Annotated in this window: 40 protein-coding genes and 2 pseudogenes; 8 read left to right on the top strand and 34 right to left on the bottom strand. The window is 69.4% G+C overall.

Going from position 1 to position 46,586, the window contains the following annotated elements; all coding sequences use genetic code 11:
* Nucleotides 1–178: 178 nt before the first annotated feature.
* The 3 genes from ACZ63F_RS40545 to ACZ63F_RS40555 form a co-directional block, all read right to left on the bottom strand.
* Nucleotides 179–703, bottom strand: a complete 525-nt coding sequence (locus tag ACZ63F_RS40545; RefSeq protein WP_469718830.1) for a hypothetical protein — start codon at nucleotides 701–703, stop codon at nucleotides 179–181.
* 61 nt (nucleotides 704–764) lie between these two features.
* Nucleotides 765–2,177, bottom strand: coding sequence for a S8/S53 family peptidase (locus ACZ63F_RS40550; protein WP_469718832.1), 1,413 nt, complete (start codon nucleotides 2,175–2,177; stop codon nucleotides 765–767).
* Between the two features lie 799 nt (nucleotides 2,178–2,976).
* Complete coding sequence (locus ACZ63F_RS40555) at nucleotides 2,977–3,132, bottom strand: hypothetical protein (protein WP_469718834.1); 156 nt, start codon at nucleotides 3,130–3,132, stop codon at nucleotides 2,977–2,979.
* A 191-nt stretch (nucleotides 3,133–3,323) separates the two neighbouring features.
* Between ACZ63F_RS40555 and ACZ63F_RS40560 the strand changes: the two genes are divergently transcribed.
* Nucleotides 3,324–4,106, top strand: coding sequence for a FadR/GntR family transcriptional regulator (locus ACZ63F_RS40560; RefSeq protein ID WP_469718836.1), 783 nt, complete (start codon nucleotides 3,324–3,326; stop codon nucleotides 4,104–4,106).
* On the opposite strand, the gene ACZ63F_RS40565 is transcribed toward ACZ63F_RS40560, so the two are convergent.
* Genes ACZ63F_RS40565 through ACZ63F_RS40590 form a run of 6 tightly spaced genes read right to left on the bottom strand, consistent with a single transcriptional unit; the run spans nucleotide 4,091 to nucleotide 9,702 of the window.
* Entirely contained in the window at nucleotides 4,091–4,927 is an 837-nt protein-coding gene (locus tag ACZ63F_RS40565; protein ID WP_469718838.1) for an amidohydrolase family protein, read from the bottom strand. The two genes, ACZ63F_RS40560 and ACZ63F_RS40565, sit on opposite strands and share 16 nt — an antisense overlap.
* Nucleotides 4,924–5,262 (bottom strand): L-rhamnose mutarotase, encoded by a 339-nt coding sequence (locus tag ACZ63F_RS40570; RefSeq protein WP_384273579.1) that lies wholly within the window; start codon nucleotides 5,260–5,262, stop codon nucleotides 4,924–4,926. Before ACZ63F_RS40570 ends, ACZ63F_RS40565 begins: the two co-directional genes overlap by 4 nt.
* On the bottom strand, nucleotides 5,259–6,440 hold the full coding sequence (locus tag ACZ63F_RS40575; RefSeq protein WP_457682963.1) for a mandelate racemase/muconate lactonizing enzyme family protein: 1,182 nt from the start codon (nucleotides 6,438–6,440) through the stop codon (nucleotides 5,259–5,261). Before ACZ63F_RS40575 ends, ACZ63F_RS40570 begins: the two co-directional genes overlap by 4 nt.
* 31 nt (nucleotides 6,441–6,471) lie before the next feature.
* Nucleotides 6,472–7,374: a carbohydrate ABC transporter permease gene (locus tag ACZ63F_RS40580; protein WP_469718841.1), complete on the bottom strand. Its 903-nt coding sequence runs from the start codon at nucleotides 7,372–7,374 to the stop codon at nucleotides 6,472–6,474.
* Nucleotides 7,375–7,376: 2 nt separating this feature from the next.
* Complete coding sequence (locus tag ACZ63F_RS40585) at nucleotides 7,377–8,330, bottom strand: carbohydrate ABC transporter permease (RefSeq protein WP_469718843.1); 954 nt, start codon at nucleotides 8,328–8,330, stop codon at nucleotides 7,377–7,379.
* A gap of 1 nt (nucleotide 8,331) precedes the next feature.
* A complete protein-coding gene (locus tag ACZ63F_RS40590; RefSeq protein ID WP_469718845.1) occupies nucleotides 8,332–9,702 on the bottom strand; it encodes an ABC transporter substrate-binding protein in 1,371 nt (456 codons plus the stop codon).
* 800 nt (nucleotides 9,703–10,502) lie between these two features.
* Between ACZ63F_RS40590 and ACZ63F_RS40595 the strand changes: the two genes are divergently transcribed.
* Nucleotides 10,503–10,646 carry a hypothetical protein gene (locus tag ACZ63F_RS40595; RefSeq protein ID WP_469718847.1) on the top strand — a complete coding sequence of 48 codons (144 nt, stop codon included), beginning with the start codon at nucleotides 10,503–10,505 and terminating at the stop codon, nucleotides 10,644–10,646.
* A gap of 388 nt (nucleotides 10,647–11,034) precedes the next feature.
* On the opposite strand, the gene ACZ63F_RS40600 is transcribed toward ACZ63F_RS40595, so the two are convergent.
* Nucleotides 11,035–11,796 carry an SDR family oxidoreductase gene (locus ACZ63F_RS40600; RefSeq protein WP_469718849.1) on the bottom strand — a complete coding sequence of 254 codons (762 nt, stop codon included), beginning with the start codon at nucleotides 11,794–11,796 and terminating at the stop codon, nucleotides 11,035–11,037.
* Nucleotides 11,793–12,812: a zinc-dependent alcohol dehydrogenase gene (locus ACZ63F_RS40605; RefSeq protein ID WP_469718850.1), complete on the bottom strand. Its 1,020-nt coding sequence runs from the start codon at nucleotides 12,810–12,812 to the stop codon at nucleotides 11,793–11,795. The genes ACZ63F_RS40600 and ACZ63F_RS40605 overlap by 4 nt, the downstream gene beginning before the upstream one ends.
* 154 nt (nucleotides 12,813–12,966) lie before the next feature.
* Here ACZ63F_RS40605 and ACZ63F_RS40610 point away from each other — a divergent pair, with 154 nt between their 5' ends.
* Entirely contained in the window at nucleotides 12,967–13,947 is a 981-nt protein-coding gene (locus tag ACZ63F_RS40610) for an aldo/keto reductase (RefSeq protein WP_469718928.1), read from the top strand.
* A gap of 292 nt (nucleotides 13,948–14,239) precedes the next feature.
* Here the strand turns inward: ACZ63F_RS40610 and ACZ63F_RS40615 are convergent, their stop codons facing one another.
* Nucleotides 14,240–14,383, bottom strand: a complete 144-nt coding sequence (locus tag ACZ63F_RS40615; protein ID WP_218162399.1) for a hypothetical protein — start codon at nucleotides 14,381–14,383, stop codon at nucleotides 14,240–14,242.
* A 150-nt stretch (nucleotides 14,384–14,533) separates the two neighbouring features.
* Between ACZ63F_RS40615 and ACZ63F_RS40620 the strand changes: the two genes are divergently transcribed.
* A complete protein-coding gene (locus tag ACZ63F_RS40620; protein WP_469718852.1) occupies nucleotides 14,534–16,714 on the top strand; it encodes a right-handed parallel beta-helix repeat-containing protein in 2,181 nt (726 codons plus the stop codon).
* A gap of 732 nt (nucleotides 16,715–17,446) precedes the next feature.
* Here ACZ63F_RS40620 and ACZ63F_RS40625 read toward each other — a convergent pair.
* The 8 genes and pseudogenes from ACZ63F_RS40625 to ACZ63F_RS40660 form a co-directional block, all read right to left on the bottom strand.
* Nucleotides 17,447–17,614 (bottom strand): annotated as a pseudogene (locus ACZ63F_RS40625) (hypothetical protein); the annotation flags it as partial.
* A gap of 628 nt (nucleotides 17,615–18,242) precedes the next feature.
* Complete coding sequence (locus ACZ63F_RS40630; protein ID WP_469718854.1) at nucleotides 18,243–18,449, bottom strand: hypothetical protein; 207 nt, start codon at nucleotides 18,447–18,449, stop codon at nucleotides 18,243–18,245.
* A gap of 285 nt (nucleotides 18,450–18,734) precedes the next feature.
* Complete coding sequence (locus ACZ63F_RS40635) at nucleotides 18,735–20,894, bottom strand: SpoIIE family protein phosphatase (protein ID WP_469718856.1); 2,160 nt, start codon at nucleotides 20,892–20,894, stop codon at nucleotides 18,735–18,737.
* A 266-nt stretch (nucleotides 20,895–21,160) separates the two neighbouring features.
* A complete protein-coding gene (locus ACZ63F_RS40640; protein WP_469718858.1) occupies nucleotides 21,161–21,295 on the bottom strand; it encodes a hypothetical protein in 135 nt (44 codons plus the stop codon).
* A 338-nt stretch (nucleotides 21,296–21,633) separates the two neighbouring features.
* Nucleotides 21,634–22,695, bottom strand: a complete 1,062-nt coding sequence (locus tag ACZ63F_RS40645; RefSeq protein ID WP_469718859.1) for a CU044_5270 family protein — start codon at nucleotides 22,693–22,695, stop codon at nucleotides 21,634–21,636.
* Nucleotides 22,692–23,330 carry an RNA polymerase sigma factor gene (locus tag ACZ63F_RS40650; protein WP_469718861.1) on the bottom strand — a complete coding sequence of 213 codons (639 nt, stop codon included), beginning with the start codon at nucleotides 23,328–23,330 and terminating at the stop codon, nucleotides 22,692–22,694. The genes ACZ63F_RS40645 and ACZ63F_RS40650 overlap by 4 nt, the downstream gene beginning before the upstream one ends.
* A gap of 71 nt (nucleotides 23,331–23,401) precedes the next feature.
* Nucleotides 23,402–23,666: pseudogene (locus tag ACZ63F_RS40655) on the bottom strand (MgtC/SapB family protein); the annotation flags it as partial.
* 140 nt (nucleotides 23,667–23,806) lie between these two features.
* Entirely contained in the window at nucleotides 23,807–24,427 is a 621-nt protein-coding gene (locus tag ACZ63F_RS40660; protein WP_469718863.1) for a CGNR zinc finger domain-containing protein, read from the bottom strand.
* A 129-nt stretch (nucleotides 24,428–24,556) separates the two neighbouring features.
* Here ACZ63F_RS40660 and ACZ63F_RS40665 point away from each other — a divergent pair, with 129 nt between their 5' ends.
* Nucleotides 24,557–25,525 carry a pyridoxamine 5'-phosphate oxidase family protein gene (locus tag ACZ63F_RS40665; protein WP_469718865.1) on the top strand — a complete coding sequence of 323 codons (969 nt, stop codon included), beginning with the start codon at nucleotides 24,557–24,559 and terminating at the stop codon, nucleotides 25,523–25,525.
* Between the two features lie 48 nt (nucleotides 25,526–25,573).
* On the opposite strand, the gene ACZ63F_RS40670 is transcribed toward ACZ63F_RS40665, so the two are convergent.
* The 10 genes from ACZ63F_RS40670 to ACZ63F_RS40715 form a co-directional block, all read right to left on the bottom strand.
* On the bottom strand, nucleotides 25,574–26,950 hold the full coding sequence (locus tag ACZ63F_RS40670) for a phosphomannomutase/phosphoglucomutase (RefSeq protein ID WP_469718867.1): 1,377 nt from the start codon (nucleotides 26,948–26,950) through the stop codon (nucleotides 25,574–25,576).
* Nucleotides 26,947–28,587, bottom strand: a complete 1,641-nt coding sequence (locus ACZ63F_RS40675; RefSeq protein WP_469718869.1) for a glycoside hydrolase family 13 protein — start codon at nucleotides 28,585–28,587, stop codon at nucleotides 26,947–26,949. Before ACZ63F_RS40675 ends, ACZ63F_RS40670 begins: the two co-directional genes overlap by 4 nt.
* Nucleotides 28,584–29,801: a Gfo/Idh/MocA family protein gene (locus ACZ63F_RS40680; protein WP_469718871.1), complete on the bottom strand. Its 1,218-nt coding sequence runs from the start codon at nucleotides 29,799–29,801 to the stop codon at nucleotides 28,584–28,586. Before ACZ63F_RS40680 ends, ACZ63F_RS40675 begins: the two co-directional genes overlap by 4 nt.
* The gene (locus tag ACZ63F_RS40685; protein WP_371131468.1) at nucleotides 29,798–30,814 is read right to left on the bottom strand and encodes a glycoside hydrolase family 130 protein; all 1,017 of its coding nucleotides are present in this window, start codon (nucleotides 30,812–30,814) and stop codon (nucleotides 29,798–29,800) included. Before ACZ63F_RS40685 ends, ACZ63F_RS40680 begins: the two co-directional genes overlap by 4 nt.
* A gap of 63 nt (nucleotides 30,815–30,877) precedes the next feature.
* Nucleotides 30,878–31,771, bottom strand: a complete 894-nt coding sequence (locus ACZ63F_RS40690; RefSeq protein ID WP_469718873.1) for a carbohydrate ABC transporter permease — start codon at nucleotides 31,769–31,771, stop codon at nucleotides 30,878–30,880.
* A gap of 1 nt (nucleotide 31,772) precedes the next feature.
* Complete coding sequence (locus ACZ63F_RS40695) at nucleotides 31,773–32,732, bottom strand: carbohydrate ABC transporter permease (RefSeq protein ID WP_469718875.1); 960 nt, start codon at nucleotides 32,730–32,732, stop codon at nucleotides 31,773–31,775.
* Between the two features lie 9 nt (nucleotides 32,733–32,741).
* A complete protein-coding gene (locus tag ACZ63F_RS40700) occupies nucleotides 32,742–34,013 on the bottom strand; it encodes an extracellular solute-binding protein (protein ID WP_469718876.1) in 1,272 nt (423 codons plus the stop codon).
* A gap of 113 nt (nucleotides 34,014–34,126) precedes the next feature.
* Entirely contained in the window at nucleotides 34,127–35,146 is a 1,020-nt protein-coding gene (locus ACZ63F_RS40705) for a LacI family DNA-binding transcriptional regulator (protein WP_469718878.1), read from the bottom strand.
* Nucleotides 35,147–37,375: 2,229 nt separating this feature from the next.
* A complete protein-coding gene (locus ACZ63F_RS40710) occupies nucleotides 37,376–37,744 on the bottom strand; it encodes a YrdB family protein (RefSeq protein ID WP_469718879.1) in 369 nt (122 codons plus the stop codon).
* Between the two features lie 258 nt (nucleotides 37,745–38,002).
* Nucleotides 38,003–38,389, bottom strand: a complete 387-nt coding sequence (locus ACZ63F_RS40715; protein WP_469718880.1) for a hypothetical protein — start codon at nucleotides 38,387–38,389, stop codon at nucleotides 38,003–38,005.
* A gap of 486 nt (nucleotides 38,390–38,875) precedes the next feature.
* Here ACZ63F_RS40715 and ACZ63F_RS40720 point away from each other — a divergent pair, with 486 nt between their 5' ends.
* The gene (locus tag ACZ63F_RS40720) at nucleotides 38,876–39,223 is read left to right on the top strand and encodes a GAF domain-containing protein (protein ID WP_469718882.1); all 348 of its coding nucleotides are present in this window, start codon (nucleotides 38,876–38,878) and stop codon (nucleotides 39,221–39,223) included.
* Nucleotides 39,220–39,492, top strand: coding sequence for a hypothetical protein (locus ACZ63F_RS40725; RefSeq protein ID WP_469718884.1), 273 nt, complete (start codon nucleotides 39,220–39,222; stop codon nucleotides 39,490–39,492). Before ACZ63F_RS40720 ends, ACZ63F_RS40725 begins: the two co-directional genes overlap by 4 nt.
* A gap of 193 nt (nucleotides 39,493–39,685) precedes the next feature.
* Here ACZ63F_RS40725 and ACZ63F_RS40730 read toward each other — a convergent pair whose 3' ends face one another.
* Together ACZ63F_RS40730 and ACZ63F_RS40735 are read right to left on the bottom strand one after the other, a co-directional pair.
* On the bottom strand, nucleotides 39,686–40,045 hold the full coding sequence (locus ACZ63F_RS40730; RefSeq protein WP_469718885.1) for a nuclear transport factor 2 family protein: 360 nt from the start codon (nucleotides 40,043–40,045) through the stop codon (nucleotides 39,686–39,688).
* 25 nt (nucleotides 40,046–40,070) lie between these two features.
* Nucleotides 40,071–40,856, bottom strand: coding sequence for an SDR family oxidoreductase (locus tag ACZ63F_RS40735; protein WP_469718887.1), 786 nt, complete (start codon nucleotides 40,854–40,856; stop codon nucleotides 40,071–40,073).
* A 99-nt stretch (nucleotides 40,857–40,955) separates the two neighbouring features.
* On the opposite strand from ACZ63F_RS40735, the gene ACZ63F_RS40740 reads away from it, so the two are divergent.
* Nucleotides 40,956–41,471 (top strand): winged helix-turn-helix transcriptional regulator, encoded by a 516-nt coding sequence (locus tag ACZ63F_RS40740; RefSeq protein ID WP_469718889.1) that lies wholly within the window; start codon nucleotides 40,956–40,958, stop codon nucleotides 41,469–41,471.
* A gap of 861 nt (nucleotides 41,472–42,332) precedes the next feature.
* Here ACZ63F_RS40740 and ACZ63F_RS40745 read toward each other — a convergent pair.
* Together ACZ63F_RS40745 and ACZ63F_RS40750 are read right to left on the bottom strand one after the other, a co-directional pair.
* Nucleotides 42,333–43,604 carry an SGNH/GDSL hydrolase family protein gene (locus ACZ63F_RS40745; protein WP_469718891.1) on the bottom strand — a complete coding sequence of 424 codons (1,272 nt, stop codon included), beginning with the start codon at nucleotides 43,602–43,604 and terminating at the stop codon, nucleotides 42,333–42,335.
* 71 nt (nucleotides 43,605–43,675) lie between these two features.
* A complete protein-coding gene (locus ACZ63F_RS40750) occupies nucleotides 43,676–46,078 on the bottom strand; it encodes a hypothetical protein (RefSeq protein WP_469718892.1) in 2,403 nt (800 codons plus the stop codon).
* Nucleotides 46,079–46,586: the final 508 nt, after the last annotated feature.

Raw genomic sequence — 46,586 nt, forward strand, 5'->3', positions numbered from 1 at the left:
CTGCCCCCTGCCCGAAAACCACAACGGCGGGGGGGCGTGGGGGTTGTCGGGAGAGAAGGAAGCCGTCGGAAACGCCACCTGCGTCCGGGTTGTGTGCCCGGCCCCCCCCCCCCCCCCCCACGATCATGGTGGATCACACCGCCCGAGGCCGCGCGTCATGGACGCCCGCGGGCTACGGTCAGTGCTGCTCTTCCTGGCCCAGGCCGATGCCGGTCGTCCAGGACGTGATGTACACGCCGCCCTTGTAGATGTCGGTGGTGCCGGGGAAGAGGAAGCTCGTCGCACGGCTGCTGCCGTCGGGCATGGCCAGCCGGAGCCCGCTGACCTGCGCCTTGTTCTCGGGTGCGTCGGGGACCGAGTAGGCGATGGTCGTGTGCAGCGGCGAGTCCGGGCGCAGGACGAGGGTGCCGCCGCGGCCGTTGACGGTCACCGGGATCTTGTCGGTCTGGTCCGGCGGAGAGCTCAAGGTGATCAGCGGGGTGTCGCTGAGGCGGCAGGTGATGCCGTCGTGCGCGAGCAAGGTCAGGTCGAAGCTGCGGTGGCTGAGACCGTAGGAGTAGCCGCCGAAGTAGAACGAGACATTGCCGGTGGTGCAGGGACGTACGGCGGGCTTGGCGGGGCTGGCGCTCGCCATGGCGGAGCCGGTCAGGAGCATGACGGACAGGGCCGCCGCTACGGCCGTGGCCCGGGTTCTTCTGCGCATGGGGAGGGGTCCTCTCGTTTTCGTCGGGGGATACCGGATCAGGGGTGCGGGATGAGGTGCGTCAGAACGCGCTGAGACCGTGGGGCATACCGACTCCGGTCAGCCCGTCCCAGCCGGGGCCTGCGGTGCACAGCGAGCCGCGGATCCCGGGGTAGTCCGCGCACTCGTGGTAGTCCTCGTTGGTGCCGCCGGTGACGTCGCTGAAGCCGGACGCCGGGGCCTGGTACAGAGTGTTGGGTCCCTGGACGGCGGAGAGATGCCCGGCGCGGGCGTACAGACCCGCTATGTAGGGCGCGGAGGCGCTGGTGCCGCCGACGATGGTCCAGTCGTAGGGTTCGCCGCTGCTCGGCGCGTAGGTGTCGTAGACGGCCAGGCCGGTCGCCGGGTCGGCGTCCGCGGAGACGTCGGCGGCCGCGCGGTGGTGGCCGCAGGCGGCGGTGACCGCGGCGGGCTGGCCGGTGGCCGCGGTGAAGTTGGTCTCGCAGCCGCTGCCGGCGGCCCACCAGCCCGTCGCGGGAGCGTCGGCGGGCAGGGTGACGCCGCCGACGGCGGTCACCGAGGGCAGGTTGGACGGCCATGCCTGGTGGATACCGCCGTTGAAGCCGGAGTCGCCGGTGGAGGCGGTGATCGCGATGCCCTTGTGCCTGAACGCCTTGAGAGAGGCGCCGCTGGTGTTGGTCACGTCCGCGGTGTAGCCGTAACTGATGCTGATCGCCGAGGCGCCGGCGGCCACGGCCGTGTCGACCGCCTTGGCGAAGTCGCCGGTGGAGACGTCGTTGTCGTCCTCGCCGTCCTGCCAGGGCACGGAGATCTCCAGGAGGTGGCAGGTGGGGCACGCCGCGGAGGCGGCGTCGAGGTCGAGCGAGGTCTCGACGGCGACGTCCTCCTCCAGCGCCGCCCCGGGACCGCTCTTCTGCGGTGCGGGCTGCTTGCCGCCGGTGTAGTTCTTGAGCGTCAGGCAGCCGGACGCCGTGCCGCAGGCGGGCAGTCCGAAGGCGGCACGGTAGGTGGCCAGGTCGGAGGCCAGGGTGGCGTCGACGCCCGCGTCGATGATCGCGATGGTCGCGGTGCTCTTCGACTTGGCGGGCAGGCCGTAGGCCCTGGCGAGGTCCTGCGGCCCGTAACCGGCGGGCGCGGACGCGCGCAGCGGAGTGGAGCCGCCCTTCTTTTCCGTGACGATCTGGCCCGCGCACCGGGGGCAGACGCTGCGCGTGCCGTGCGCGTCCAGCAGGGACCCGGTCCGCACCTCCTGCCGCAGCCGTGCGATCGGATCGCCGCCGCCGTCGGTGGCGGCGGCCGGCCGTACGGTGCCGCCGCTCGCGGGCGGCGCGGCCACGGCCTGCGCGGAGGACGGTGCTCCGGCCAGCAGGGCGGAGACCACGATCAGGGCGGCCGCTCCGCCGGTCGCCCGACGGCCGCCGACGATCGCGCGTACGCCCGTGCGCAGGGCGGTTCTTCCTCTTCTACGATCCACGGATCCACGGATCCCTTCTGCGTTCCACTGATGGGGTGCGACGCGAGACGACGCGTCATGCACGTGTGATCCACACCGACGCGGAAGAGTTCGCCGGACGGGCAACTCTTTTTCTGGCAGAGCGTCATGCATGCGCTCCGTAGGTCGAGTCAAGGGCGCCCGGGAGTAGGCCCCGGCCGTCAGCGCGACGGCACCGGAGACCAACTACCTTCAAGAAGGACTCGTTCGCCGCGCGGGCATCACCGCCATCGGTCCACGGTCGCCGGGTGCGGTGAAAACGAGCGAACGAGCAGGCACTCCCACGGCTCCAGGCGTCGGACGCCCGCCGGGTGCCGGGTGCCGGGTGCCGGGAGCGGGCCGGGCCGGGGCGGTGCCGAGGCTTCGATGGCCGCGACCGGCGGAAAGTCCGGACGGAACCGAGAGCTGGCGAGATGCTCGCGAAACGGGAGCAACGCCCACCGGGATGGTCATCTGGCACACCCTGGACCGATACCCGCGGTCTGTCGGGCAGCTTTGCGGTGGTCGTTGCGCGCCGGGAGCACCGTCGCGCACGACTGCAAGGACAGAACCCACCTGACACTTCGCGATTAGAGACCCAGGCTCACCGCCCCGCGCCGCACGGCGGTGGCCGCAGCGACCCTGGCGCTCGTCGGCTCCGTGACCGGAGCGGCCGGCGCCGGCCACGGGCACGGCCACATGGCACCGGGCGACTGCGTGGCGAAGCCAGCAGGCCGATGAGCAGCTTCCATATCCCCTTGGCGCGCGGCCAGTTGGGCGCTGACCGTGTATACGGCGGTCGTCACTGGGCGATGGCTGCGTCCCGGCCGGGCGGCGGCTCCTCTTCGCCGGATTCCGAGACCCGGATCGCCGTGCGCTGGAGCCGGTTGGTCAGCACGCCGACCGTCAGGCCCGGGTAGCCCACCTGCGCGGACCAGCCGAACAGCGTGGCCGGCACATCCTCGATGCCGGTCTGGGATCAAACGCATGAACGAGTTGCCGCCGGACCGCCCGCGCCTGCGTGCCGCTGCCGATGGCTTCGAGGCTGTACTCGTGAACGCCTCCGCGATCCGGACGTTGAACGTCGACGACGTGTCGTGGACCGGGAACTCTTCGACCGCAAATTGATTGAGCGATAAGGTCACGCCTATGCCATCCGAGTCGCAGCCCGCAACCGGCCTGTTCCCGCGACGCCTGCCCGCCAGCCGCTTGGGTGTGGCAGTCGTTTCCGAGCTCGTCGACCTCATCGTGACGGGCCAGTTGAAGGAAGGCGAGTTGCTGCCCCCGGAGGGTCCGCTGAGCGAACACTTCGGCGTGAGTCGTACGGTGCTGCGTGAATCGGTGAAGCGGCTCGAGGAGAAGGGCCTGGTGATCGTTTCCCAGGGGCGCGGCACCCAGGTGCGGGCGCCGGGGTACTGGAACATGCTCGACCCGGTGGTGCTGTCCGCGTTGATCGACAACGACGCGACGCTCGGTGTCCTTGACGAGCTGACGATCGTGCGGGCGAGCCTCGAGTCGGCGATGGCGGGCGCGGCGGCCGCTTCTCGCAGCGCAGATGGGTTGAGGCGGCTGGAGAACGCGTTGACCACGATGCGTGAAAGCGAGTCCGAGACGGACTCGTTCCGGCAGGCGGATGTGGTGTTCCACTACGCACTCATGGAGATCTCCGGCAACCGGCTGGCGGAGAACATCGCCAAGCATCTGTACAAGCGAGCCGTGGAGTCCAGCCGCTACCAGGGCATCGATCCCCCTGATGCGGTCGCGCTGACGCTCGAGGAACACGCGGCGATCGTCGATGCCATCTCGAGGAAGGACGTCGCCGCGGCCCAGAAGGCGATGCACGATCACATCCACGTCTCGTGGGAGCGTCGTCGGCTGCCCGACCACGCGCCAAGGGAACGTGGTCGGGCGATCGATCAGGAGAGCGAGTAGGCGTCGGCGGCACTGCCGCCGAACACCCGCGCGCGTTCCGAGGGGGAAAGCCCCTCCAGCAGCGTCTCCAGAGCGGACTTCCAGGACCCCGCTCCGCCGCCCAGTTCGGCCAGCGGCCAGTCGGATCCGTAGAGCAGACGCTCGGGGCCGAAGGATTCGAGGGCGATCGTCACCGGTGCGGCTAGATCGTTCGCGCGCCATGATCCGGGGGCGAGGCCCGAGGTGAGTCCAGAGACCTTCGCGACGACGTTCGGCTGCCGCGCGAGCTCCCGCAGCCGGGACGCCCACGTTCTCCTGTCCCGCCCGGGCTCGGGCGGACCGCCCAGATGATCGAGCACGAAGCGGAGTCCGCCGTGGCGCGCGGCCAGGCGGGTCGCCTGCGGGAGCTGCCACTCACGCACGACGAGGTCGAAGCAGAGGCCCTCCTGCTCGAGGACGGTGAGGCCCGGACCGATCTCCTCGCGCGTCAGCCACTCCGGGTCCGGGTCGATGTGGACCAGATGCCGGACCCCGACGACGGGGACAGCGGCGTTCTCGCGGATCCGGTCGAGCTGGGGTCCGACCTCCGCCGCGAGGTCGACCCACGCGACGAGGCCGACGACGGCCGGCGAGTCCAGCCCGGCGAGCCGGATGCTCTCGTCGAGGCTGTTGCTCGACTGCACCACCACGGCACCGCCGAGACCGGTCGAGTCCAGCATCCCGCTCAGATCGGGGGCGCCGAAGTCGCGGGCGATCGGCGCCATGGTCTCCGGGTCGATCCAGTCCTGCGGGTCCACGGCCCGGTTCCACAGGTGCACATGGGCGTCGATGCCCGCACTCATGCGAGGTGCCACACTTCCTCGACAGGCTGCCACAGCGCCCCGGGATCACGCTCCTCCGCGATCCTCACCTGGCACGGGTCGGTGTGCGTCCACCATTCCTGCGAAGCGGGGTCGTCGGCGATCCGCCGCATGTCCGCCTCGTGGTCGTCGCCGACGTACTCGTAGTAGGCGAACAGGATGTCGCCGAAGATGAAGATGCTGTAGTTGCGCACGTTGCACTCGGTGAGCTTGCGTTCGACGCTCGGCCAGACGGCGCGGTGCAGCGCCAGGTACTCCTCGCGCTTGTCGGGCCGCACACCCACGACGAAGGCCCTGCGCTCGGGTCGACGGGTCATCGGGTCCGGCCTCCGCGGTGCGTCGGGTCGTCGATCACGTCGGGTTCGGCCACCAGCCGCAGGCCGGCGCGTTCGGGCCGGATGTGCGGGCCGGTCGCCGCGGGCCGGGGTGGAGCGGCGTCGGCCGGTGACATCCGGGACTCGTCGACGACGATCCCGATGCCCGGGCGATCGCCCAGGACGATGCCTCCGTCGTCGAACTGCTGGTCGACGTCGAGACCGAGGGGGAAGTGCAGGTCCTGGACTTCGAAGGTCAGCAGGTTCGGTACGGCCGCGGCGGCGTGCGCCACCGGGTTCGCGTTGTACGCGACGGGGCTCACCGGCAGGTCGTGGGCGTGGGCGAGCGTCGCGACGCGGAGGAAGTGGGTGATCCCCCATACGTTGCCGACCTGCACGATGTCCACCGCGTTGGCGTCGAGCAGAGGGCGGTACTGCTCCAGTCCGGTCAGGTTCTCGCCGCTGGCGATCGCCGCGCGCACCTTTCCGCGCAGCGAGGCCATGCCGGCAGCATCCCATCGGCGCAGCGGTTCCTCCACCCAGGTGAGGTCCATGCGCTCCTCGATGGCCGCGACATACCGGGCCGCCTGGGCGTGGTTCCACGACTCGTTGGCGTCGAACATGAGCGCCGGCCGGCGGGAGTTGCGGCTCAGGACGTCGCGCATGATCTCCAGCCGGGGCAGGTCGCGGTCGAGGTCGCGGCCGCCCTTCAGCTTGCCGGCCTTGAACCCGCGGTCCGCGAACCGGCCGTAGAGGACCGCGAGGTCCTCGTCGGTCAGGCCGTACTCGAGACCGGACGCGTATCCGGGCACGAAGCGCTCGCGGGCTCCGAGGGTCCGCCAGAGCGGCTCGTCGGCGGCCTTGGCCTTGATGTCCCACAGGGCCATGTCGACGGCGCCGACGGTGCCGAAGGTGGATCCCGAGTGACCGGCCTTGAACACCCAGTCGAGCATGCTGTCGTAGAGCGCCGTGACCGAGCGCGGGTCGTCGCCCTCGATCGCGGGGAAGACACGGGCGATGTCGGCATGGGCCCCGAGGCCCACTCCCTCGATTCCGCTGTCGGTCTCGATGATGAGGACGGGGACCGGCGTGGCGTGGCCCGGCTGGACACCGTTGACGTCCCCGGTGATTCTGCCCCAGTCGTGAACGGTGTTCAGACTGCGGTACCCGGTGATCTTCATCGGCGGTGGGTCTCCTTGCAGAGGGGAGTGGTCATTCCTTGGTTCCTCCAGCTGTCATGCCTGCGACCAGGAAGCGCTGGGAGAACAGGAAGACGACCAGGACGGGCAGGATCGACACGATCGTCCCCAGTGCCAAGGTGGGCAGCTGGACGGAGTCGGATCCCGCGGAGCTGGGATTGAAAGCCGGGGTTGACGCCAGGAGCGAGGTGAGCCCGACCTGGATCGGATAGCCGTCGCTCGAAGGCAGCATCACGAACGGGAGGAAGAAGTTGTTCCAGTTCTGTACGAAGCTGAAGAACGCCACCAGGGCGACGACCGGGGCGGCCAGCGGAAGGGCGACCCGGGTGAAGACCTGGAATCCGTTGCAGCCGTCGATGCGCGCGGCGGCGAGGATGTCACGGGGGATGCTGGTCGAGAAGTAGATGTAGGTGAGATAGACGCCGAACGGGAAGAACGACATGGGCAGGATCACCGACAGCGGGCTCCCGATCAGGTTGACGCTGTTCAGTTCGAGGAAGATGGGCAGCACCAGCGCGGTGTTGGGGATCAGCATGACGACGAGCGTCAGCACCAGCAGCGCCTGCCGAAGCCTGAACTCCGTGAGCGCGAGGGCGTAGCCGGCGGGGATGCTCACGACGAGCGTGATCACCAGAGCGCCGATCGCGTACAGCGCGGAGTTCCCGATCCAGGTGGTCACCGCACCGTCCTGGAAGTCGAACAACTGGTGCCAGTTGGCGGCGAGGTCCGACCACGACCCGAGCGAGAACGGGTCCGAGACCACGAGGGACTTCGAGGACTTCGTGACGGCGAGCAGCAGCCAGACGATCGGGACGGCGAAGAACAGGACGAAGACGACGAGGACGACGCCTGCGAGGGACCGGCCGCTCCACCCGCTGAGGCTCGGCCGGCGGCGTGCGGCGGAGAGTGCTGCCATGGTCATTCCTTCTCGAACAGGCCGCCGCGGGTCACGAACACCCAGGACAGCAGGAGTGCGACGACCAGCAGGATCAGCGAGATCGCGGCCGCGCCGTTGAAGTCGTTCTGCTGGAAGGCGTACTGGTAGGCCAGCTGGTTGAGCGAGTAGTCGTTGGGCACCACCGCGTTGCTGGCCTGGCTGAGCAACTGCGGCTCGACGAACAGCTGGGTGCCTGCCGCGAGCGACATGACGCCCATGTACGCGACCCACTTGCGCAGCATCGGAAGCTGGATCCGCAGTGCGATCTGGACGGCGTTCGCCCCGTCGATGCGGGCGGCCTCGATCACGTCGGTGCTGATGTTGTTGAGGGCGCCGTACATGATGAGGACCCATCCGCCTGCTCCGGTCCAGAACGCGATGATCGCGAAGATCGCCGGAAGGTGGCCGGGCTGGATCACCTGCACGAAGCTCTCGAACCCCATCGCCTTGAGCAGACCGCTGACCGGGCTCGCGGTCGGGTCGAGGACGAAGAGCCACAACAGGACGCTGGACGCGCCCGCGAGCGCGCCGGGCAGGTAGTAGACGAAGCGCAGGGTCGTGCTCACCCACCGCACGCCGATGGCGTGGACCACCAGCGCCAGGCCGACGACGAACACGACCAGGCCGAGGAGCCAGATGACGAGATAGGCGGTCACGTGGAACACGGCCGGCCAGAACCGGAAGTCGCCGACAACCGTGGTGAAGTTGTCGATTCCCGCGAATCCGCCGTCGGCGTTCGTGAAGGCGAGGACCACGGCGTAGAGCGACGGCGCGATCCCGAAGACGACGGTGAGCAAGGCGTAGGGCGAGACGAAGAGATAGCCGATCGGACTGCGAGCGGAGGCGCGGCCGGCCGCCCGGCCGCTGCCCCGGCCCGGCCGCCGACGCCCGGCAGCGTCAACGGCCGGCCGGCCACCCGGAGGAGCCAGGGTCATTTCAGTTCACCTTGTATCCGTTGACCTTGGCCTGGTTCTCGATGGCCGTCTGCCAGGTCGGCAGCAGGTCCACGATCGACTTGCCGCCGGTGACCCCCGGGGTGATCGTCTTCGCCCAGATCGCCTCCTGGCTGAACATGGGGTAGCCCCAGCCGTCCCAGACCTGCGACGCCGCGGTCACGATCGGCTGCAGCGGGGTGGCGTAGTACTTGCTCGCCTCCTGCTTTGCGACCCACTTTTGCGCGGCGGGCGCGTACGCCGGGTAACCCGGTGCGACATCGACCTGGTACGCGTCGGCGGTGGTGACGAACTGGACGAACTTCTCGGCGGCCTTGAGGTTCTTCGAATGGCTGGAGACGAACCAGGTTCCGCCACCCACGTTGCCCGTCACCGCTCCGCTCTCGCCCTTCCACGGCAGCGGCGCGGCGACGCCGAGCTGGCCGGCCGGCACGTTGAGCGACTGGGGGTTGTTGAAGATCGCGCCGGCGTACCAGGCCGGACCCGGCATCATCAGCACCTTGCCCGAGTACTTCTTCAGGAACTCGGGGGTGAACACGCTGACCACCGGCACGGTTCCGTTGTCACGGAGGGTGTCGAGCAGCGAGGCCGCCCGCCTGCACTCGGTCGAGTCGGTCTTCACGGTGAGGGACTTGGGGCCGGGCACGTCATTGGCCTGGCACTTGCTTCCCCACATGAACACCTCCGGCGTCCAGGCGTCGCCGGCCGTTCCGACGATGTAGCCGGGGTGCTCCTTGGCGACCTTCTCACCGAGCGCCTGGTATTCCTCCCACGTGGTGGGGACGGCGTAGCCGAACTTGTCCAGCAGGGCCTTGTTGTACCAGAGCACCGCCTGGGCGAGGTCGTTGCGCAGGCAGTACAGGCGGCCGTCCACCGTGCAGGGGTTGAGCGAGCCTTGGGTGAAGTTGCCGAGTGTGCCCTTCGGGACCAGGCCCTTGTCGAGCACAGCCGCGAACGCCTGCTTGCCGCCGCTCTTCTGACTGGCCCACGCCGCGTCGTTGTTCTGGCTGGAGAAGACGACGTCGGGCCAGCCGCTGCCGGCGCGGTCGAAGAGCTGCATCTTCGTCCGGAAGGAGTTGGACCCGTTGGCCGACCCGTCATAGGTGACGACCTTGATCTTGATGTCCGGGTTCGCCGCTTGGAACGCCTTCGCGGCGGCTTGTCGGTCCGCGTCCACCCAGACGGTGATCGTCGAGGAGGCCTCCTGCTTGGCCTCGGGAAAGCCATACGCCCCGTTCACGGAGCTTCCTCCGCCCCCGCAACCGGCGAGGGTGAGGAGCGCCGTCGCGGCGCACGTCACGGCGACGGTCGACGCTCTACGGCGCGAACGCACCCCTGTGTGGATTCCGACCATGAGATGTCCCTTGTCCTGTCGACTTCGTTGACGACTCCGCGCCGAGGACTGTAGAGCATACGTATTATGTTTGTCACGAGCTCGATACGTATCACTTTGAGCAGCTGCTGCCGGTGAGATCTTGGGGGTACGCAGCGAAGGGCGGCCTGGTGACTGCCGTAGGCTTCGGGTCTGAAGGCAGGTTCTCCTGGCAACTCGGGCCTGCTGAAGCCGACCGCGATCAGGAGACGCTCAACTCGGCCCCGCGACGCGCGATTGAGTCGCCCTTGACGGACGCGGAGTGGCCGTGTCCAGTCGCTGCCGACGGCGTCGGCCGCAGGGCCGGCGTGTGCAAGCCGGATGCGTCCTGTCACCGGGCGACGCCGGAAGCGATCCGCCATCTCGCAGCAGGGGTATCGGTCCTGATGGGCGCCGGCGCCCGGCAAGCGACTACGAACGTCGCACCACCGGCGCCGAGGCGATGATCTGCCGGCCGATGACCTGGCGCATGACCCGCCGCCTCGCTCGAGCGGATGTCCCGGCAGGAAACACCGGTCGGAGTCATCGAATGCGCAGCCGCCGCGGGGGACGAACAACGACGGTCCGAGACCGTGACGGACAGCAGCGCCATGGCCGCTTTCCCGCAGACTGCCGTGCCGCAGCCCGTCTCGACCCCGCAGCCTCCACCGTTCGGCCCCCGTCCTGCGAAGTCCCCCGTGCCAGAACGGGTGCCTCGCACACATTCGAGGCACCCAACCGCGTGCGGCACGCCACGACATGGACGCCGCGTCTGTCGGTGCCGTGGCCACAGCCTGGAACGCGTGCCGCATGCCCTGTGCACCGACGTGGTCACAGCCGTCCGCCTCCCGGCACCCTCCCACCCGTGGGAGATCGGCGCCCGGCTCACCTCGCTCGAGGCGTCCCCGTATACGGTGATGGATATCGAGCGCTCCTGCGTCGACTGAGCGCCGACGCCCTGCGCGAGCCGGCCGCCGTGACCCGAACGCGGCGCAGGACTATGCCGACGCCTGCCTTGCCGCTGCCGGGAATGCCGAACGGTTGAGGCAGCACTGGCGGTGGTGAACGCTCGGAGCGGGGGATGAGGGTGGCGGCCAGGCCGTCGTCGGCTCGCGCCGGTCCGGCGCACCGGTGGGACCGCACCCTTGTGGCTGGGGATGCGCCTCTCCCTGAACAGCGGGCCGGTCGGCGCGTCGGGACCGACGACGACCCGCACGCCGACACCTTGCTCTCGCACGTCGCGAACGACCCGCCGGCCGAAGGCGCCGGCTCCGACTCGTCCCACGAGACCGCCGCGGTGCCGAGTCGGCTGAGGGCCAGGGCAAGGGGAGAGGCTTATCGACCGAGCCAGCCACCGTCGACCGGCAGGATCGCCCCGGAGACGTAACGCGCGGCGTCCGACGCCAAGAACACAGCAGCGCCCGCGACGTCCTCCGCTGTGCCCCACCGCCCTGCCGGGATCCGCTCGAGGATCGCGCGGGACCGGTCGGGGTCGTCCTGAAGCGCTTGGGTGTTGTCGGTCGCGATGTAGCCCGGGGCGATGCCGTTGACGGTCACACCGCGTCCGGCCCACTCGTTCGAGAGCGCCCGGATCAGTCCCGCCACGCCGGACTTGGCTGCCGCATACCCCGGCACGTTGATACCGCCCTGGAACGAGAGCAGGGAGGCGGTGAAGACGATGCGCCCGTGCTGCGCCTCCAGCATCCGCCGTCCGAGAATCTGGCTGAGCACGAAGGTGCTCGTGAGATCGACTTCGAGCACCTCGTCGAACCATTCGAGGGGGTGCTCGGCTGCGGGAGCGCGGCGGATGGTCCCGGCGTTGTTGACCAAGATGTCCACCGGGCGCTCGCCTGCGGCGAGTTCCTCGGCGAGCCGGGTCACCTGCCGCCTGTCCGCGAAGTCCACGCGGTGTCCCGAGAACTCACGGCCGAGCTCGCGCACGCGGTCGCCGACGGCCGATGAGGCCGGATCGAGGGTGGCGGAGAGTCCGACGATGTCGGCGCCCGCGGCGGCCAGAGCCTCGGCGACGGCGAATCCGATGCCCCGCCTGGCCCCCGTCACGACGGCCAGGCGCCCGGTCAGGTCGAACAGGCTCATGACGCGCTCACCTCGACGAGCAGCTTCATCGCCTGCCCGGTCTCAAGGAGGCCGAAGGCCGATTCCACCTCTCTCAGGGGGACGGTGCCCGTGATGAGTTTCTCGGCCGGGACGGCACCCTCGGCCAGGAGCTCGATGGCGCGCTCGAAGTCACGGCGTTGATAGACCCGTGCACCGAGCAACCTCAGTTCCCGCCAGAACACGCGGTGCAGGTCGACGGGCCGCGGTTGCGCATGGATGGCCACCACCACGAGCGTGCCGCGGACCTTCGCCAGGCTGGTGGCGCCGAGCACGGCGGCGGCCGAGCCGGAGACTTCGAACACGACGTCCGCTCCGGCGCCGTTCGTCCACTCCTCCACCCAGGCGACCTGGTCGACCGACAGGGGGTCCAGCGTCGTCAGCCCCATCTCCTCGGCGGCGGCCCGGCGGGTCGGGTCGATCTCGGCGATCACGACCTCGGCACCGAACGCGGCGGCGACGATCGCGATCAGAACGCCGATCGGGCCCGCACCGATGACGACGGCCTTGTCGCCTCCGGCGAGTTCGGAACGCCGTACGTCGTGAACGGCCACCGCGACGGGCTCCACGAGCGCGGCGTCTCGCAGCGAGATCCCCGAGGGCAGCCGCACGAGTGTCGACGCCGGTACGTTCCAGTACTCCTGAAGGGCTCCGGGGCTGTCGATGCCTATGAAGTCCAGGTTCTGGCAGATGTGCTCGTTCCCCGCACGGCAGGCCGGACAGGTGCCGTCCCAGGCCAGCGGCATGACGGTCACCGCATCGCCCACCGACCAGCCTTCCACGCCGGCGCCGAGGGCGACGACCGTCCCCGACATCTCGTGTCCGATCGTCGCCGGCTTGCCGACCCGGCCCTCCATGTCCCCGTGGAACACATGGAGGTCCGTGCCGCAGATTCCGACGTACGCCACGGCGACTCGGACCTCCCCCGCACGCAGCTCAGCCGGTTCCTGCTCCTCGACGGTCATCGTGCGGGCACCCACGTAGCTTGCCGCCAACATACCGATCGGCTCCTCCTCGCCATGTCGCAGGCCGCGCCGGCCTCCGGGGGTTGCGCAGCCTAGCATGAAACATAATACGTATGCTGTCGTGGTAGAACTCGACCTCGTGACCAGCAAGCAACCGCCACGCGACCACCCATCCACGGAAGAGACGCTGCCCGTCCGGAGCCTGCGTACCGGACACCAGCTCACGGAATTGGGCCTGGGCGCAGCCCAGTTCGGCAATCTGTTCACCGAGACGACCGACGAAGAGTCGTCTCGCGCCGTCGAAACTGCGGCCGAGGAAGGGATCCGCTACCTCGACACCGCGCCGCATTACGGCCTCGGGCTGTCAGAACGCCGCCTGGGGGACGCCCTGCGTGCGACCGCCCGGCAAGGCGTGGTCATCTCCTCGAAGGTCGGGCGTCTGCTCGTGGACAGCCCGGACACGGCTCACCGGCTCGACGACGGGTTCGTCGTCCCGGCGACGAAGAGACGGGTCTGGGACTTCAGCCGCGACGGGATCCTTCGTTCCGTGGAGGAGTCGCTGGGGCGGCTCGGGACGGACCGGCTCGATATCGCCTATCTGCACGATCCGGACGACCACTGGCGGGCGGCATCGTCGAGCGGGATCGCCGCTCTCACCGAGCTTCGGGACCAGGGCGTCGTCGGTGCCATCGGCGCCGGCATGAACCAGGCGGCGATGCTGGCCGAGTTCGTGAGGCGGACCGACGTCGACGTGGTGATGGTCGCCGGACGGTTCACTCTTCTCGACCAATCGGCACTGGACGACCTGCTGCCTGTCGCCGGCGCCCGCGGCGTGGGCGTCGTCGCCGCGGCGGTCTACAACTCCGGGCTGTTGAGCAATGCGGCCGTGAACGGCTCGGCGTACTACGACTACGGGGCAGCGCCGCGGTCCGTCGTCGAACGCGCTGCCGGCATCGCCGCCGTCTGTGAGCGACACGGCGTGGAGCTTCCCGCCGCCGCCGTTCAGTATCCGCTGCGCCACCCCGCGGTCACTGCCGTGGTGACCGGGATGCGCACTGAGGAGCATGTGCGCGGCAATGTCGCGCGGTATCGGGCGGTGATCCCGGAGGCGCTGTGGGAGGAACTGCACGGCACAGGACTGGTACCGGACCCCGCTCGCACACGTTAGTTCTCCCGGGCCCCAAGTAAACATCGTACGAATCTTGTGGCAAACATCATACGTATGCTAACCCTGTGGCGGGCATCAACGCCCCAGTCACAGGAAGCGATCGAACATGACATCGACGTCAGACTCGACACGCTCGGTGAGCAGACGGTGGAGGCGCAGGGCGGGCACCCTTGCGGCCCTCGGCGTCTGCGCCGTCATCGCATCAGCGCTCGTTCCCCTCCAGGCGCAAGCCGCGCCTCGGACGGTGTACTTCGCGGCGCCGGACGGGAAGGACTCCGGACACTGCAGCCAGTCACAGCCGTGCTCGCTCGAGCGGGCTCAGCATGTTGTCGGCCCGGCTGCCAAGCAGGGTGACGTAAGCGTTCAGCTTGCCGACGGCACCTATCGCCTTTCCAAGCCCCTCCGGTTCGGACCCGGCGATGACGGTGGCGACCACACCATCCACTGGACCGCCGCCCCGGGCGCTCACCCCGTCATCACAGGCGCCTCGAAGGTCACCGGCTGGTCCAAGTCCGAGGCAGGGTCAGGCATCTGGGAAGCGCATACACCCAGCGGCTTCGACACCCGCCAGCTCTACGTGAACGGCGTGATCGCCCCCCGCGCCTCCATCCGCCTGGCCAACGCGGACGTCACTCCCACCGCAACCGGTCTCACCATCAAGAACCCGGCCCTGAGCTACCTCGCCACCCTTCCCGACCAGGGGCGCATCGAGTTCGAGTCCCTCGGCGACTTCACGAACCGCTATTCGCCGGTTCAGAGCATCAGTGCCACCGAGATCACGATGGCGCAGCCGGCGTGGAACAACAACACGTGGGGCTGGGACACCGTCCAGAACTCATTCCTGGCCGGTCCGACCTGGTACCTCGACAACTCGCTGAGCTTCCTCACCCAGGTCGGCCAGTGGTATGTCGATCCGGACGCCGGGAAGCTCTACTACAAGCCGGCGAACGGGGTCGATCCCAACCAGCTCGACATCGAGCTGCCCCGTCTGGAGACACTGATCAGCATCGGCGGGACGTACGACAAGCCCGTGACCGGTCTTGCCTTCGAGGGCATCCAGTTCTCCGGAACCTCCTGGCTCGGCCCCTCGACCGACGGGTACGCGGACCAGCAGAACGGCCTCTTCATCAAGGGCGCCTACGACTACCGCCCCGCCGACGCCTTCAGCAGTTGCTCGCGCGGCTGCGAGATGTTCGAACGAGCGCGCACCAGCTGGTACCAGGAGCCCGCCGCCGTGCAGGTCTCCGCTGCCAGCCGCATCTCGTTCACCGGCAACACGTTCACCAACCTCGGCCAGTCGGCGCTGGGCGTCGGAAACGACGCCAATGCCACGACGACCGGCGTCGGGCTGGGCGCCAGCGACATCGACGTGGTCGGCAACCGGTTCATGGAGGACAGTGGCCACGGCGTCGCGGTCGGCGGCGTGCTGCCTGACGCGCACCACCCCAGCGACCCGAGGATGACCAACCAGAACATCCTGATCGCCGACAACACGATCGATCGCGTGGGGGTGGACTACAAGGACAACAGCGGCATCCTCAGCACCTACGTCACCAACGCCCGCATCCTGCACAACGAGGTCTCCAACGTCCCCTATGACGGCATCGACACCGGCTACGGGTGGGGCATCAACGACGCCGGAGGGTCGAACGACTATGTGGACCGCGGCTACTACAAGTGGAACCCGCTTTACACGACGCCGACCACGCTCAAGGACAACCGTGTCGAGGGCAACCTCGTGCACAACACGAAGGCGCGCTTCGCCGACGGTGGATCGGTCTACAACCTCTCCGCCAGCCCGGGAACCGTGGTAGCCAAGAACTACCTGTTCAACATCTCAGGAGTGGGCCTCTACCTCGACGAGGGCTCGCGCTCGATGACGTATGAGAACAACGTGGTCCAGGGCGGTTCCTTCCTCTTCACCAACGCGTACAGCCTCCGCAACAACACCAGCGACAACCTCATCCAGAACAACTGGTACAACTCGGGCGGAGCCTCGACGCCGAACGCCGCGGCGCACAACAACCAGCTGATCAACAACGTGAAGGTAGCGGGCGCCAACTGGCCCGCGGGCGCACGGGACGTGATCTGCCAGGCGGGTGTCGCACCGCAGTACCGGACGTCGCTCAACGCGAACCAGTTCGGCTTCACCGGGTGCCCGTCCGGCGGACCGGTCGCACCCGGCCTCCGTACTGCCGGAGCCTCGGCCGTCAGCTCGTACTTCGGCCAGAGCTTCGGTGGCTTCGGGATCGCGGCGGCGGGCGCCGACGTGTGGGGCGCCGGCGGTCAGCACGACGACCAGTTCGGCTCGATCTACCGGTCCGGCTCGTTCGCGGCCGACTCGAGCGTGTCCACCCGGGTCGTGTCGGTCAACGACGCCAACGCCTGGGCCAAGTCCGGGGTCATGGTCCGCAACGACATGACCAAGGCGGGCAGTTCGGCCGGGTATGCCGTCGTAGCGGTCACCGCCCGCAACGGCGTCGTGTTCGAGTGGGACGCCGACGGCGACGGGTATCTGGACACCGATGCCCGCGCCGGCGTCGACATCTACCGCCCCGTCTGGGTGAAGCTCACCCGATCGGGCACCTCGTTCAGCGCCTCGTACTCCTACGACGGCGCCAACTATGTCTCGATCGGTCAGCCCGTGACGTTGGCTTCGGCGGCAGCGAAGCAGGATGCGGGCATCTTCTCCACGTCCCACGACGTCACGCAGTCGGCGATCAACCAGTTCGACTCCGGCACCGTCACGGCCGTAACGATGCCGTAGGTGCCGCTCACGGTGGTCGACGACAGGCGCGGCGAGGTGTTCTGGAACGCGCCGGCAGACCGACGATTCAGGTTCACGGACTCTGGCGGCGGGCGTGTGAGCAGCAGAGTGCCAAGTGACTTGTCGTCGACCGTCCGGCCGTGCGGGGCGGACGTACGTTCGCCCCGCACGGCCTTCTCACCCGGCGCGGAGGGCCGGGTTGCCGGAGTGCCGTAGCAGGCAAGTCCTTTGCTGGTGGCCTGGCACTCGTCAACGCCGTCCAGGACGAGAAGAAGCGCACGTCCCGCCTCGGCATCGGAAGAACTGGCAGCGGACGCACGTCCTGTGGGGCCAAGTCGGCTGAGTACCGAAACAGGCGCCGATCAGCGGCACAACCGCCGGTGGGCGGCGACACCGGACCTTCCGCCGCAGGACCATGCTTGGCACTCCGGCCTCCCAACAGCGAGGAATTGTCAAGACCTGTGCATAAGGGTGGTCGGCTGCTGGCAGGCCCAAGAGGTCCTATCAGAGTCGTCGGACATGTCTGCAGGTGATGAGGCAGGTGGTGAGTCCGAGGAAGGCTTCGTGGACGTCGTCGCGTCGTTCCCGCCGGCTGCGCAGGCGACGAAAGCCGTGCAGCCAGGCGATCGTTCTCTCGACGTCGTACCGGAAGACGCCCATGCCGGAGCCGTGGGGCCGGCCCCGTTCGGCGATGAGCGGATGCCGCGCTGCCGGAGCAGGCGCCGGTACTTGTCATGGTCGTAGCCGCGGCCGGCCAGCAGGGCGTCCGCCCGCCGCCGGGGACGGCCGACGGTTGCGGCGACGGGCGGGGATCTTGTCCAACAGGGGCAGCAAGTACGTGACGTCGCTGCGGTTGCCGCCGGTCAGCGACACCGCGAGCGGAATGCCCTGGGCGTCGGTGACGACGTGACGTGGGGGAGCCGATCCCCGCCCGCGACCAGTTCAGCTTCTTCACCGACCGCAGCTTCGGTGATCGACCATGCCGGCCAGCGGCTTCGGGAGGTGTGTGCCAGCGCAGTTTGAGGTGGTTGTGCTTAGGACCGGCAGGGAGCGGATGTGTCCGTGCCTGCGGGAGTAGCTTGCGCTCGTCGGGGGTGAATCCGCGGTCGGCGGCAGCGCAGAGGGTGCGGAACCACAGGTCGGGATTCAGTTCCGTGATGATCTCGGTTCTCGCGAGGTAGGCGTACGGGCGCCCGTCACGGCTCATCCAGTGGTGCACCTTGTCGGGAGTGTCGAGCGTGGTGACCTGCTGGTGGTGGGGCAGGTCCCAGATCTGCAGTTCGCCGTTGTCGTCGGCGAGCACAAACAGCGTGCCCCGCGGGCCGAACCCGACGACTTTGGTAATGCTCGCGACGGGTAGCGGCTCGTAGACGCGATCGCGAGAGTTGATGTCCCAGACGTTTACGGTGCCTGTGCCAGGCGGCGATCAGGTCGTTGCTGAAGGCCGGATGGTCAGGGCCCTCGGGAAGGGCGCCGCTCACACCGTCGTGCCTGGTGTCACCGACATGGAGGTCCATCTGGGTGAGCACTAGGGGCCGGGCACGGTGATGTCGAGCGTGCCGATCGCGCGATGGGCGAGGGCGGCGGTGTCGAAGTCCTGAAACACTGGCTTGCCCGAGGTCTGCCAGGTCGCGGACGCCGATGGTCCAGTGGTGGACTCGGGTTCGGCAGCGGAGGAGAGCCGCCGTGCCGCGTACTGGAGCGACTGCCGGGCACACCTCCACAGAATGATCACGAAGCGCTGCGCCGAGAGAATTCACGGAAACCGCGGAGCCGTGGCGGGAGTCGGCCGTCGGTGAGAGGGCCGGGGTCGGGGCCGGGAATCGGCCGCGGACGGGCCAGGGGCTGTCGGGCGGATCATGCCGCAGACGCGGGGTCTTCCGCGCCCACCTGCGGCGTTGCCGTCGGTCTCCGCCGTCCCCCAGCCTTCGGCCGGAAGGGCCCCCACCGCGTCGACTCCCTCCTCAGCCTTGCAGTCGGACGCACCGGACCCCGCTCGCGTCGGCTGCTGAGTCGCGGCCTATTTCCCGCGACTTGATCCGCGGGCCGGCCCCTGGTCCGCAGCCGTGGACGAGTGCGTGACGCGGACCAGCAGCATGGCGATGTCGTCGGTGTGCGGATGGTGCGAGGCATTGCCGAGGAGTGTTTCGGTGAGGTCTTCGATGTCGTCGTCCGGGGCCTGGGCCAGTCGGCCGGCCAGGGCAGCGATGGCACCGTCGATGTCGATGCCCGGTGCTTCGACGAGCCCGTCGGTGTAGAGCGCCAGCGTGAGACCGGATGACAACGGAATGTCCACGGCCGGGTAGTCGGCGTCCGCGACGATACCGAGCAGAGGCCCCGGTCGGAGCGCGAGAGCTTCGGTACGGTCGTCCGGATGGCGCACCAGGGGCGGAATGTGTCCGGCCGTTGCCAGGAGGGCGCGGTGCCGGGCCAGATCGAACTGGATACAGAGGCAGCTGGCGAAGAGGCCGGGATTCAGGTCGCACATCACCTGGTTGGTACGGGTCAGGAGATCGTCGGGCGGCATGCCGACGGCGGCGTGGGTGTGAACGGCGGTGCGCAGCTGGCCCATCAGGGCCGCGGCCCGGACGTTGTGGCCCTGGACGTCGCCGATGACCGCTGTGGCGGTTGCGGCGCCGCAGCGGATGAGGTCGTAGAAGTCGCCGCCGACGTCCATGCCGTGAGTGGCGGGCAGGTAGCGGGCGGCGGTCCGCAGGCCGGGAACGTCGGGGAGCTGTTGCGGCAGCAGGCCGGTCTGCAGGGTGCGGGCGAGATCGTCCCGGGCCTCGTGCAGACAGGCCCTGTCCAGAGCCTGGGCGACCAGCCCGGCCACGGAGATCAGCAGATTGCGCTCGGTCCGCGCGAACCGCCGGGCCCGGTCGAAGGACAGCACGAGGATTCCCACCGGCCGGCCGCGGATGACCAGCGGCAGAAACGCCCACGCGTTTCTGGTGCCGTACTGGACAGCGTCCGGGTACGTCTGCTTGAACTCGGCGAAACTGCCGAAGAACAGGGGGCTCTGGCCGTTCAGGGCTCTTGCGGGTGCGTTGTCGGAGGCCAGGGAGCGGCCGTCGAAGAGGGACAGGAAGGCTGCGCTGTAGCCGCGCTGACCGACGACCTGCAGTCGTCCCTCGGATGCGGTCATCAGGATCAGGCCCGCGGCGCCGAAGGCGGGCAGGAGCTGGTTGGCGATGGTCTCGGCGACGTCGCTCACCCGCACCGTCTCCGTGAGACCTGCCGCCAGGTGCATGAGCTGGTGGAACGGCTTGATCTCGGTCGGTTCGACGAGGGGCAGGACGTGCCTGCGCTCACCGGCCGGCGACGCCTGGGCGAGGGACGCCATGTGGACGCTGACACCGGAGGCGTCCGGGTAGAGCTCGAAGGACAGACACTCCTCGGGCGCGCGCGTGACGGTGAAGTGGACCGGCCGGTGGCCGATGAGCGACGCACGGAACCGGTCCTCGAAGGCGGGACCGCCGAGCCACCCCAGACGGTCCCACGGCCGTACCCCCAGCAGATCGGCGGTGTCCACTCCGAGCAGGCTGCTCGCCGCGTCGCTGACGAAGGTGGTCCGGCCTTCCACATCCAGGGACATCGCCCCCGGCAAGCGCACGGCGTAGTCGTGAGCCGCCAGCGCTTCGGCCCGATCGGGGGTGCGGGACCGCTCCGCCGTGAGTGTCACGGGGCGTTTCCCGGGCAGCAGCGGACGCCCGCGTAGGCTCGAGCGCTCCAGCAGCATGCCCGCTGGGTGGCAGAACGCCTCGATCGCCGTCGCTTCGTCCGTGCCCAGGTACCCGGGATGCGAGGGCGGCCACAACAGGCAGACCGCACCCCACACGGCCTCACCGGCGATGACCGGGGCGGCCGCCACGGCGTGCTCGGGGACCATGAGGGCGAGCCGGGGAAAGTGAAGTGCCAGCACCTCGGAGTCTCCGACCCAGACCAGGCGCCTCTCGCGGGTCGCCTCGGCGACCGGGATGGCCTCTTCCACGTGGATCCGCGCCCAGGGGGAGAGCGCGGTCCAGGACGTGCCGTACAGCATCGACAGCTGCAGCACCGGCTCCTCGGGCGGCAGAAGGAACAGCATCGCGCTGGAGGCGTCGGTGTCCGCCACCAGACACCGGAAGAGGGAGGCCAGCTCCTCCCAGTCCCGTGCGGAGCCCGACGCAGCAGACACCACGGCCGTCACCGCCCTTCCTGGACACCGGCCACACGGTCGGACAGCGCGTACCCGGCCGGTTTCGGTCCGGTGCCGGTCCGGCCGAGGGGGCCGTCCGAGCGTAAGACATATGCTGACAATAGCCATGGAAACGCATGAAGGCCCTGTAAAAGAGCGTGATCGCTCCGGACACACATGGACGGGGGAGCACTGGGGCGGCTGACGTACGGGCGTCACCGGTTTCCGGACCCGAGACGGCTCCGGAAACCGTCCGTGCGCCGACCGTCCTATCGCCGGCGCCGTCCCACCAGGAGGATGCCACCGACCACGAGGGCCGCGAAGACGAACGTGGCGACGGCGTACACCGCGACCGGGGGGATGCGCTGCTCGGTGATGGCCATGACGAGGGGTTGGATTCGCACAGTGTGTCTCTTCGCGTAGTCGTCCGTCACCGCTCGCAATCGCCGGTCTGCCGGTGGCGATCTGCTGCGGTCTCGGTAATGACCTGTTCACCAGAAAGACCGGGTTCCCGTGACGGTGATCACACTGCTCGCTCGATCGGACCTGCGGGGAGGCGCGACCGCCCGTGCAGACCGCGGCAGCGGCAACAACAGCCGTTCGGTGCCCCTGGCTTGCGACCCGCCGAGCACGTGTCCGTGCAACGCGTGGCGCCCGCGGCCGGACGGCGTTCACCGTCCAGTCGCGGGCGCGCGCCGACTCTGCGGCGCAGCGGGCCACTCCGGTCACAGAGCTCCGGGTGTCACGCCTTGCCGCCGGACGGCACCTCGCCGATCTTGTCGGCCACGCCCCGGCCGAGTACCGCGGAGATTCCGGTCAGCTGGCCCGCCCTGCCCGCCGTGCTGTCCTTGACCAGGTAGCTGCGCTCGCCGAGGTAGGTGTGCGTGGTCTTGTCGAAGATGTATTCGGTGCGTTCGTTGAGGGACTCGAACGCCAGGGCGTCGCCGTGCCGGCCCGCGGCGTCGACGGCGCCGTGCACGACCTCCACGCCTGGGATCTTCCCGGCGGCCAGCCAGATGGCCGCCTCCACCTTCGGAGGGACGATCGCCTCGCCGACCGTCTCGCCGACCCAGTCGAAGGCCGCGGCGTCACGGCCGGGAGCGCGGCCCTCGGTGATGGCGTAGATCTTCTTCAGCAGGACGTCGGGGTCGGTGGGCAGCGCGGCCAGCTGCGCGTACGTCGTGTTGTCGGCACCAGGGGTCGTCGGTGCGCCACCGTCGATGCTGACCTGTGCGGTGCCGCCGCCGAGCTTCTCGTCCTGGCCGCCTTCGCGGATCAGCCCGGGGCGGGCGGGGTCCTCCGGGAGCCAGACCTGGCGCTCGTGCACGGCGTCCAGCTTGATCGGGCCATCCATCGTGCGCTCATGGATCTGACGGCTGAAGCCGACCTCGCTCCTGACGTAGACGTACTGGTCGGCCCGGACCGTCAGGCGCTTGCCCTTGCCGGTGGCGACGGCGACCTGCTGCATCAGCTCGGAGGTCCCCTGGGCCGAGGCAGGCAGCACGTTCACCACAGGAGAGAGGACGACGGAGGACGGCGCGGCAGGGGTGGTGGAGCCGGTGACGTTCAGCACCACGGCGGTCGCCACGGCGGCGACTGCCACCGGTGTGGCCACCAAGGCCCAGCGGGGGCGGCGGGGGGCTACGGCCACGGGAGCCGCGTCGGTACGAGTGATCTCACGCATCAGGTGTTCCTCGAGAAGTGCCGTGCGGGCGGAGGAGAGGCCGTGCGTCGCGGTGGCCGGAAACTGATCCGCCATGGCCTGGCGTTCGGTCTCTTCACCCCGCTGCGGGATGGCGTTCATCGGACTGTCTCCTGTGTCGACCGGACCGCGGTAGGGCGGTCACCCCGTATCTGTTCGCGAACCACGGGTGGTTCCGCAGTTCTTCTCTGCTTTTTCAGTTCCTCCTCGGTGAGCTGGTGCAGCCGCTTGCGGGCGCGGGCCAGCCTGGAGCGGACCGTGCCCACGGCGATGCCGAGCGCGTCGGCCGCCTCGGAGTAGCTGAGGTCGGACCACACGCAGAGCAGGAAGACGTCCCGTTCGTTCGTGCGCAGCCGGGCGACGGCGGCCCTGACGGCGGTGAGTCTGTGGTCCGCGTCCAGGCGCTCGGCGACCTCGTCGGAGAAATCGGGGACGGTGTCGAGTGCGGGCACCCGTTCCATGGCGTCCTTGTGGCGGCGCATGGCACGGCCACGGTTGCGCAGCAGGTTCGTCGCGATGCCGTACACCCACGGGTGCACACTGTCGTCGTTGGGATCCAGCCTCTCCCGCAGCCGCCACACCTCGAGGAAGGTCAGCGACACGATTTCCTCGGCGGTCGACCAGTCATTGGTGGCGCGCATGGCATGGCGGTGCACCGCCTGGGCGAGTTCCTGGAACAGTTCCCGGAACGCGTTGGGGTCGCCTGCCCGGAGCCGGGATCGTAGAGATACGTTCACGCAATGACCTGTTCGGAGAAGGCGCCCAAGTTCCCGTGAGCCGTGTCACAGCCGACGGTGGCAGGGCGGGCCGAGACGATCTGGGACGCCACCCTCGAGGGGTCGAAGGAGACGTTGTCCAGGCCCAGCACATCGGAGAAACCGTGCTGGGAGACCTCCGTCATCAGAGCACTCGCTATCCCGCAGGGTGTGCGTGCGCATGCCCGCGCTCTTCTGCTGAGCTGCTCTCTCCCATCCGATCAGACCCGACAGCAGCAGGGCGGGACCGAGTTCTGCCGGCTGCCGCACACCCTGCCCGTTGCCCCGCCGGTGACTCAATCGGCCGTATGTCGACATGCACGGTAACGGGAGGCGTGTCCCGGCGTGCAAGGCTGCAGGGCGGGGAGCAACCGCGCACACCATGGAGCAGGCAGGCGCGGGCTCCGGACGTGCAGCAGGGTCGAGGCCGCGGCTCTACTCGGTGCGCGGCGCAACGGTCAGGCCGTGCTCCGATGGTGTCGTTGGTAGTGCCGTGCGGAGCGGGCCCGGTTGCCGCAGCTCTTGGAGCACCATTCCCGGCGGGGGTGGTTCTTCAGGAAGTACAGGACGCAGCCCGGTGCCAGGCAGGCGCGGAGCTGGTGGCGGGAGTTCTGGCTGAAGAAAATGACCGCCTCTTCGGCGATGGCGGACAGGACTGCCCATGCCGCCTTTCCGCTGGTGTGCCCGTGGCGTGCGGGCTCGGCACCCGGGGACCAGTGCAACACCGGCCAGTGAGGTGTCTCGCCGGCAGCTTCGTTGACCACGTGAACCGCCGTGGACAGTTCAAGGATCTCGGACGGGGCTCCCGGCCGTGGCTCCTGGGTGACCTCCGCGGCCAGTCGGCGGAGGGCATCACGCAGGCTGATCAACCGGTCGCCCAGCCGGTGGAGGTCCGGTGCGGTGAGTCCGTCGATGTCGTCCGCCGTCATCAGGTCTGTTCGGGGGCACACGGAGGACAGCCATGCTTCGACGCCCCCCGGGTCACGCAGCGCGTCGTACCGGCCGTGGCGATCCGCCCAGATGGTGTTCATCAGCTCCACGGGGAGCGGCTCGCCCATGAGGGGTGCCCTGGTGTCCATCTGGCCAGACTACAGCGCTTCTAACGGCTGCATATGGCTCCAACCGTTTGACATGGGCGGTGGGCCGCGCCAGGATGTGCCTAACGCTTCGCTTGTCTTGCAAGCGTTAGATCGTGCGACGGGAAAGGGGTGGCGGCCGATCCGGCGCATGGGGAAGGCAGACTGATGATCGACTCGATGCGCGACGTGCATGAGGGTTTTCACGAAGGCGAGCTGTCCGTTCAACGCCGTGCGGGGGTAGCCGGAGAGGCTGCCCGGCTCAGAGGCATGCTGGCTCCCGCACAGCTGCGCAGCGGGGTCTCGCAGTTCTTGGCGGATCGCACCTTCGCGGCGATCACCGGCCGTGACGTTGACGGCCGACTGTGGATCACCCCGCTCGTCGGTCCTCCCGGATTCCTGAGCGCCGTCTCACCGGATGTCCTGCAGGTGCAGGCACTGCCCACGGAGGGTGCACCGCTGCGGCGTCTTCCCGAGCATCAGCCGGTCGGGCTGATCGTCATCGAGTTCGCCACGCGTCGGCGACTGCGCATCAACGGCACCCTCACCCGCGCCGACGAGAGCGGGCTGTACGTCAGTGTGGAGCAGCTGTACGGCAACTGCCCTCAGTACATCCAGGGCCGGCGCCTTCACACCGCGCCCGATTCGGCGGTCGGTGCGGGGCCGGCACGGCGAGGAAGCGCTTTGACGCACGACGACGTCGCCTTGGTCCGACGGTCCGACACCTTCCTGATCGGCACCACCCATCCCACCGGGGGCAACGACGCCTCGCACCGCGGCGGGTCGCCGGGATTCGTCCGGGCGGAGAACGGGCGGCTGTGGTGGCCTGACTACTCGGGCAACAACATGTTCAACACCCTCGGAAACCTCAGCACGGACCCCACCGCGACGCTCGCCTTCTTGGACTTCGCCACCGGACGCAGCCTCCACCTGTCCGGACACGCCGAGCTGGAATGGACGCGCCCGGGCGTCACCGGCGACGACGACGGCACCGGCCGACGAGTGCACTTCTACCCCGAGCACCTGGTGGCCGGCCTCGAACTGCCCCTGAGAGCGGATTCCGTCGCCGCGGCTCCCGGCAACCCTCCGCTGACCGATTAGTTCCCCGCATGCCTGAGCGCCACGGTCAGGACGTCCGGCCCCTCTCCGTCATGCGCGGACGAGTGTCAGGACCTCGTCTCGTATGCGGTTCAGGGCCGACGGCTCCGTCGCTTCCACGTTGAGCCGTAGGAGCGGTTCGGTGTTGGAGGGACGGAGGTTGAACCACCATGTGGGGGCGGAGACGGTGAGGCCGTCGAGGTCGTCGGTGGTGACACCGGGACGCGCGGTGAAGTGCTCGCGGACTGCCGCGAGGGTGGACTGCGTGTCGCGGACGGTGGAGTTGATCTCACCGGATGCAGGCATGCGCTGATAGCGGCGCATCAGGCCGGACAGTGCCTCCGGCTGTGAACCGAGAGCCGCGATCACATGGAGGGCGGCGAGCATGCCGGTGTCCGCGTTGTAGAAGTCCCGGAAGTAGTAGTGCGCGGAGTGTTCGCCGCCGAACACCGCGTTCGTCCGGTTCATCTCGGCCTTGATGAACGAGTGACCCACCCGGGTGCGGACGGGCGTGCCGCCGTGCTCGCGGACCACCTCGGGCACTGTCCTCGACGTGATCAGGTTGTGCAGCACCGTGCTCCCCGGATGCTCGGCGAGCAGCCGGACGGCGATCAGTGCGGTCACCGCCGACGGCGTCACCGCCTCGCCGCGCTCGTCGACGACGAAACAGCGGTCGGCGTCACCGTCGAAGGCGAGCCCCAGATCGGCTGCGTTCTCCCGTACCGCGTTCTGCAGGTCGACGATGTTGGCCGGGTTGAGCGGATTGGCCTCGTGGTGCGGAAACGTCCCGTCGAGCTCGAAGTAGAGGGGGACGATCTCGACCGGAACCTTGCCGAGGACGGCCGGCGCGGTGAGTCCGCTCATTCCGTTACCGGCGTCCACCACGATTCTGAGCGGGCGGATGCCGGAGAGGTCGACGAGCGAGAGCAGGTGGGCCGCGTACTCCTCCAGCATGTCGCGCCGGACGACGGAACCCTCGGGCCGTCGCGGTTCGGGCAGGCCCTCACCCGCGGCCCAGCGTTCCACGAGGGCGCGGATCTCGCGCAGTCCGGTGTCCTGACCGATCGGAGCCGCGCCCGGACGGCACATCTTGATGCCGTTGTAGCGGGCGGGATTGTGGCTGGCCGTGAACATCGCGCCGGCCAGCCGCAGGGTGCCGCTGGCGAAGTACAGCTCGTCCGTGGAACACAGGCCGATCTCGGTGACGTCGGCTCCCTGCGCGGCGGCACCGCGCGCGAAGGCCGCGGCGAGACCGGGCGAACTGGACCGCATGTCGTGGCCCGTCACGACGGCCTCGGCACCCGTCGTCTCGACGAAGGCCGCGCCGAACAACACGGCAAGATCTTCGTTGAGTTGTTCGGGTACGACGCCTCGGACGTCGTAGGCCTTCACCACTGCGGACAGGTCGGCGCCTGACAGGTCACTCACTGCGGGTACTCCTCGAGAACGATCCAGACGGTGGTGTCCTGCGGGACATCCCTGCCGTCGAGCGGTGCGCTGGACAGCAGCACCCGGGCACGGTCGTCCAGCCGGACGGGGCGCGCACCGAAGTTGACCAGGCACCGCAGGGCGGCCGACCGGTCGAAGGCGAACCATTCGCCGCTCGCGGGGCCCTGCAGGTGCAGTCCGGTGCGCATGGGCGGGTGGGCGCGCCGCAGGTGCAGCGCCGCGCGGTACAGCGTGAGCATGGAGAAGGCGTCGTCCCGCTGAGCCGCCACGGTGAGAGCGGCCCAGTCCGGCGGCTGCGGAAGCCAGCAGCTGTCGGGGTCGGCGTCGCTGAAGCCGTACGGCGGGACACCGCCCGCCCAGGGCAGGGGCACCCGGCTGCCGTCACGTCCTCGGACGCGGTGCCCGGAACGTTCCCACAAGGGGTCTCGGATCCGGTCGTCCGGAACGTGGGCCTGCGGCAGGCCGAGCTCCTCGCCCTGGTATACGTAGGCCGCCCCGGGAAGGGCCAGCATCAGCAGCGCCGCCGCACGAGCGCGACGCTCGCCGAGTGGGCCCCCTCCGTAGCGGGTGACCGGACGCACCGCATCGTGACTGGACAGCACCCAGGTCACGGGAGCGCCCACCGCGGACATGGCCTGCACGGACCGGTCGATCACGTCACGCATCGCCCGTGCGTCCCAAGCGCTCTCCAGAAAGGCGAAGTTGAAGATCTGCTGCATCTCGCCGGGCGCGACGTAGCGTGCCAGGCGCGCGCGGTCGAAGACGCCGGCCTCGGCGACCATCACCCGCTCGTGCGGCGGCACCGCTCCCGCTGGGGCGGGGTGGTTGTCCAGGAGGGCCCGCCACCTCCGGAACTGCGGGTGCAGCTCCTCCTGGTCGTAGTAGGGCATCAGATGGTTGCGGTGCACGTCCTGGTGCTGGCCGGGACCCGCGTCGGGCAGACCCTCCGCCTTGAACAGGGTGTGCGCGACGTCGACGCGGAACCCGTCGACGCCCTGGTCCAGCCAGTGCCCGAGTATCCGCTCGAACTCGGCGGGCACCTCGGGGTTGCGCCAGTTCAGGTCGGGTTGCTCCGGGGCGTGCAGGTGCAGGTACCACTGGCCGGGGAGGCCGTCCGCCTCGTCGATCCGGGTCCAGGCGGGACCGCCGAAGGCGGACTGCCAGTCGTTGGGTGGCAGTTCACCCTTCTCCCCGCGGCCGTCCCGGAAGAGGTAGCGCTCCCTGGCCGCAGACCGCGGACCGGCGGCGAGCGCCGCGCGGAACCAGGGGTGCCGGTGCGAGGTGTGGTTGGGGACCACGTCCACGAGGACCTTGATGCCGAGCGTGTGCGCCTTCGTCACCAGGGCGGCGAAATCGGCGGCCGTTCCGAGGTCGGCTGCCACGCCGGTGTGATCGGCGATGTCGTATCCGCCGTCCGCCAACGGCGAGGGGTAGAAGGGGGTGATCCACACCGCGTCCACGCCCAGTCCCGCCAGATGCTCCAGCCGGGCGGTGGCACCGGGGAGGTCGCCGACGCCGTCCGCGTTGCCGTCGGCGAAGGCCCTCGGGTGTATCTCGTAGCAGACCGCCTCCCTCCACCAGGGGGAGGGCGGGACGGGTGCGGGCGTCACGGTCATCGTGCGGCTCCGTCGAGGACGGGCGCGGTGAGGGTGACGGTGCGGCCGCTCCGTGCGGAACGGGTGGCCGCGTCGGCCACGGCCACGGCGGCCAGGCCGGCCGCGGCGTCGGCCTGCGGCGTGCCACCGTGTTCCGCGCAGTGCAGAAGGTCCGTCATGGCGGCCCGCACGCTCTCGGTGTACACGTACTGCTTGCGGTCCTCCCCGCCGAGGTCGACGACGCACTCCACCCGGTGCGGCACGCTGCGTGACACACCCCGGCCGCGGGCCGGTTCGGCCGACCCGGCGTCGCGGGTCACGGACACCGTCACGCGCTCCTGCCCGTGCGGCCGCAGACCGTCGACGGCGAGCAGTTCGGCGGCCCGTGCGGGCAGCGCCTCCCAACGGACCGCACTCGCCTCGTCGGTCCACGCGGTGATCGTCGCGCGGGTCGGGATCCAGCCGGTGACACGGGCCTCCGCGAAGCCGTAGTCGAGCCGCATCAACTGGCGCTCCGCACGGTGGGCGTGGGTGAAGGAGTGGGTGTGGGTGGCGACGGCGCCGCCGGGGTGGACGGCGGTGGCCACCACGATGTCCACGGGGCCCTCGGCGCGCCGCACCTCGGTGCCCTGCACCTGGAACGGGACGCTGCCCATCAGGGCGTTGGCCGCGTCGAAGAAGTGCACGCCGTGCTCGACCTGGATGCCTCCGCTGCGCGCCGGGTCCCAGAACCAGTGCCCGGGCCCGAGGTCCTCGTCGGAGGCGTCGTTCTCGAAGGCGAACCGCCGCAGCGGGTCCAGCAGTTGCTCCTCCCCGAGCCGCTTCAGCAGCCGCAGGAGAGGGTTGTAGCGCAGGACGTGGTCGATCACGAACACCCCGCGCGAGCCGCGGGTCTGCGCCTCGACCCGCGCCGCGTCCGCCACGCCGAGGGCCATCGGCTTCTCGCAGAAGACGTGCTTGCCCGCCCGCAGTGCGGTGACCGCGGCGTCCGCGTGCGCGGCCGGCGGGGTGGCCAGCACGACCACGTCGACGTCCGGCGCCGCGGCGACGTCCGCCACGCTCGTGTGGACGGCCGCACCGTACCGGTCGGCGAGCACCTGGGCCCGCCGCCGGTCGGCGTCGGCGCACGCGACGATCCGCAGTGCCGGGATGTCGTGTATCGCGTCCAGCACGAACGTGCCGAAGGCCCCGCAGCCGACCAGAGCGACGCGGCGCCCGGTACGGCCGGAGGTCACGCGGACCGGTCCAGGCGGGCGACGCCGATGTGCGCGTCGGCCATGCCGTAGAAGACGTACCGCACGCCGTCGATCTCCTCCACGGCGGTGGGGAAGACCACGTTGGGCACGGTGCCCGAGCGCTCCTCCTCGGTCTCCGGGGCCATGAGCGGCTCGGCGGTGCGGGCGATGACACGGGAGGGGTCCGCGGGGTCGAGGATCATCGCACCGGCCGCGTAGTTGACCGTCTGGACCTGCGCGAAGGGGTCCTCGATGGTGCCCGAGACACCGTGGTGGATGAGCAGCCAGCCCTCGTCGACCCGGATCGGAGCCGGGCCGGCGCCGATCTTGAGCTCTTCCCAGGCGTACTCGGACAGCGCCACCAGGCGGTGGTGGCGCGGCCGGGTCAGGGCGCCGAGGTCCTGCTTGACCTCGTCGACCGGGACGTAGGAGATCCAGATTCCGGGGCGCTCGTCGGTCACCCCGGCCGGCAGGTGGACGCCCTCACCGGGCCGGAACCACCCGAGGTCCCACATCGGCCGGTGCAGCATGGCGTAGTACATCGCGCCGTCCGGGCCCGGCACGGGTTCGGGGAAGTGCACGACGTCCTTGTTGGGGAAGAGGTTGAGATCGGTGTCGAGGTCGGGCTGGTAGGCGAACTGGATCGGGCCCAGACGCTCCCAGTGGACCAGGTCCTCGGAGACGGCGAGGGCCGGCTTGGGGCCGAGCGGACCGTAGGCCACGTACGACATGACGTAGCGGCCGAGGTCCTCGATCCAGGTGGTGCGGGGGTCCTCGACGCCGGCGTTGTTCTTGCCGCGCTCCCAGCCGGCGTCTGGTGCGAGGACGACGCCGCGCCGCTCGACGCCGGTGGGTACGCCGTCGTCCAGGACGACCTCGGCGAGGCCGACGCGGGAGACATTGCCGTCGGCGACCAGCCGCGGCAGCAGGTGCAGCGTGCCGTCGGGCGTGCGGCCGGAGGCCGGGTTGAGCACGCCCTCGACCTCGTTGGCCTCGCCGGGCAGGGGGGACATCACGACGCCGACCCGGGTCAGGGTGTAGGGGACAGGGTTGGTGGTGCTGTGGGACACGGAAGGTCAGCCCTTCGTTGCTGAGTCGATGTCGGTGGAGTTGAACCGGCGCTGGAAGACGAGATAGAGCGCCACCGCGGGCGCGGCCAGGACGCAGGCTCCGGCGAGGATGGTGCCGAAGGGGTTGGCGGCCGCGGAGGCGACGGTGCTGATGTAGTTGGCCAGGGAGACGGCCAGCGGCTGCATGTCCTGCCGCTTGGTGACGAGGAACGGCCAGAGGAACTCGTTCCAGGGGCCGGTGAAGCTGAGCAGTACGACCGAGAAGAGGGCCGGCTTGCACAGCGGAACCGCGATGCGGAACAGGATCTGCAGTTCGTTCGCGCCGTCGATGCGGGCGGCCTCGAACATGGCGGCCGGCAACTGGAGGAAGAACTGGCGGAAGATGAACACGGCGCTCGTGTTGATCGCGAAAGGCAGGATCATGCCGAGGTAGGAGTCGGCCAGTCCGTAGTCGCGGACGATCAGCACGTACAGCGGGATCAGCAGCAGCTGGAACGGTACGACCTGGACCAGCAGCACCAGGGCGAACGTCGAACCTCGGCCGCGGAACTGCAACCGGGCCAGGGCGTACCCGGCGAGCAGACCGAACACGGTGGTGCAGATGATCACACCGCCGGTGAAGATGCCGGAGTTGACCAGCGAACGGCCCAGGGAGATCGCCGAGTCGATCGCCGCGTAGTTGTGCAGGGTCAGGTTGGACGGACTGGGGAACGCCCCGGTGGGACTGGAGTCCGGCTCCTTCTGCAGCGATCCGATGATCATGTAGTAGAAGGGGAAGAGGAAGGCGAACGCGCCGATGAGCAGGGCGATCCGCGAGCCGATCGCCCGGGTGCGGGTGCGTGAGGGCCGCTCGTTCCCGGGGCGCTCGCCGGAGGGGCGGGCTGCGACGTCGGTGGTCATCTCAGTCCCTTTCCACGAGGCGTCGGTAGACGAGTGAGATGGCGGTGATCAGCACGACGAGGATCACGCCGATGGCCGCTGCCTCGTCCGGGTGTCCCTGCTGCAGACCCCGCTGGTACATCAGCAGCACGGGCGAGGTCGTCGCGCCGTCTGGTCCGCCGCCGCTGGTGAGCAGATAGGGCTCGGTGAAGAGGTTGGCGCCGGTGATCGTCGCGAGGATCAGGACCAGCAGGGTGGCGGGCCGCACCGCGGGCACCGTGACCGAGCGGAAGATGCGCAGCCGCCCGGCGCCGTCGATTTCCGCCGCCTCGTAGAGCTCGTTCGGCACGTTCTGCAGCGCCGACAGGTACAGCACCACGAAGAAGCCCAGTTGCTTCCACGCCACGAAGATCGCCACGACCGGCATCGCCAGGTGTGAGTTGACCAGCCAGGACGGGCTAGGGGCCAGCGGGCCCAGCGCCTGGTTGACCAGGCCGTCGCTGTTGAACAGGAACAGCCACACACCGACGACCGCGACGCTGGCGGTGATGTAGGGGATGTAGTAGGCCGTGCGGAAGAAGGACCGCAGGGGGAGTTTCTTGTTGAGCGCGTTGGCCAGGACCAGTGAACCGACCACGGTCAGCGGCACGTTGATGACCAGGAAGACGGCGATGTTGAGGAAGGAGCGCCAGACGTCCGGGTCGGTGAGCACCGTCGTGTAGTTGTCCAGGCCCACGAAGGGCCGGTCGACCTGCACGCCGGGAGCGGCGAAGTAGTAGTCGTGGAAGGACATCCACACGGCGAAGCCGAGCGGGTACACGAAGATCGCCGCGAGGTAGATCAGGTACGGGGAGACGAAGAGCATGCCGATGGGCTGGTGGCCGCCCAGCCGCAGCCGCCACGGCGAGCGTGGCGTCGGCGGCTTCGCCGTCCGCCCGCCGGCGCGTCGGCGCCGGCGGGCGTCAGAGGTGGTGGTGGACATGGGGCGTGCTCACTTGTCCTGTGCCAGTTCGTCCACCTTGGCCGCGGCGGCCTTGAGGGTCGCGGCGACGTCGCCCTTGCCGAAGATCACGGACTTGCTGTAGGCGTCACGGAAGGTCTGCCAGACCTCGACGGAGTTGGCAACGTTGGGCGCCTCGATGGTGTGATCCGCCTGCTGCGCGAAGGCCGTGTAGTCCTTGTGCGAGGCGAAGTAGTCCGGGTAGGCGCTGGTCAGGCCGGCGCGCATGGGCATCTGGCCGGTAGCCTCCAGCAGCTGACCGTCCTGGTCCTTGCTGGTGGCGAACTTCATGACGTCCCAAGCCGTCGCACGGTTCTTGCAGGCCGTGAACATGCCGATGGACTTCTCGTCACTGAAGGTGCCCTTGCCCGGGGCGCCGTCCGAGGTCGGCACCGGCACCGCACCCCACTTGACCTTGTCGCCGTAGACGGAGACCGCCCAGGGGCCCACGGTGGCCATGGCGGCCTTGCCGTCGGCGAAGGCGTCGCCGTTGTACGTCTCGTTCGGCGCCAGGTGCTCGGAGTACATGGTCTTCCACAGCTCGGCGGCCTTGATGCCGTCGGCCGAGGCGAACTGGGCCTTGCCGTTCTCGACCAGCTGCTTGCCGGTCTGGGCCGTGAACATGGGGTAGTAGTCGAACCAGGACTGGTAGAACTCTGACGACGGAGCCGGCCAGATCGCGGCCTTGGCCGCCTTGGCGGCGACCAGCTTGCGGGAGGTGTCGAGGAAGTCCTGGTAGGTGGAGAGCTTGGGGTGCTCCGGGTCCAGTCCCGCCTTCTTGAACAGGTCCTTGTTGTAGAAGATCATCACGGGGTTGCTCTTCCACGGCATCTGGTAGTACTTGCCGTCCGGCGAGGCGTACTGCGACAGCTTGCCGCCGACGCGGTCCTGCAGGTACTTCTTGCCGTCGGGGAAGTCGTCCAGCGGGACGAGGCCCCCCTGCTTCTGGAAGCCGGGCACGGCAGCCGGAGCGGTGTTGAGGACCAGGCAGGGAGCGTTGCCGGCGGTGATCGCCGCGCCGATGACCTCTTCGGAGCTCTTGCCCGCCGGAATCTCCTGGGCGGTCACCTTCTCCTTGGGGTGCGTCGCGTTCCAGGACGCCACCATCTTCTTGCCCCACGCGACTTCCTGCGCGTTGTTGGAATACCAGACGGTGATCGGTCCGTGCGCGTCGGCGGAGGCGCTCGAGTCGGAGCCGCCGCTGCCGCACGCGGAGAGCGTCAGCGCCGCCACGGGCAGCATGACGAGGAGAGCCTTCTTCATTGGAGGTTCCGTTTCTTGCTGGATGAATGTCTTGCGGTAGGGCCCGGCTGCTGTGGGTCTCCCGCCCCGTCCCGGGGGCTCGGGTGCAACAGGCGTGCCGCGGGTCGATTTGCTCAGCGCGCCGGCGCCGGGCCGGTGGAGCCGCGCACCATGAGAGCGGCCGGCTCGAGTTCCCGGTCGGCTGTGCTGCCGGTCTCGATCAGCTCCACCAGGGCCTGGGCGGACGCCCTGCCCCAGGAGACCGGATTGGATCGGCAGGTGGTCAGCGACGGGTTGGTGTAGGACGCGAGGGGTACGTCGTCGAAGCCGACGACGGACAGGTCCTCGGGCAGCCGCAGTCCGGCGTCCTGGGCGACCGCCATCCCGGCCGTGGCCGAGAGGTCGTTGCCGTAGACGATCGCCGTCGGGGGAGACGGCTGCCGCAGCAGTTCGCGGGTGGCGCGTGCTCCGCCCTCGGCCGTGAAGCCGCCCTGCAGTAACGTTCCTGCAGGCAGGCCCGCGTCGGCGAGGGCGTCGCTCCAGGCCTGACTGCGGCGCCGGGCGTGGACGAACTCGTCGGGACCGGCGACGTAGGCGATGTCGCGATGTCCCAGCGCGATGAGATGGCGCACGGCCTCCCGTACGGCCGGACGGTCGTCCAGGCCGACCGAGGGCAGGCCGGTCCCGGTGTCCGGCGTCCCCACGGCCACGGCCGGCAGCCCGAGCTCGGCGACCAGGGCCGGACGGGGGTCGTCGGTGCGCAGGTCGGTGAGGAACACGCCGTCCACCCGACGGTCGGCCGCGAGCCTGCGATAGGTGTCCACCTCGTTCTCGGGCCGGCTCATCTGCAGCATCAGACCGTCACCGGTCTCCGAGATCACTGTCTCGATCCCCGCCATGAACGCGGGGAAGAACGGGTCGGTGCCGATGAGCTCGGGTTCGCGCGCCAGGACCAGTCCGACGGCTCGGACGCGGCCCGTGGACAGTGCGCGGGCGCTGGAACTCGGGGTCCATCCGAGTTCTTCGGCCGCGGACCGTACCCGGCGCTGGGTGTCCGCCGCGACGCCCGGTCGGTTGTTGAGCACGAAGGAGACCGTCGCGCGGGAGACTCCGGCCAGTTTGGCCACGTCACCGATGGTGGGACGACGGGACATACGCACCGCTTTCGTTCGACGGCAGGCGCTCACGGCTCCCCAGGAGGGTGCCGTGCCGGCTCGGCGGCGCGGGGCCGCCTCGGCGTTTAAACCGGTTTGAATGACAAGTCCGTAGACTCCGCGCAAAGAACGCGACAAGTCAAGGGGTGGAGAGAAACTCGTTGAATGTTTTACATATAGACCGTAATGTCCGATGGGTGCCGAGCGCGAGGGCCGACTGTCGTGGGGTTCGACACGTGCCGCCTCGATCCGTGTGGGTATTTGCTGACGTGAAGATCGCCCTCTGGTGGGTGGACGTGTCCCTCGCCGAAGACCACCGAGCTGCGCCGAAGCACCTGATCGCGATCGCTCGGGGCTCCGGGAAGGACATCGCCGGAGGAGGGCGCTGCCCTGGACGAGGACCTACGGCGCGCGGACCGGCCACCGGCCCGCCGGCCGTTCGGACGGGACCGGCGCAGGGGCGGGCCGCGGGAGACCAGAATCCGAGCCGCACCACATCCAGGACTGCGGGCCCGGGCGCCGAGACTCCCGGGCGCCCGGCTCAACGGCGTCGGCCACGTGGCCCACGACTACTGACCGTGCGCTCCGGTCGCGAACTGCGCCCCGTCGGTGTGACCGAGTGCCGCAGCCGGCGGGTCCACGGATCAGGCGTAGTGCCGACTGTGCCGTCCAGCCAGGGCGATGGGCTCGGCGCATGACTTGCTCGATGCCGGAAGCGATTCCGGCCGTACTGTCGGCTTCCCGGCCCGAAACCCCCTCGACCGGCGCGCTGCCCGAACGTACGTGGTTCCGGAGCGGCAGCCCATGACTGTCGGTTCGCCGGTGACCGCAGCGCATCGAGGACCAGGACGATGCCGGCACTGATCGCGCCGCCTCCGCCGAGCAGCACGTGGCTCGGCGTCAGCGGCGGCCACGAGGCAGTGGCGATCCCGGACTGCTCGATCGGCAGCGCTGGAAGGGAGTTCGGCATCCGGCGCTCCTGGAAAGTCCTTCCGGCTGCCCTGCAATGGCCCTGCAGGTCTTGCCTGTCGGTGCCGCCGCTGTCATGACGGGTCCATTCCGCTGCCTGGCGCGTGGGGCCGCGGGCGGGAGTGCCCACGGTGGTGCAACGGCGGCCCGGCCCCGTCCGGCAGACGGCATTTGCATCCGGCAACGCGCGCTGCTGCCTGCCCCGACGAGGTGCGGGGTGATGCGAACGGCCGTGACCTCGGGCGGGCGTGGGTGCCCCGGAGCGTCAGGCGGAGACGGCGGCGAGGAGCCAGTGCTCGGGCACGTCGTTCTCCGGGGCGGTGAAGAAGCGGGGGCGGCGTAGGTGAGATGGTCGAGGGTGAGGGACCCGTCGCCGTCACGGTCGAGGCGCGCGAACTCGGCCACGGCCCCCGGGCCGGTGACGTTCTGGGCTTTGAGGTACTTCTCGAACTCGCTCTTGCCGATCCAGCCGTTTCCGTCGGCGTCCGTCAGCGCGAAGACTCCGTCCGTGACCTCGCGGATGTAGCCGGGGAGGTCGGAGGCCGACGTCCCGACCATCGTCCTCTCCACGCACGAGATCATTTCCATCTTGGTCACCCGGGTGCCCGTGTTGGAGTCGACGGCCTTGGCGACTCCCGTGATGAACGTCTTGAGGATGCGGGCCCCTGGGCGTCCGTACTCCCCGGATCGTAGGCGGCGCGCGGCAGATCTTCGTAGTCGATGTCGTACGTCCGTGAGAAGCTGCTGTCCGGATGATCATCAGGCAAGCTGGGCGGCGAGGAACGGACCGCTGCCGCGACGCGGGCGGTGATCACCCGGAGGCGTGCCGCGCGCGCGTTTTTCCTTTGTCGTCAGTCAGCCAGGACTGTGCTGGTGTCGTCAGCCAGGACTGTGCTGGCCCACCCGCGCAGCGAATCCGCTATCCCTGCGGCGGCACGGCAGGCCGCGCCTCAGAGGCCCGGACGATCCGCTCCCGTCGGGAGGGTCGTCATTCGGGCTGTCCGGGGCAGGGCGGTCCGCTGCCGTCCTCCGGGTCGGACCGCGGACGCGGACCCGGCTCCCCGTAGCGAAGACGCGTGCGAACAAAGCGGAGCCGTCCGGCCACGTTCCACCGCGGCCAGACCTGCGGGTCACCGTACGTCGGACGGCGCCGCGTCGGCGGGGGAGCACACTCCCACGCGACACCCGGCCGGGCTGCCAACCCGCCTGCAGAGCATGGTGGCAACCCCCCGGCCGCTGACGGGGCAAGGCCGCAACAGGTCAGGCGCCCCGGTGCATTGCGGCTTGGCGGTCCAGGGTCGCAAGGGTTGTGTTGGCCACGGCCAGGACCGCGAAAGTGGTGGCCCAAGCGGCGTGGTCCATGGCATACAACGTGGCCGATGCCGCGCCGAAAACGAGTGCCTTGACGGCGAGAACTGCAGGCAGCGGTACGGGTATTCGAGCCTTCGGGGCGGCGAACATGCCCCACAGGACGGCTGCGGCGGCCGGAGCGGCGACGGCAACAAGGAAACCGAGTGCCCTGCTCTCCACGCTCTGCCACCCCCACCAGGCCAGGACAGCGAGGGCTGCGATCTCCAGAAGGAACGCCAGCCCCTCATTGACCACGTGCAGGCGGGGAGGAAGCGTCATCTGGCGTAGCCCTTCGACGTAACAGCGGGCCGGCAGAGAACGGAGCCCGCCGCTGCTCGCAGCCCCGCCGGACCCGAGCGTAAGACATCGAATCGCCGCACCCGGCTCCTCTTTACAGGAGGCTGCGCGGTATTCCGTCTCGGTGTCTCGCCGCAGCCCTCCGATGACCCGCAGCCTCACGCGCAGCAAGGGCCCGACCGAGCTGCACACGCGCCCGAGAGCCAGGCCTGACACGGGTTGCAGAGATGTTTGGCTGCGTCAGGAGACCACGGCGTCCGGGTGGTTCCGGCGGCGTTGCCGCAGGACTCGGACGGGAAACGTCCACAGCCAGGCGGCGCCGGCCAGCCCGGCAGCGATCACCCCGATGAGATCGTGCCACCAGGCAGCGCCTCCACCTGGCGGGTAGATCTCGTCACCCCCCGTGTCGACGGCGGGAACGGATTCACCGATCGCAAGGTCCGGGCTTCCGGCCATGCTGATCCGGGTACGCCTGTCGCTGCCGTTCGCAGACAGGAAGGTGCCGACTTCGTTGCATCCGTGGTGGCTGCAGAGGATGTCCGTGGCTGTCCAGCGACCATGCTGCCCGTGACCGTCGTGCGCGGACAGGGCCGGAATCATCAAGGAGATCAGGGTCACGAAGACCACGACCGCGCCTGGGCCGGCGATGTATCGCCACCAGAAGGTCCGCCAGCCCGGAAAGTACACGCCGCGAACTGTACGCGTTGGCCTGGGCCGTGTCGCGGGGTCCCGTGCGACGAGGCAGACGGCTCGCCACAACAAGATCCTTGTCGCAACTGCGGTCAGAGCCAAAGTCGACGAGTCACATCGACGAATCTCATCGGCGAGGGAGACGCGCCGCCGAAGGGCGGATATGCCCCGGCTGCGAGCGGGCGGCTGCGACTCTTTCTCTGGCGTAAGTGCTCGCTCACAGAACATGGGTGGGTTTTCAGTGACGAGCGGCTCGGACCGTGCACTCGCACAAGACTGCGGCTGGGGACGGAGCCGGCGCAGATCGCCGAGCAACTCGTCGTCCTGGCGCGCGGTCAGAACCGGCTGCACGAGCTGTACGAGGCGGTCATCAGCCGGTACCAGGACCTGTCCGAGGTCCTGGAACTGATCGTCCGCACCGCCATGGACCTGGTCGGTGCCCGCTACGGCGCGCCGGGAGTACTGGACGACTCGGGCGAGCAGCTCCGCGAGTTCATTCCCGTCGGTCTGTCCGGCGCCCAGGTGCATGCGCTGTCGGGCACGGGGCTGCCGTCAGGGCGCGGGCTGCTCGGACATCTGATCGCCCATCCGGAGCCGGTCAGGGTCACGGACATCGCCGCGCATCCCGCATTGCTCGGCTTCCCGACCGGTCATCCGCCGATGCACTGTATGGTCGGGCCGCGGTCAGCATCCGGGGACGGCTCTACGGCAACCTGTACCGCTGCGACCGTGAGGACGGACGGCCGTTCGACGCCCATGACGAAGCGATGATCGCCTCGTTCGCCGAGGCCGCGGGCCTCGCCATCGACGGCGCCGCGCTGATGCGACAGACCCGGACGGATGCCGAGCACTTCCAGCGCATGCTGCTGCCCCGCCTGCCGGACGTGCACCCCCTGGTGAGCGCTGCCGCCTACCGTCCCGCCACCAGCCCCCGGCACATCGGCGGCGACTGGTACGACGCCGTCCGGCTGCCCGACGGCACCGTCGCCGCGGTCATCGGCGATGTGGTGGGCCACGACCTGCAGGCCCGAGGTCAATGATCAAGCTGAGCTGATGACGCTATTTGAATGTATCCGCCTGCTGCTCGGGGTGGTGCTGGGAGTCGCTCGCCTTGGTTCCCCACTGGAAGGCTGGCCAGCCCGGTCGTTCAGGTTGTTGGGCGCGACGGTTGGGAACGGCGGTCGGGGGCGAGCGGGCGTTCTCACGTAGACGGCAACGGGTTGCGTGGGGCACTCAGGGTTCGATGACGAGGCGTTCGATGAGGCCGTCCCGCAGTGTGAACTGGTAGCGCAGATCGATCGTCCCGCCGGGAAAGTTGCCCTCGAGGTGGTGGGTGGCGACGTAGCGGGTTGCGTCGGTCTGCTGAGCGTCGGTGAGGTGGATGGTGTAGGTGAACTCGGTGGCGGATCGGCCGAGCCACTCCTTGATCGCCTCGGTGCCTGCGTAGGTGTTGCCGTCGTCGATCACCGTGGCTGCGCCGGTGAACGCGGTGATCGCGGTGGCGGTGTCGTGGGCACGGTGCGCTTTCAGGTAGCGGGTGATCACCTCGGGCAGGATGTCCGGGGTGTTGGTGCGGGGCTGGTTGCCGTGCATGACGCTCCTTGGGGTGGTGGCGGGTTCAGACGGTGGGGGTGGTGCCGCCGTCGATGACGTGTTCGGCGCCGACGATGGCCGAGGCGCGGTCGGAGACGAGGAAGGCGACGAGCTCGGCGACTTCCTCGGGCCGGTTGGGACGGCCCAGCGGGATGCCTCCCAGGGAGTCCATGAGCCGGCCCAGGGCCGCTTCCTGGGTGATGCCGGCCTCGTGGGCGATCCGGGTGACGAGGTTGTCGGCGGCCGAGGTCTGCACGAAGCCGGGTGAGACCGTGTTGACGCGGACGCCGTGCGGGGCGACCTGGTTGGCCAGGCCCTTGCTGTAGGTGGTCAGGGCGGCCTTGGCGGCGGCGTAGGCCAGGGTGCCGTTCCACAGCGGCATGCGGCGCTGGATCGAGGTGACGTGTACCACGGCCCCCTTCCCTTTGGTGATCATGTACGGCATGAGTGCTCGGTCCAGGCGGACGGCGGCCAGCAGGTTGGTGTTCAGCTCCGTGGCCCAGTCGTCCTCGCCGAGCGCGGCGAACCCTCCGGCCGGGGCCTGGGACCCGCCGAGGGTGTTGACCAGGATGTCCACGCCTCCCACGCGGGCGTCCACCTCCGCGGCGACGTGGGCGGCGCCCTGGGCGGTGGACAGGTCGGCGGTGATGAACGTCTTCTCCTCGACGTCGTCGGGGCGGCTGCGGGCGGTGACCAGTACGGTTGCGCCGGCCTGGGCGAGACGTCGGGCGATGGCGGCTCCGGTGCCCTTGGTGCCGCCGGTGACCAGAGCGCGTCGGCCTTCGAGGGATTCGCTGATTGGCGTGGTCACGGTGTCCTCCGTTCCTGGGTGCGGGCACGGAAGGCACCGCCCCCGTCGTTACTGCTAAAATGAGAGCTACTAACTTCGACTTTAGCAGTAACTGGGGAGATGGTTGCCGTGGCAAGCCGGATCAGGCTGGAAGACCGGGAGTGCCCGCTGTCCACGACGGTGGAACACGTCGGCGAGTGGTGGACGCTGCTGATCCTCCACGACGCCTTCGACGGCTACACCCGCTTCGACCAGTTCCAGGAGAGCCTGGGCATCTCCTCCAGCATGCTCACCGCCCGGCTGAAGACCCTGGTGGCGGACGGGCTGCTGGAGCGCCGGCCCTACCAGACCAATCCTGTGCGCCACGAATACGTTCTCACCGAACTGGGGCGCTCCCTGCGACCGGTGATCGTCGCCCTGGCCGCGTGGGGCAACTCCCGACTCACACCGGCCGAACGCAGCATGATCCTCATCGACGCGCACAACGGCGAGGAGGTCGAACCCGTCGTCGTCGACGCCAAGACCGGCCGCCGGCTCGACGACAGCGACGCCTACGTCTTCACCGCAGGCCCCGCAGCCAGCGCCGCCATGCGCCACCGTTACGCGACACGACCGGCCTCCCCCGCGGAGGCGTAAGGCTGCCGCGGACAGGCGCCGAACGGCCTCGAACAGAGCCGGTACGCACAGGCTGCCCTTGAACCGACCAGGCCCACAGGCCCGCCGGCACTCCCGGCCCGCCGTGCCCTTGCCGCTTGAGAACCGGATCAGGTCAGGCGAGGAGCAACACCGGTCTTTTCCAGGAATCGCCATCGACCCGGGCTTCACATCCGGAGTTCGGCAGAAGCGCCTTGGCGGAGTGTAAGAAGCCGCCGTAGCCAGTCCTGACTCGGCTCGTCTGGCCGGCCGGCGGCTGGGGAATGCTGTACCTCATTGCTGCACGCGCTCGCGCTGGCACGATCCGTGGTCCCGTATCCGCAGTGCGCCGGTGCTGCCGCCCAGGGAGGTCCATCCCAGCCGGCCGCCGCCTCGCACTGCCCCTCTGATCGGGCACGGCACGGCAGCGTTGACAGGCGCCGTCGGATGAGCCGGTCGTGGTGGCGGGCGGCCGTCTCGCGGACGAGCTGGGCGAAACGTTCCAGGCTGCGCTTTTGGTGCTGCGCGGCTCGAGCTTCGTCCCAGTCCTCCATGTCGCCAGTACCCGATGAATTCGCTCTGCCGGCAGGAGAGTTGGGCATCCGGCTATCCGTCGGCCGCACCGGCCAGCGCTGGGACAACGCGCGGGCCGAGCCGTTCTTCGCCACCTTGAAGAATGAGCTGCTCGGCCCCAGCCCCGGCCGAGCAGGTCCTCCGCCCACACCGCGATCTTCGAGTGGATCGAGAGCTGGTACAGCCTGCACCGGCTGCACAGCAGCCTCGGTTACCGCAGTCCCGCCGACTACGAGGCCGCACCGGCAGCCTGACCACCACACCGATGGTGTCCGTCAAAGCGGAACAAGCTCACTCTCCCGTCAGCAGGGAGAGGTCGACCGCGTTCGCCAGTGCCTGCATGCCGGCCTCGTTGGGGTGGATGTGATCGCCGGAGTCGTAGGCCGGGTTGAGGGCGGCGGGGTCGGCCGGGTCGGCGACGGCCTTGTCGAAGTCGACCACGCCGTCGAAGGCCCCGCTGGTGCGGATCCACCGGTTGGCCGCCTGGCGGATCGCCTCCGCGGAGTCGGAGTAGTAGCCGTTGCCCTTGTCGGGCAGCATGGTGCCGCCGATGATCCGGACTCCTGCGGCGTGCGCCTGCCGGATCAGGTCACGGTAGCCGTCGATCAGGTCCTGCGCGGTCAGTGGGGCGCCGCCGGGACCGCTGTTGTTGCCGATGTCGTTGATCCCCTCCAGGAGGATCACGTCCCGTACTCCTGGCTGGCCGAGCGCGTCATGGGCGAAGCGCTTCTTCGCACTGACGCCCTGCCAGATGTTGGGGACATCCGTCAGGACGCGGTTGCCGCCTATGCCCGCGTCGACGACGGCCATCGGGCGGGTGTCGGCCAGGCGCCGGGCCAGGTCGTCGGGCCAGCGGTGGTAGGCCCCCGCAGGCGTGTTGTAGCCGTCGGTTATCGAGTCGCCGAAGGCCACCACGGTTCCGCGGGCACGCGTCGGGACGACGTCGATCCCGGACAGGTAGTACCAGGAGGTCCTCGCCGCGACGAAGGACGCGTCGGACGCCTCGGCGGTGTGGTCGCCCGGCCCCGACAGGTAGCTGGTGTCGAAGGCGTCGGAGTGCCAGGTGGCGGAACTGGTCGCATGAGGCAGGTAGATGCTGACCAGGACGCTCTGGTCGGCCTTGACGTGCATCGGCACCGGGTCGCTGACCGCTTCCCCGCCGGTGGGGACGGTCACGGACCTCCGGTGGTCGAAGGTGACCGGGAGCAGCGACCCTGCGACGGCGGTCGCCCGGCCGGCCTGCGCGCCGACGGTGACGTGTGCCACCGTCAGCGGGATGGTGCCGCGCAGGTTGGACAGGTGGATGCGTAGTGCGCCGCCGTCGACGGTGGAGTGGGCGACCATCCGGATGGTCTGGTCGTCGAAGTTCGGACCGCCGGCCGTCATGCTCGGCGACCAGGCCGCGACCCGGCCCTGCGGTACCTGGGCGTGCGACGCGGTGGAGCCGGCCGCCGGGGAGGCCGCCGTCCGGCCTGCGGCGAGGTGCGCGCCGGTGAGCAGCGCCACGACCGTGGCGGGTGCCGTCAGCACGGCGAGCAGCTTACGTCTGGGTGCGGAAAGCATGGGGTGTTTCCTTTCTCCCGGCGCACGGCCGGCCCCGATGGCGATGGGTTGCCTGTGATCGCGGTCCGCGGTCAGTTCAGGGTGAAGCCGTCCACCAGGAGGTAGTCGCCGCCGGCCTTGGTGAGAGTCAGGGTGTGGGTGCCGGCGGGCAGGTGCGCGACCGTGAACACGCTCTGCTGGGCGTGCCGTTGCGGGGTGTTGGCGCTGACGGTCTTCTGGGGGGCGCCGTCGAGCGAGACGGCGATCTCGCCTTCGTCGGAGTTCGTCTCGGTGAGGAAGCTGATCCCGGTGCCGGTGAACGTGATCGTCGCGGCGGCGCCGTCGTGCTGGGCGTAGTGGACGCCGTCGTCGAGGTCGCCGTAGCCGCGGGAACCACTGGAGGACCAGCTGCCGGTGTAGGCGATCCGCAGGTCGTCGTCGTCGACGGTCCGGCCGGGGAGGGTGCCGGGGCCCGCGGCCTTGATGATGTCCTGGGCCGCCCGCGGCCAGTTCCCGTCGGTCACCACGGTGGCCTGCTGGAACGTGATGTCGGTGCCGTTGTTGTTGTAGGAGGCGGTGTCGCTGTAGTTGTCGTGGATCGTGTCGTCGTGGATGCTCGGCGTCCACAGGTTCGTCCAGAGCGATCCGTTGGCGAAGCGCACGACGTTGTCGTGGGTGTTCCACAGCGAGCTGCCCTCGTCGTGGTAGATCATGTTGCAGCCGTCGATGCACTCCGAGAGCACGTTGCCGGCGAGTTCCGAGGGTGCGGACTGGCCGCCGAGAGTGTAGATCGGACCGCCGTCGAAGAGCGCGCCCATGACGCTGTGCACGTGGTTGCCGAGGATCTTGTTGCCGCCGGCGTACGTGGTGCCGTGCAGGCAGGGGTCGGGCAGCCCTTGCTTGGCCTGGAGTGTGCAGTTCGACGCCCATCCCCAGCCCCATCCGACGGACATGCCGGAGTACGGGGTGTAGCCGATGTCGTTGTGGGAGACGGTCGTCGCCCTGGTGTGGCCGACCCAGACGCCGACCGCGTCCTGGTACTCCTGGCCGGGGAACTGCACGGTGTTGCCGGAGACGGTGTTGCCGCTCGTCATGAGGGCGGGGTCGGTCTGGTAGTAGTCGTCCACCTCGCCGACCGAGACGCCGGTGCCGGAGGTGTCGGTGACGGCGCTGTCCTCGACCGTGGAGTTCTGTGTCTGGTCGGCGAGGTCGATGCCGCTGGTGCCGGTGTGCTGGACCACGTCGTGGGCGAAGGAGATCCGCGTGCCCCGGTGCACCTGGACCGCCGCGGGGATGCGGAGGGGCGTGCGGGTGGCGGGGTCCCAGATCACTCCGGCCTGGTTGTCCACGTAGCCCTCGGCGGACGGGGCGTTCCATGTGGTGTAGGCGAAGGTGAGTCCGGAGAAGGCGAGGTCGTGCACGGGTGCCACGACGTCGGGGATCACGGTGAACCCGTCGACGAGCAGGTAGGTGCCGCCGGTCTTGACCAGACGCAGGGTGTGCTTGCCCCTGGGCAGTCCGGTGACGGAGACCATGGCCTGCTGGGCGAGGCGCTCCGGGCCGTTTCCGGAGACGGTGGAGACCTTCTTGCCGTCGATGTACACGTCCGCGGTGCCTTCGTCGGAGTTGGTCTCGGACAGCACCTGGATCCCGGTGCCGGTGAAGGTGTAGGAGACCGCGTCACCGTCGTGGGAGGTGTAGTGCACGTCCGCGTTCAGGTCGCCGAGGTGCCGGCCGTCGGAGTATCCCCAGCTGCCGGTGTAGTCCGCCCGCCAGTCGGTGTCGTTGACGGGGGCCAGGTGTCCCGGGGTGCCCGAGGCGTCGACGACTTCGGGCGCCACCGGCAGTTCGACGTCCGCCGTCGCCAGGTTCTCGCCCGCGCGCGGCACGTAGTAGAGGTACCCGGCGGTCTCGTCGAGGTAGAACTGGCCCGGTGTGCCGAGGAGTTGGTAGGAGTTCTCCAGCCAGCCGACGCCGTCCATCGTCGGCAGTCCGGCGCCGTTGAAGGGGAAGCTCGGGTTGGGCACCGCGTTGTGGTTGTTGTTCCAGCAGCCGGGATCGACGGTGAGGTCCGAACCGCCCGACGCGGAACGGGTGATGGACGCCAGCGGGCAGCGCATCTGCTTCCAGCCGCTGTTGCGGACGACCTCGACCTGGGCGGGGTTCGTCCACGTGGTGTACGAGGCGTCGGCGGTGGTGAAGCCGGTGGCGGTCACGGAGAAGCCCGCCGGGTTGCGCGGCCCGCGGGCCCGGTCGGCGCGTGTTCCGTCGACGAACAGCTCCCGGCCGGCGGTGCCTGCGGGCACCCGGGCCCGGTAGATGTTCTTCGCGGCGTCGACCCGTGTGAAGCCGGTGATCCGCATCGCGCCGCTGAGCACCGGCGTCTGCCCCGCGGCCGCCCGGTACACCACCGGGTGGCCGGGCCGCCCGGAGTCCTGGACGCCGAGCCGGAAGGGAGCGGTGAGTCGGTAGGTCCCGCCCTCCAGTTCGACCACGACGTCGCCGGCGGCGTTCGGGACGAGAGATCTCGCGCGGTCGCGAGCGGTTTCGAGACCGCATGGACTGCGGTCACTGCACGCCGACCCACGCCCGTCGGGCGCGACATGCAAGGTGTCCGCCGCGTGCGCGGACGCGTCGGCGGCGACGGCCTCGGATGGGCCGCCGGTGAAACCGAGACAAGCCACGGCGGCAGCAAGGCACGCGGCGACAACGGTACGCATGGTCGATCTCCCACAGGACGAGCGATGGGCCCAGACGTCCGATGAATGTACGGAACCGTGGGGCCAAGTCCTAGATCTGGGACGAAAATTATCTGTCGCCATCCGATCTCTCTGGAAAGGAGTGCGGCAATTTCGTCGCCGACGGAGTCGTCCGAACGGTCCGGGCGGGGGGGGGTGTCCCCCGCCGGGACACCCCTTTCTCCCGTTTGATCCCTTGGGGTGCTTTCGCGCAGGACGAAAGCCCCGGCCACCCTTCTGTGTCCCCCATTTTCCACCCAACCCC

It is taken from the genome of Streptomyces sp. NPDC104761 (assembly GCF_055583445.1).

Coding starts and splice junctions, on each gene's coding strand:
- ACZ63F_RS40560 (WP_469718836.1), top strand. CDS start 3,324: ATGCCATCCGAGTCGCAGCCCGCAACCGGCCTGTTCCCGCGACGCCTG.
- ACZ63F_RS40575 (WP_457682963.1), bottom strand. CDS start 6,440: ATGAAGATCACCGGGTACCGCAGTCTGAACACCGTTCACGACTGGGGC.
- ACZ63F_RS40545 (WP_469718830.1), bottom strand. CDS start 703: ATGCGCAGAAGAACCCGGGCCACGGCCGTAGCGGCGGCCCTGTCCGTC.
- ACZ63F_RS40685 (WP_371131468.1), bottom strand. CDS start 30,814: ATGTCCCCCCTGCCCGGCGAGGCCAACGAGGTCGAGGGCGTGCTCAAC.
- ACZ63F_RS40725 (WP_469718884.1), top strand. CDS start 39,220: ATGATCGCCTCGTTCGCCGAGGCCGCGGGCCTCGCCATCGACGGCGCC.
- ACZ63F_RS40700 (WP_469718876.1), bottom strand. CDS start 34,013: ATGAAGAAGGCTCTCCTCGTCATGCTGCCCGTGGCGGCGCTGACGCTC.
- ACZ63F_RS40585 (WP_469718843.1), bottom strand. CDS start 8,330: ATGACCCTGGCTCCTCCGGGTGGCCGGCCGGCCGTTGACGCTGCCGGG.
- ACZ63F_RS40645 (WP_469718859.1), bottom strand. CDS start 22,695: ATGAACGCCATCCCGCAGCGGGGTGAAGAGACCGAACGCCAGGCCATG.
- ACZ63F_RS40720 (WP_469718882.1), top strand. CDS start 38,876: ATGGACCTGGTCGGTGCCCGCTACGGCGCGCCGGGAGTACTGGACGAC.
- ACZ63F_RS40675 (WP_469718869.1), bottom strand. CDS start 28,587: ATGACCGTGACGCCCGCACCCGTCCCGCCCTCCCCCTGGTGGAGGGAG.
- ACZ63F_RS40600 (WP_469718849.1), bottom strand. CDS start 11,796: ATGAGCCTGTTCGACCTGACCGGGCGCCTGGCCGTCGTGACGGGGGCC.
- ACZ63F_RS40660 (WP_469718863.1), bottom strand. CDS start 24,427: ATGGACACCAGGGCACCCCTCATGGGCGAGCCGCTCCCCGTGGAGCTG.
- ACZ63F_RS40695 (WP_469718875.1), bottom strand. CDS start 32,732: ATGTCCACCACCACCTCTGACGCCCGCCGGCGCCGACGCGCCGGCGGG.
- ACZ63F_RS40710 (WP_469718879.1), bottom strand. CDS start 37,744: ATGACGCTTCCTCCCCGCCTGCACGTGGTCAATGAGGGGCTGGCGTTC.
- ACZ63F_RS40570 (WP_384273579.1), bottom strand. CDS start 5,262: ATGACCCGTCGACCCGAGCGCAGGGCCTTCGTCGTGGGTGTGCGGCCC.
- ACZ63F_RS40730 (WP_469718885.1), bottom strand. CDS start 40,045: ATGCACGGCAACCAGCCCCGCACCAACACCCCGGACATCCTGCCCGAG.
- ACZ63F_RS40605 (WP_469718850.1), bottom strand. CDS start 12,812: ATGTTGGCGGCAAGCTACGTGGGTGCCCGCACGATGACCGTCGAGGAG.
- ACZ63F_RS40745 (WP_469718891.1), bottom strand. CDS start 43,604: ATGCTTTCCGCACCCAGACGTAAGCTGCTCGCCGTGCTGACGGCACCC.
- ACZ63F_RS40590 (WP_469718845.1), bottom strand. CDS start 9,702: ATGGTCGGAATCCACACAGGGGTGCGTTCGCGCCGTAGAGCGTCGACC.
- ACZ63F_RS40705 (WP_469718878.1), bottom strand. CDS start 35,146: ATGTCCCGTCGTCCCACCATCGGTGACGTGGCCAAACTGGCCGGAGTC.
- ACZ63F_RS40690 (WP_469718873.1), bottom strand. CDS start 31,771: ATGACCACCGACGTCGCAGCCCGCCCCTCCGGCGAGCGCCCCGGGAAC.
- ACZ63F_RS40740 (WP_469718889.1), top strand. CDS start 40,956: ATGGTTGCCGTGGCAAGCCGGATCAGGCTGGAAGACCGGGAGTGCCCG.
- ACZ63F_RS40580 (WP_469718841.1), bottom strand. CDS start 7,374: ATGGCAGCACTCTCCGCCGCACGCCGCCGGCCGAGCCTCAGCGGGTGG.
- ACZ63F_RS40565 (WP_469718838.1), bottom strand. CDS start 4,927: ATGAGTGCGGGCATCGACGCCCATGTGCACCTGTGGAACCGGGCCGTG.